The organism is uncultured Capnocytophaga sp., assembly GCF_938029845.1.
Taxonomy (GTDB): domain Bacteria; phylum Bacteroidota; class Bacteroidia; order Flavobacteriales; family Flavobacteriaceae; genus Capnocytophaga.
The window spans coordinates 1-57,671 of the sequence record NZ_CALHGG010000150.1 but is presented as its reverse complement, the minus strand read 5'-3'; the positions used below and the strand labels follow the sequence as shown (position 1 = coordinate 57,671).

Annotated in this window: 61 protein-coding genes (1 of these 61 running past the window's edge); 40 read left to right on the top strand and 21 right to left on the bottom strand. The window is 40.0% G+C overall.

The annotated features are described in order from the left end of the window. The 23 genes from Q0625_RS11150 to Q0625_RS11040 all read left to right on the top strand — a co-directional run. On the top strand, window positions 1–224 hold the 3' end of the coding sequence (locus Q0625_RS11150; RefSeq protein WP_298827219.1) for a hypothetical protein. The gene continues 1,063 nt to the left of window position 1, outside the view; the window shows 224 of its 1,287 coding nt (coding positions 1,064–1,287); the start codon falls outside the window, past its left edge; it ends in the stop codon at window positions 222–224. 17 nt (window positions 225–241) lie between these two features. After that, window positions 242–469 (top strand): hypothetical protein, encoded by a 228-nt coding sequence (locus Q0625_RS11145; RefSeq protein ID WP_297970870.1) that lies wholly within the window; start codon window positions 242–244, stop codon window positions 467–469. A 1-nt stretch (window position 470) separates the two neighbouring features. Further along, window positions 471–971 (top strand): hypothetical protein, encoded by a 501-nt coding sequence (locus Q0625_RS11140; RefSeq protein ID WP_298827216.1) that lies wholly within the window; start codon window positions 471–473, stop codon window positions 969–971. A 41-nt stretch (window positions 972–1,012) separates the two neighbouring features. Next, entirely contained in the window at window positions 1,013–1,561 is a 549-nt protein-coding gene (locus Q0625_RS11135) for a hypothetical protein (protein WP_298827212.1), read from the top strand. 94 nt (window positions 1,562–1,655) lie between these two features. Continuing rightward, window positions 1,656–2,027: a hypothetical protein gene (locus tag Q0625_RS11130; RefSeq protein WP_298827209.1), complete on the top strand. Its 372-nt coding sequence runs from the start codon at window positions 1,656–1,658 to the stop codon at window positions 2,025–2,027. Then, window positions 2,020–2,277 (top strand): hypothetical protein, encoded by a 258-nt coding sequence (locus tag Q0625_RS11125; protein ID WP_298827207.1) that lies wholly within the window; start codon window positions 2,020–2,022, stop codon window positions 2,275–2,277. Before Q0625_RS11130 ends, Q0625_RS11125 begins: the two co-directional genes overlap by 8 nt. Next, complete coding sequence (locus Q0625_RS11120) at window positions 2,274–3,068, top strand: hypothetical protein (protein WP_298827204.1); 795 nt, start codon at window positions 2,274–2,276, stop codon at window positions 3,066–3,068. Before Q0625_RS11125 ends, Q0625_RS11120 begins: the two co-directional genes overlap by 4 nt. A 13-nt stretch (window positions 3,069–3,081) precedes the next feature. Continuing rightward, window positions 3,082–3,264: a hypothetical protein gene (locus tag Q0625_RS11115; protein ID WP_297972408.1), complete on the top strand. Its 183-nt coding sequence runs from the start codon at window positions 3,082–3,084 to the stop codon at window positions 3,262–3,264. A 1-nt stretch (window position 3,265) separates the two neighbouring features. After that, on the top strand, window positions 3,266–3,790 hold the full coding sequence (locus Q0625_RS11110; RefSeq protein WP_298827200.1) for a hypothetical protein: 525 nt from the start codon (window positions 3,266–3,268) through the stop codon (window positions 3,788–3,790). A 12-nt stretch (window positions 3,791–3,802) separates the two neighbouring features. Further along, window positions 3,803–4,255, top strand: coding sequence for a hypothetical protein (locus tag Q0625_RS11105; protein WP_298827197.1), 453 nt, complete (start codon window positions 3,803–3,805; stop codon window positions 4,253–4,255). 3 nt (window positions 4,256–4,258) lie between these two features. Then, window positions 4,259–4,774, top strand: coding sequence for a carboxypeptidase-like regulatory domain-containing protein (locus tag Q0625_RS11100; protein WP_298827194.1), 516 nt, complete (start codon window positions 4,259–4,261; stop codon window positions 4,772–4,774). A 23-nt stretch (window positions 4,775–4,797) separates the two neighbouring features. Further along, window positions 4,798–5,322: a hypothetical protein gene (locus tag Q0625_RS11095; protein ID WP_298827191.1), complete on the top strand. Its 525-nt coding sequence runs from the start codon at window positions 4,798–4,800 to the stop codon at window positions 5,320–5,322. Between the two features lie 15 nt (window positions 5,323–5,337). Continuing rightward, window positions 5,338–5,592, top strand: a complete 255-nt coding sequence (locus Q0625_RS11090) for a hypothetical protein (protein WP_298827189.1) — start codon at window positions 5,338–5,340, stop codon at window positions 5,590–5,592. Further along, window positions 5,589–6,098 carry a hypothetical protein gene (locus tag Q0625_RS11085; RefSeq protein ID WP_298827186.1) on the top strand — a complete coding sequence of 170 codons (510 nt, stop codon included), beginning with the start codon at window positions 5,589–5,591 and terminating at the stop codon, window positions 6,096–6,098. Before Q0625_RS11090 ends, Q0625_RS11085 begins: the two co-directional genes overlap by 4 nt. A gap of 9 nt (window positions 6,099–6,107) precedes the next feature. Continuing rightward, window positions 6,108–6,626 (top strand): hypothetical protein, encoded by a 519-nt coding sequence (locus Q0625_RS11080; protein WP_298827182.1) that lies wholly within the window; start codon window positions 6,108–6,110, stop codon window positions 6,624–6,626. A gap of 16 nt (window positions 6,627–6,642) precedes the next feature. Next, complete coding sequence (locus Q0625_RS11075) at window positions 6,643–7,533, top strand: hypothetical protein (protein ID WP_298827180.1); 891 nt, start codon at window positions 6,643–6,645, stop codon at window positions 7,531–7,533. 17 nt (window positions 7,534–7,550) lie between these two features. Beyond that, window positions 7,551–8,057, top strand: coding sequence for a hypothetical protein (locus Q0625_RS11070; protein ID WP_298827177.1), 507 nt, complete (start codon window positions 7,551–7,553; stop codon window positions 8,055–8,057). A gap of 67 nt (window positions 8,058–8,124) precedes the next feature. Next, on the top strand, window positions 8,125–8,280 hold the full coding sequence (locus tag Q0625_RS11065; protein ID WP_298827174.1) for a hypothetical protein: 156 nt from the start codon (window positions 8,125–8,127) through the stop codon (window positions 8,278–8,280). 7 nt (window positions 8,281–8,287) lie between these two features. Next, window positions 8,288–8,878: a hypothetical protein gene (locus Q0625_RS11060; protein WP_298827171.1), complete on the top strand. Its 591-nt coding sequence runs from the start codon at window positions 8,288–8,290 to the stop codon at window positions 8,876–8,878. 55 nt (window positions 8,879–8,933) lie between these two features. Beyond that, window positions 8,934–13,151, top strand: a complete 4,218-nt coding sequence (locus tag Q0625_RS11055) for a hypothetical protein (RefSeq protein WP_298827168.1) — start codon at window positions 8,934–8,936, stop codon at window positions 13,149–13,151. A gap of 1 nt (window position 13,152) precedes the next feature. Further along, window positions 13,153–13,344: a hypothetical protein gene (locus tag Q0625_RS11050; protein ID WP_021629487.1), complete on the top strand. Its 192-nt coding sequence runs from the start codon at window positions 13,153–13,155 to the stop codon at window positions 13,342–13,344. Between the two features lie 10 nt (window positions 13,345–13,354). Further along, window positions 13,355–13,588 (top strand): hypothetical protein, encoded by a 234-nt coding sequence (locus Q0625_RS11045; protein WP_298827161.1) that lies wholly within the window; start codon window positions 13,355–13,357, stop codon window positions 13,586–13,588. Window positions 13,589–13,600: 12 nt separating this feature from the next. Next, window positions 13,601–13,723, top strand: a complete 123-nt coding sequence (locus tag Q0625_RS11040) for a hypothetical protein (RefSeq protein WP_021629489.1) — start codon at window positions 13,601–13,603, stop codon at window positions 13,721–13,723. Between the two features lie 17 nt (window positions 13,724–13,740). Here the strand turns inward: Q0625_RS11040 and Q0625_RS11035 are convergent, their stop codons facing one another. The 4 genes from Q0625_RS11035 to Q0625_RS11020 all read right to left on the bottom strand — a co-directional run bounded on the left by Q0625_RS11035 (window position 13,741) and on the right by Q0625_RS11020 (window position 16,112). After that, on the bottom strand, window positions 13,741–13,881 hold the full coding sequence (locus tag Q0625_RS11035) for a hypothetical protein (protein ID WP_298827151.1): 141 nt from the start codon (window positions 13,879–13,881) through the stop codon (window positions 13,741–13,743). Window positions 13,882–14,074: 193 nt separating this feature from the next. Further along, on the bottom strand, window positions 14,075–15,214 hold the full coding sequence (locus Q0625_RS11030) for a site-specific integrase (RefSeq protein ID WP_298827148.1): 1,140 nt from the start codon (window positions 15,212–15,214) through the stop codon (window positions 14,075–14,077). A 193-nt stretch (window positions 15,215–15,407) separates the two neighbouring features. Continuing rightward, a complete protein-coding gene (locus tag Q0625_RS11025) occupies window positions 15,408–15,833 on the bottom strand; it encodes a DoxX family protein (protein WP_298827146.1) in 426 nt (141 codons plus the stop codon). A gap of 75 nt (window positions 15,834–15,908) precedes the next feature. Further along, window positions 15,909–16,112: a hypothetical protein gene (locus tag Q0625_RS11020; protein WP_298827143.1), complete on the bottom strand. Its 204-nt coding sequence runs from the start codon at window positions 16,110–16,112 to the stop codon at window positions 15,909–15,911. Window positions 16,113–16,245: 133 nt separating this feature from the next. Here Q0625_RS11020 and Q0625_RS11015 point away from each other — a divergent pair, with 133 nt between their 5' ends. Continuing rightward, on the top strand, window positions 16,246–16,944 hold the full coding sequence (locus Q0625_RS11015; protein ID WP_298827139.1) for a DUF4294 domain-containing protein: 699 nt from the start codon (window positions 16,246–16,248) through the stop codon (window positions 16,942–16,944). A gap of 51 nt (window positions 16,945–16,995) precedes the next feature. Here Q0625_RS11015 and Q0625_RS11010 read toward each other — a convergent pair whose 3' ends face one another. The 8 genes from Q0625_RS11010 to Q0625_RS10975 form a co-directional block, all read right to left on the bottom strand. Next, window positions 16,996–17,976: an outer membrane beta-barrel protein gene (locus Q0625_RS11010; RefSeq protein ID WP_298827136.1), complete on the bottom strand. Its 981-nt coding sequence runs from the start codon at window positions 17,974–17,976 to the stop codon at window positions 16,996–16,998. Between the two features lie 22 nt (window positions 17,977–17,998). Continuing rightward, window positions 17,999–18,346 (bottom strand): arsenate reductase (glutaredoxin), encoded by a 348-nt coding sequence (gene arsC, locus Q0625_RS11005; RefSeq protein ID WP_298827133.1) that lies wholly within the window; start codon window positions 18,344–18,346, stop codon window positions 17,999–18,001. A gap of 81 nt (window positions 18,347–18,427) precedes the next feature. Further along, window positions 18,428–19,276, bottom strand: a complete 849-nt coding sequence (locus Q0625_RS11000) for a hypothetical protein (protein WP_298827130.1) — start codon at window positions 19,274–19,276, stop codon at window positions 18,428–18,430. Window positions 19,277–19,288: 12 nt separating this feature from the next. Next, window positions 19,289–20,116, bottom strand: coding sequence for a hypothetical protein (locus Q0625_RS10995; RefSeq protein WP_298827127.1), 828 nt, complete (start codon window positions 20,114–20,116; stop codon window positions 19,289–19,291). Between the two features lie 10 nt (window positions 20,117–20,126). Continuing rightward, entirely contained in the window at window positions 20,127–20,846 is a 720-nt protein-coding gene (bshB1, locus tag Q0625_RS10990; protein WP_298827124.1) for a bacillithiol biosynthesis deacetylase BshB1, read from the bottom strand. Between the two features lie 197 nt (window positions 20,847–21,043). Next, the gene (gene eno / locus Q0625_RS10985) at window positions 21,044–22,336 is read right to left on the bottom strand and encodes a phosphopyruvate hydratase (protein ID WP_298827122.1); all 1,293 of its coding nucleotides are present in this window, start codon (window positions 22,334–22,336) and stop codon (window positions 21,044–21,046) included. An 86-nt stretch (window positions 22,337–22,422) separates the two neighbouring features. Next, a complete protein-coding gene (yidC, locus tag Q0625_RS10980) occupies window positions 22,423–24,282 on the bottom strand; it encodes a membrane protein insertase YidC (protein ID WP_298827120.1) in 1,860 nt (619 codons plus the stop codon). 104 nt (window positions 24,283–24,386) lie between these two features. Further along, window positions 24,387–26,003: a CTP synthase gene (locus Q0625_RS10975; RefSeq protein ID WP_298827117.1), complete on the bottom strand. Its 1,617-nt coding sequence runs from the start codon at window positions 26,001–26,003 to the stop codon at window positions 24,387–24,389. 331 nt (window positions 26,004–26,334) lie between these two features. On the opposite strand from Q0625_RS10975, the gene Q0625_RS10970 reads away from it, so the two are divergent. The 8 genes from Q0625_RS10970 (at window position 26,335) to Q0625_RS10935 (ending at window position 32,189) form a co-directional block, all read left to right on the top strand. Further along, on the top strand, window positions 26,335–26,691 hold the full coding sequence (locus Q0625_RS10970; RefSeq protein ID WP_298827112.1) for an SPOR domain-containing protein: 357 nt from the start codon (window positions 26,335–26,337) through the stop codon (window positions 26,689–26,691). 54 nt (window positions 26,692–26,745) lie between these two features. Then, window positions 26,746–27,408, top strand: a complete 663-nt coding sequence (locus Q0625_RS10965; RefSeq protein ID WP_298827109.1) for a phosphatidylserine decarboxylase family protein — start codon at window positions 26,746–26,748, stop codon at window positions 27,406–27,408. Between the two features lie 2 nt (window positions 27,409–27,410). Further along, complete coding sequence (gene mutY, locus Q0625_RS10960) at window positions 27,411–28,454, top strand: A/G-specific adenine glycosylase (protein WP_298827106.1); 1,044 nt, start codon at window positions 27,411–27,413, stop codon at window positions 28,452–28,454. Between the two features lie 31 nt (window positions 28,455–28,485). After that, window positions 28,486–28,944, top strand: coding sequence for a single-stranded DNA-binding protein (ssb, locus tag Q0625_RS10955; protein WP_298827102.1), 459 nt, complete (start codon window positions 28,486–28,488; stop codon window positions 28,942–28,944). A 125-nt stretch (window positions 28,945–29,069) separates the two neighbouring features. Further along, window positions 29,070–30,290: a gliding motility-associated protein GldE gene (gldE, locus tag Q0625_RS10950; RefSeq protein ID WP_298827294.1), complete on the top strand. Its 1,221-nt coding sequence runs from the start codon at window positions 29,070–29,072 to the stop codon at window positions 30,288–30,290. Next, on the top strand, window positions 30,287–30,841 hold the full coding sequence (gene gldD / locus Q0625_RS10945) for a gliding motility lipoprotein GldD (protein ID WP_298827099.1): 555 nt from the start codon (window positions 30,287–30,289) through the stop codon (window positions 30,839–30,841). Before gldE ends, gldD begins: the two co-directional genes overlap by 4 nt. A 1-nt stretch (window position 30,842) precedes the next feature. Then, window positions 30,843–31,265 carry a hypothetical protein gene (locus tag Q0625_RS10940; protein WP_298827096.1) on the top strand — a complete coding sequence of 141 codons (423 nt, stop codon included), beginning with the start codon at window positions 30,843–30,845 and terminating at the stop codon, window positions 31,263–31,265. Then, window positions 31,266–32,189, top strand: coding sequence for a DUF6427 family protein (locus tag Q0625_RS10935; protein WP_298827093.1), 924 nt, complete (start codon window positions 31,266–31,268; stop codon window positions 32,187–32,189). It begins immediately after the preceding gene. Here Q0625_RS10935 and rseP read toward each other — a convergent pair. Further along, the gene (rseP, locus tag Q0625_RS10930) at window positions 32,186–33,505 is read right to left on the bottom strand and encodes an RIP metalloprotease RseP (protein ID WP_298827090.1); all 1,320 of its coding nucleotides are present in this window, start codon (window positions 33,503–33,505) and stop codon (window positions 32,186–32,188) included. The two genes, Q0625_RS10935 and rseP, sit on opposite strands and share 4 nt — an antisense overlap. A 178-nt stretch (window positions 33,506–33,683) precedes the next feature. Here rseP and Q0625_RS10925 point away from each other — a divergent pair, with 178 nt between their 5' ends. Continuing rightward, on the top strand, window positions 33,684–34,265 hold the full coding sequence (locus Q0625_RS10925; protein ID WP_298827087.1) for a hypothetical protein: 582 nt from the start codon (window positions 33,684–33,686) through the stop codon (window positions 34,263–34,265). A gap of 65 nt (window positions 34,266–34,330) precedes the next feature. Here the strand turns inward: Q0625_RS10925 and Q0625_RS10920 are convergent, their stop codons facing one another. From Q0625_RS10920 to tyrS, 6 genes are all read right to left on the bottom strand, one after another. Next, window positions 34,331–34,825 carry a DUF4878 domain-containing protein gene (locus tag Q0625_RS10920; RefSeq protein ID WP_298827084.1) on the bottom strand — a complete coding sequence of 165 codons (495 nt, stop codon included), beginning with the start codon at window positions 34,823–34,825 and terminating at the stop codon, window positions 34,331–34,333. Window positions 34,826–34,845: 20 nt separating this feature from the next. After that, window positions 34,846–36,045, bottom strand: a complete 1,200-nt coding sequence (locus Q0625_RS10915) for an acetate kinase (RefSeq protein WP_298827081.1) — start codon at window positions 36,043–36,045, stop codon at window positions 34,846–34,848. A gap of 34 nt (window positions 36,046–36,079) precedes the next feature. Further along, on the bottom strand, window positions 36,080–36,505 hold the full coding sequence (locus Q0625_RS10910; protein ID WP_298827078.1) for a DUF3127 domain-containing protein: 426 nt from the start codon (window positions 36,503–36,505) through the stop codon (window positions 36,080–36,082). A gap of 110 nt (window positions 36,506–36,615) precedes the next feature. Beyond that, complete coding sequence (locus Q0625_RS10905) at window positions 36,616–37,185, bottom strand: threonine/serine exporter family protein (protein WP_298827076.1); 570 nt, start codon at window positions 37,183–37,185, stop codon at window positions 36,616–36,618. Beyond that, a complete protein-coding gene (locus Q0625_RS10900) occupies window positions 37,172–37,945 on the bottom strand; it encodes a threonine/serine exporter family protein (RefSeq protein ID WP_298827073.1) in 774 nt (257 codons plus the stop codon). The genes Q0625_RS10905 and Q0625_RS10900 overlap by 14 nt, the downstream gene beginning before the upstream one ends. A 32-nt stretch (window positions 37,946–37,977) precedes the next feature. Further along, window positions 37,978–39,276 carry a tyrosine--tRNA ligase gene (gene tyrS, locus Q0625_RS10895; RefSeq protein WP_298827070.1) on the bottom strand — a complete coding sequence of 433 codons (1,299 nt, stop codon included), beginning with the start codon at window positions 39,274–39,276 and terminating at the stop codon, window positions 37,978–37,980. A 186-nt stretch (window positions 39,277–39,462) separates the two neighbouring features. Between tyrS and Q0625_RS10890 the strand changes: the two genes are divergently transcribed. Beyond that, window positions 39,463–39,936: a hypothetical protein gene (locus Q0625_RS10890; protein ID WP_298827068.1), complete on the top strand. Its 474-nt coding sequence runs from the start codon at window positions 39,463–39,465 to the stop codon at window positions 39,934–39,936. Window positions 39,937–39,970: 34 nt separating this feature from the next. Further along, window positions 39,971–41,209 (top strand): peptidase T, encoded by a 1,239-nt coding sequence (gene pepT, locus Q0625_RS10885; protein ID WP_298827065.1) that lies wholly within the window; start codon window positions 39,971–39,973, stop codon window positions 41,207–41,209. 132 nt (window positions 41,210–41,341) lie between these two features. Here the strand turns inward: pepT and Q0625_RS10880 are convergent, their stop codons facing one another. Next, entirely contained in the window at window positions 41,342–42,178 is an 837-nt protein-coding gene (locus Q0625_RS10880; protein WP_298827062.1) for an OmpA family protein, read from the bottom strand. A 204-nt stretch (window positions 42,179–42,382) separates the two neighbouring features. Between Q0625_RS10880 and Q0625_RS10875 the strand changes: the two genes are divergently transcribed. After that, window positions 42,383–45,310, top strand: a complete 2,928-nt coding sequence (locus tag Q0625_RS10875; RefSeq protein ID WP_298827059.1) for a M16 family metallopeptidase — start codon at window positions 42,383–42,385, stop codon at window positions 45,308–45,310. Window positions 45,311–45,546: 236 nt separating this feature from the next. On the opposite strand, the gene Q0625_RS10870 is transcribed toward Q0625_RS10875, so the two are convergent. Continuing rightward, window positions 45,547–46,779, bottom strand: coding sequence for an MFS transporter (locus tag Q0625_RS10870; protein ID WP_298827291.1), 1,233 nt, complete (start codon window positions 46,777–46,779; stop codon window positions 45,547–45,549). 123 nt (window positions 46,780–46,902) lie between these two features. Here Q0625_RS10870 and Q0625_RS10865 point away from each other — a divergent pair, with 123 nt between their 5' ends. The 4 genes from Q0625_RS10865 to Q0625_RS10850 form a co-directional block, all read left to right on the top strand. Next, the gene (locus Q0625_RS10865; RefSeq protein ID WP_298827057.1) at window positions 46,903–47,490 is read left to right on the top strand and encodes a hypothetical protein; all 588 of its coding nucleotides are present in this window, start codon (window positions 46,903–46,905) and stop codon (window positions 47,488–47,490) included. 75 nt (window positions 47,491–47,565) lie between these two features. Continuing rightward, the gene (guaA, locus tag Q0625_RS10860; RefSeq protein WP_298827054.1) at window positions 47,566–49,092 is read left to right on the top strand and encodes a glutamine-hydrolyzing GMP synthase; all 1,527 of its coding nucleotides are present in this window, start codon (window positions 47,566–47,568) and stop codon (window positions 49,090–49,092) included. Window positions 49,093–49,212: 120 nt separating this feature from the next. After that, window positions 49,213–50,595 (top strand): dipeptidase, encoded by a 1,383-nt coding sequence (locus Q0625_RS10855; protein WP_298827051.1) that lies wholly within the window; start codon window positions 49,213–49,215, stop codon window positions 50,593–50,595. 197 nt (window positions 50,596–50,792) lie between these two features. Further along, a partial coding sequence (locus Q0625_RS10850; protein ID WP_298827048.1) for a gliding motility-associated C-terminal domain-containing protein occupies window positions 50,793–57,671 on the top strand: 6,879 nt, incomplete at its 3' end.

The following is a 57,671-nucleotide window of genomic DNA, read 5'->3' as shown; positions in this document are numbered from 1 at the left end:
GCGAAGGTCTTAAACTATTGGAGCCTCTCAACAAGGCTGTCAATAATGTGTTTCAAGTTACACAAAGCGATTTGGGAATCCTATCAGGCGATAGCCGAGTGTTCAATGCCTTAGTACAGAAGACACGTTATTACGAACAGAAAGCACCTACCAATCACTTAGATATTGCCCCTTGGATAGATAAGTTTTCAGATGTGAAGATCAAAAAATTACCTGTTTTATAACTAAAAAAATAGAAACTATGCACCCATGTATGCCTCGTTCCACACCGCAAAAACGAGTAGAACAAGTAGAACTACCCGCCGTAAAAGACACTCCCCAAGTGATATACATAAGAGAAGTGCCTATAAGTGATAACAACAACTTAACCGAAAAACAAACAACAGATAACAAATTAAAATGGTGGCATGTAGGCCTTGCTTTTGTAGCAGGTTATTGTCTTGCCTCCTCTAATACTAAAAAGGTTTGATATGAATTTTAAGAAACCCAAAACAGAGAATCTGACAGGAGCCCTTGTCATGGGAGGTTCCGCAGTGGCTGGAGCAGCGGCCTCTAACCTGCTCGTGGCAGAGCTTACAAAGAAACCTTCTGCCGATAGCAAAAAGGACGAAACCAAGCGTAAATTGGTCAAAGGAGGTGCTGTAGCAGTGGCTCTGGTAGGACTTGCTTGTGTAGACGGAAATGATACGGCTGCTACAGCTGTACGTGGTGCCTTAATTGGTATGGCAGGAGCGCAGGGAATAGCCTTAGCGCGTGAGTTTACCGATACCAGCAAGGCTGGAGACACCGTAAAACATGCCCTTGGCCTTGGTTGCCCTTGCCAAGAAACGGAAGGACTTGGCGAACCTGAATGGTTTGACTATACCCCAGTCTATGAGGATAGCTACTACACTCCTTATGAGGAGATCGTAGAAGAAAAACAAGCCCGTAATCCGCTTACAGGTTTCACCCCAAGAGAAACCTATGTATAAGCCCTAATGAAGTATTAATTTTAAATTTAAAATTTTAAACAATGGACAACAGACAAGTTCAGTTAGAACGTTCCAATCACGTTCTTACCGCAATGGGGGTAGATACCCGCAATGCAAAAGTAATGGATAGAACTCAGTACCTCACCTTTGACGGAAAAGGGAAAAGTTCTGTGGTATTGCTCATTGATAGCAATACCAAAAAGCTCGTGGGAGAAACCTCCTTTGACGCAAACAAACTCAATAAGGGACGCTATTTCGTTATTGATGGCATTCGTGTACTCACTGAGGATACAGCAACCTCTTTGCAAGAAGCTAAGTGGAAAAGCGAAGCCCATGCGGCTATCTTGAACTCCGAAATCAAGATTGCGCAGGACGAAGATTTGCTAATCCTTCCTGTTTCTGATTTAGTGTATGCACAAAATGGTTCAGGCGAAGATAACGGTTTCCGCAGCATTGCTTCCGCTCCTGTAATTGTTCCTGAAAAAGAAATCAACATCTCTTGGCAATTCCCTCAAGGGGCTAGTGTGCCTGCAACACAAACCCAATTTGTACGTATAGAATTGCGTGGGTTTGAGTTCTTTACGAACTAATTTTTTTCTCTTAATAATTATCAATGTCAAAGCCTTGCCCTTGTAAGGCAGGGCTTTTTTGATAATTTGTTTTTAACTTGACAAAAGAAAGATCATGCACACCAAAGAAGAAGTATATAACATAAAAATCCCTGTAGGCCAAACGGGCAACAATGTTTTTTTCACTCCTGTAGCAGGGCGTGTGATTGGCTTGCTCCTATATCACAACAAGGGAGAAGACTTTGTGGCCAATGTAGGAGTAAAAGCCGATGACGGAACTTACATTTCCAAAATGCAACACATCAAGAACTATCGTTCCCGTGAGAGTTGTTACTTTACAGGTTGTAAGCCAGTGGATTTCGAAACACAAGGCAAAACTTACACCTTAGAGATTATCGCAGATGAGCCTGTTACTGGCAAAGATTTCAAAGGACAGCTCATACTGATCTACGAAGACACACGCTTTAATACTTGTGAAAATGCGTAAAACCAAATGGATTACCCAAAAAATTTTCTCCGATACGGCCTTTCTGCTGAAAGGAGTTACCTCACTTACGCTGTACAATGCAGCCAATAGTAAGGTGTCTTTCAGAGAAAGGACATTGGAGAAAGGAGATTACTACCAGTTTGACGGAGACGGCACGGCTACCGATATAGACTTTGAGATTACCTTTGAGGACGGACATGGAGAAGCTATTTTGGACTATCGTGCCCTGCAAAAATGTAACATAGAATGAAACAAGAACTCATTGATATTATTAACAGATTCAAAAGCTCCCCCAGTGTCCTACTCACGGTGATCAATCAGGAAACTGGGCAGCCCTTAGTACGTTCCATATCAGCGGCACGTATGGAAGAGCAATATGGTAGTGTAGAGGCGTTCTTCAATGGCTTACTTGGCCAGGGGATTCGTCAGATCATTGTGGAGGAAAGGCGCAAGCTAGGCAATACAACTCGTAGTTTTTCTACGCCTAAGAGTTTCACCCTTAGCCCCAAGGAGGAAGTGCAAGCACAAGAAGAGGTTGCCGCTCCTACGCCTATAGTTGCCCCTGCTCCTATGGTTGCCACCACTCCTATACAACAAGGCCTTATGGGTATGCCTGGGTTAGGATTCCCTCAGATCATGGACTTACATGTACGAGCACATGACCAAGCCCGATTGGAAACGGAGAATAAGTTTCTGAAAGAGAAAAACGAAAGATTAGAACAAGAAATGGCCTCGCTCAAGGAAGAACGCTTAGCGGACAAGTTTAGCGAAGCCAAAGCTAAGGGTAATAATGAAATGCTCTTGGGGATTGTGCAAAACCTACCTGCTCTTTGGGGCTTGTTCAAGGGTGCTCCCTCGGCAGGCCTACAAGGGGCCGAAGGAGAGATCCCCCAACTACCCGAAGGAAAGACAGCGCTTTTTCAAGCCTTCGCCCAAACCTCTGCTGAGGTGGACGCCTTTATGCTCAAGGTATTACACCTAATTTTTGAAAAGCAAGAGTTCTATAAGGAACTCAGCGAATTAGTCAGTAAGCAATCCTAAAAACTGAATAAAAATGGACATTACAATAAAAATTAACAGTACCAATCCGATAGACGCACAAGCGCGCCAAACCAAGCTACAAGCCATAGCACTTTTGGACGATAAGACATTAGCACTTTTCCATGAGATCGCTACCAACGAAAAATTTCGTAAAAAGTTCGTAGCCAATGAGAAACTCCTAAGAAAATTCGTATAACATGCCACGAAAGAAACAAACACCTCTTAGTGGGGTAGCAGCTACCGTAGCGGCTACTTCTGTAGGAAAATACTTAGACAAGCACCCTGAAGCAATAGAATACGCAGGGCGCAAGGCAAGAACAGCCGTCAATGTAGGACTTATCATCTTTGGGGTGAGTGTTTTAGGCATTGGTGGGACTTTGTTCTATAACCTTTATTGGAAACATCGTTTTAGGAAAATGTCCTATGATCCTAATCAAAAGCCTGCTTCTATCAGTGCGGGGCTTGCCAAAAGTAAAGCAGAAACACTCTATCGCGCCATGCATGGTATGGGAGCCAACTATACCCATGTATATAATGCCCTTAGAGGTATGGGACACAACAACTATGTGGCTATATATAACGCTTTTGGCAAGCGTACCCCCGCCACCAGTTTTTCCATGGGGAATAAAAATGATATGGATTTAAGCCAATGGTTACAAGATCAGTTCAGTGGGGAAAAATTGGCTTCCCTCAGAGCACAAGTAGGTAACGCCTTTTTCTAAAAACAAACAACTATGAAAAAAGAATACATACTATGGGGAATATGTGGTGCTGGAGTACTTAGCGTTATTGTGGCGTTATTACTCAAGAAAAATAAAGAATCAGAGGTACCCAATGGCAAATATGGGAAGTACTATAACGGAATATCCGAGCAGGAGTACAAGGCTCTTATCGCTGATTTTGCCAATAACAGAGAGCTGGTTTCGCAGTACGCTCAAGACTTGCATAATGCTATGAAGGACGCAGGAACTGATTTTAATAAGATTCTTGAGGTAATGAGCAATTTAGACGAGGTACAAATGAAGATTGTGTATGACCGCTTTGGTAGGCGTGCCTATTACAATCGCCTTTTTGGAAAAATTGCTACAGAAAAAGGCAAAATGCTTAATCTAAAAGAATGGTTCAAAGAAGAGTTGAGCGAAGACCAATACAAACAGATAAGAGACCGATACCCTAAACTCTTTTAAGCTATGGAAACAGAAAAACGATATATTATAGGTCGGGTTACCGATGAGCACAACGAACCTATTTTGGGTGTCAATATCCTCATCAAAGGCACTACAAAAGGTACTACAACAGATGTCAATGGTAATTACAAAATCAATGCACCTATAGGTAGTCAATTAGTTTTCTCTTTTATAGGTAGGGAGACCAAAATATCTCCTCCTATACAAAAAGATACAGCTGCTTTCAATGTAGTTTTAAAAGAAATTGCCGAAGAACTTGATGAAGTTGTTGTAACACCTCCCAAAAATAACAAAACAATAAAAGAAACACCAAAAAAGGAAGAAAAAGAAAATCAAGAAAACCCAATAAGGAGGTTTTATAATCCACAAACTATAGTAACTAAGAAAAAAAGCTATAATGATACGCTCAAAACTTCAAAATTACTGCTTGTAGGTGGCGCTTCATTACTTTTTGGGTTACTCCTTTTTTCCTTAGATAACTCACAATATAAAAAGAGTGTAAAAAAGGTAGCTATATAAAATAACCAATAAATAGAGAAAAGATGATAGGTATTCCTTTCAAAATGATTTGTAACTGTAATAATAGTAGTGGGAGTAGTAATCCAAATCCTACTCCAAAACAAAAGTTTTCCGCTAATTTTGGGTTTGTTGCTCGGCTTGAACCTAAATCAATAGGGGGAGTTGTTGCATATACACAAGTACTAATCAAAAACATATCTCTTGACGGAGAAACAAAAGAGATAGAAATAGAGTTGCCTTATGGACACGCAGGATTATCAGGTGTTAAAGCTCTCTATATTATGTGTGATAAATTAGGGGTTACAACAAAAGAAAATGCGCGAAAGTCTCCTACAGTCCATGTCAATCGAACTGATATGACACAACAAACGACCTTAGATAACTTGATATATGCTCAAGGAGCACCACTTAAATATGGTGGTTTAAGGATAGAGCCTCAGGGAGAATGGATATTTGAGTATGACGAAACCAGCAGTGGAGATTATGAAAGTAAACCTACCTCTATTAAATATAAATTTACAGGAGATACCTCTCTATTATATTTCTAAAAACTAAACAATTCTATGATGTTAGAAAGTATTTTAACCCTGCTCTCTACCTTGGTAGGTGGGGGTGTCTTGGGAATGCTCTTTGAGCGAAAAAAACGTAAAGTAGAAACAGACGCTATTGAAGCCGAGGTTGTAGATAGAATACAAATTATCTATAAGAAATTCCTTGAAGATTACAACCAAAAAATTACAGATCTTCTCAATGAAAACGAGAAATTGAAAGAGAAAATCAAAAAATTAGAAGAACGTATTAATGAGCTATCCAAATGAAGAATTTTATATTATCCTTTCTATTGGTTTTCCTTGTATTGGGCTGCAAATCGGTTACACAGACAAACAAAAATTATGAAAAAACGCAACTAATATCTACTGATAGTGTATTTGTAGAGCATTATTACGATTTTCATGATACAATCTTTGTACAAGTACCCTCTATCTCAACCATGAATAAAGAATGTGATAGCCTTTGCCAAAAGGAAGTAAGCAGACTATTACAAATTATAAAAACGCATAAGGTACAAGGCTCACAATCACAAGGAATTTACTATGATAACTATAAAAATAGTTTAGTAATATACCAAAATACACCTCCTTTACAAAATATTTATAGAGATAAAAAGCAAGATTTGTCCAATATAAAGGAAACAGAGCATATAAAGATAGTAAAGGAGACCTATATTCCTAAGTTTGTAAAATTTCTATCATGTATAGGAGCATTTTCTATTCTATTAGGGGGCGTCTTAGGGATTAGAAAACTAAAAAATAAATGGTTATAACATTAGTATATGAAAACAAAAGCAATTATCGTTATAATGGGAATCTGTGCGATAGGTGTTGCTATCTATGGAATAGCAAAAGCGAAGACAGAACAAGCCAAACGATTGTTTGAAAAGGTAATGTTTTCCTTTCATCAGTACAAAGACGCAGGGGCTAAGCTCCTACAGAACAAAATATGGCTACTCTTAGACTTTGCCCTGACCAACCCTACAGCGGAAGACTTCTATATCAATACCAATGGGTCAATACAACTCAAGGTTATGCGGGTATATCTCAAGGGCGTTCCTATTGGCTATGCTTCTCTTCCTAATTTTTATCAGTTAGACTTACGAGCGGGCGCCACAGCTATTCTAGAAAATGTTTATATAGAAATTAGTGCTTTTTCGGTAGCCAGTGAGATTTGGGACATGGTAAAGGAGAACAAAAAAGACTGGGCTAAGTATATGAGCCTTATTAACAAACTCTCTTTTGAAATAGATATTGACGCCTTTGGACAAATATACACCCTAAAACAATCTTTTTCATAACATAAAACCAGTATCAATGAAAACTTTCAGAACTGAAGAATACAAAAATAGCCCTCTCTACCAAAACAATCCTGGTAACCTACCTAACAAGGGTGAAGACTGGGGAGGAAAAGTACCTAAAACACACAGAATTGGTAATGCTAAGTATGAAGAGTTTATAGCAGTAGAGTATGGGTTACGTGCCTTGATGATCAATATACGTACGATCATGGAAAAGGGCGGAAAAAACACCATAGCCGATTTTGCGCGTCGCTTTTATCCAGCAGCAAGTACTAAGAAAGTCGCGTTGTATGAAAGCACCCTAACCAAGGCTTTTGGAATAGATAACCACAAAAGAATTACCGCATTCACCAAAGATTTTTATATAAAAATGGCTAAGATTGTAGCTACTATAGAAATGGGTGCTGCGGAAAGCCGAATTCCTGCGGACGCTTATGATACAGCTTATGCTTATATGGGAATAAACATGACAAGCGGAGGTAATCCAGTATTGCCTGCTCCTGCTAAGCCTATTATCCCTCTGCCAGCCAAGCCTAGTACGCCCGCTCCTACTAAACCTAGTACGCCTACTCCTACTAATCCTAGTACACCCGCTCCTACTAAACCTAGTACGCCTGCGCCTACTAATCCTAGTATGCCTGCACCTACAAAACCCAGTACGCCTGCGCCTACAAAACCTAGTACGCCCGCACCTACAAAGCCTTCCAACCCCACCCCTAATAATGGAAGCAATACCAACACAGGAGGTGGCACCTCTAACTTGAACCAAGGTGGCTATACTCCTGCTCCGTCTGAAAATGGAAATGCTACTAATTGGCTCCTATGGGGTGGCTTAGCTGTTGCCTTGGGTACAGGAGGATACTTGATCTATAGCTACTATGCTAAACCCAAAGGAAAGAAAAAATAACTTTTAAAACTGACATTATGACTGATTTAAGAAAAGCTCCTACAGATATCAGAGGAATCAAGAATAACAATCCTGGAAATATCCGTATAGGAGAAACAGCCTGGCAAGGAAAGGTACCACTTTCTCAGAATACGGACAGAAATAGTAAAACTGGTAAAATGGAGTTTGAACAATTTATTTCTGTGGAATATGGCCTACGCGCCTTAATGAAAAATGCTTATACCTGGATCAAAAGAGGTGATAATACCATTAGAAAACTCATTTCACGGTGGGCACCTCCCAGTGATAATAATCCTACAGAAAGTTATATTGCTTATGTTTCTAAGCAAACAGGGCTCCCCGCTGAACAGCCTTTTAAAGCGTTGGATAAGGACTTTTTTATTAAGTTAGCCAAAGCAATAGCTGAAAAAGAGAATTATCCTCATATAGCCAAGAAATTTATTCCCTACAGCGCTTACGAGGAAGCCTATAGGCTTATGGGAAGCACTTCTTACAGCCCTCCAATCGAAAAAAAAAACGTATAGGCCTCTTGAGTTTTGCCCTTTTAGCAGGGGCGAGCTTTTGCCTTTTACAGTACTATAAACCCAAACTATGGCTCGAAAGAAAACAACTCAAAAAGGTACAGATCTAAACGAAAATTTTCACCTCAAGGACAAAATCGCCCTTGCTCTCTCAGCTATGGCTGTTCTACTGGCAGGCTTCCAAGTCTATTTGGCTGTAAAACACGAAAAACAAAATATAAAATAGTAAGAATATGAACAGATCTGAATGGGAACGAAAAGTAATAGACGAATCATACAAACTTGATCAGTATCTCAAAAAATCTCCTCCTGTTCTTTCAGAGGAGCTGAAACAGACATATACTAAACTTCTTGATGAGTGTGAAAAAGCACTTAGAAGATTTGAAATTGAGATAAGAGTGCATCCATTTGGTGGTGATAGTTTTTTAAAAAGTTTGTGTAAAGATATTGAAAAGTTAATTCTCAAAATAAAGGATTATCTCTATTTATATAGGACTTGGAAGCCTAAGCCTCCAGCAGCACCTGCCCCTGCAAAATCTCCAGTAGCACCACCTGCAACCAAGCCTATAGTGCCTACACCAGTAGCGCCACCTGCAATCAACCCTATAGTACCTGCACCAGTAGCGCCACCTGCAACCAAGCCTATAGTGCCTGCACCAGTAGCGCCACCTGCAACCAAACCTATAGTACCTGCACCAGTAGCGCCACCTGCAACAAAGAATGAAGAGGAACCAAAGACAGGATTCTTTACCCCAACTAATATCCTTCTCGTTCTATTAGTAGTAGGGGGAGGTTTCTTTTTCCTAACAAGAAAAGAAAAATAATTCCATAAGAACAAGAAAGCATGAATCTTTCTCAATCTAAGAAAACAAAATAACTATGACAGCCCTCGAAGCCTTTAACGCCCTCAATAACCGCGAAGTCTCTCGCAAGGAAGTAGAACAAGTCTTGACCCAAGCCAAAGCAGAAAACAACACAGCTATTATCTATCGCCTTAGTCAAGCCCTTAACAACAGCCCCGAAGCTACTCATTTTGAGATTACCATTACTCAATATGATAGCGCTGCGGGGCTTTCAGGTGTGCAGCATACAGGCGACTACCACGAAGCCTTGGATGATTGTGGTCGCCTACGCAGGGGCTGGAAGTTCGTCAAGGGTAATGTGGTAAAGGTAGAAGAAAAGCCTAAAAAGGAAGCCAAACCAAAGAAGGAGAAAGCTACACAGAAGGAGGGAAAAAACATAGAAAATACTGTTACTCTCTTACATACTGAAAGGTTCAAAGATGATCTAAGCTATGACACTTTGGAACGTTCTTATGCTTGGATTTCTTTTGATCCTGAAAAACGAGCCAAAAGAGAACAACAAGACTGGGCTGATAGTATGGAACAGCTCTACAATAGCCATGCAGAACAAGCTAAGCAAACGGGAGCATTGGAGGCTTATAACGCAACTTTTGAAAAAGGATATGCCTCACTTTTGAAAAACTATAAGGAAATGATAAGTATTCGGGCTCGCACCTTTAGCACAGGCGTTACTGGAGGAGCTGGGATAACAGCTCGTAAGATCGCTAGTAATGAAAGCCTTATACAACGAGAATATGAAAAACTAAAAACACACAATCGAGAAGTAGAAAAACTAAAAAATAAGCTCGCTAAAATAGCTAAAAATACTCCTGCTGATCAATATGAAACTGGAGAAGTTGTAAAAAGTGTTGATGTAAATGCTATTGCTAAGCTACAGGACAAAATCAAGCAGTTAGAAGAGAAAAAAGAATATATATACAGACAGCAAAAAGCAGAAAAAGAATATAAGAAATCAAAAGACAGTTCTGTTTTTGAAAAATATGACATCAAAAAGGAAGATGTAGAAGAAATGCTTGATAAAATAAATAGATATGGGTACGCTCTTTATAGTAGTCCTGCGAATATCAATGCTGAAATACGAAGAATAAAAGAACGAATCACAAGCCTTGAGAAAAATCAAAGCAAAGGAGAAGAAGAGATACTCATTGAAGGAGGGAAGATTGTAAAAAATGGAGCTACACAACGCTTACAGATATTTTTTGACGGCATTCCCGACAAAGATGTAAGGGAAAAACTCAAGAAACACGCCTTTAAATGGGCACCCTCTGTAAAAGCCTGGCAACGTACGCTTACGCCAAATGCTATTTGGGACGTAGAACATAACCTATTAGCTACAGGAATACTAAAAAAACAAGGGCTTTCAGGGGTACAGCATACAGGCGACTACCGCGAAGCCTTGGACGATTGTGGTCGCCTACGCAAGGGCTGGAAGTTCGTCAATGGCAACGTGGTGAAGGTAGAGGAAAAGCCTAAAAAAGAAGCCAAACCGAAGAAGGAGAAAGCGCCACAGAAGGAAAAACCCACTAAGGAAGTATCAGACCCCAAGGTAAAAGATTTTGAAGCCTTTGATGATTTGCAGGCACAACTAGTCACTGAAAATGTGGATATTCCTAAAGGTGAAGTATTGGACTTTATCTACAATTTTACAGACGCTTTTGAAGAAGGAAAAACAATCTTTCGTTTTTGGAATACACCAGGGAAGAAGCCTACAGAAGCCGTGCTACAATATAGAAAACACCCCCTCCTTACTCGTTTGCAGAATCCCTCTGCTAAAATGCGTGCCTATGAGCTTACACCTCGTGGGTATGAGCTATTGGAGAAATTCCATAAAGGGGTAGAACGTATAAAAAAGACTTATGACCTTGGCTATATCGCAGGAATACACAAACTTTATAATTTTTTGAGAGATAGAAAAGCCTATCTAAAAAATGAAAATGTCCAAGATTCGTCTAAAAAAAAAGTAGAAAAAGCCCCCAATAAGGCTACAAAGTCCCCAAAATCAAAGGAAGGAAAAGTCCAAAACGTGGCTAATTTCACCCTATTGCAGGAACCTACTAAGGTGTTTCTTGAGTTTGAAGACGAAAAAAACGAAATTTATTATAAGAAGTCTGCCGACAAGCAGGGGGCTGTAGGATCTGACTTTTTAAAGAAGATACTAAAGGACTTAAAAAAACAGAATCTTAAGGAGGAGCCTCGTGGCTTCATCAATACAGAAGATTTTCTTGTGAAACCTACTATTTCAAAAATTACAGGTATTGATAGCCTCAAGACGATCGTAGCAAAGAAAGATGATTTACGTCCAGTTTTAACTTGTGTTTTTATAGATAAAGACTGTTATATAGCCACAGACGCTAATAATATAATCCTTTTAAATCGTCCTAAGAATGACGGACTAAAAACAGGCGCTTTGTATGATCCTAATTATAAATGTACCAAGATCGAGGGCTGTTCAAAGGAAGAATATTACAGGGATATATATCCAGGCTCCATCAATTATAAATCTGTATTAACTGAAAACCCCGTTTATACCTCCGATTGGGTAGCTATAGAGCCGATTGTTCAGCATTTGAAATCAGGACTTGAGGTAATAAGGAAGATTTATGATTGGAAAATGGTATATGTAGTTAAGATCACCTCCAATGCAGGAGAGGGGCACTATAGAATTAAGGATTTGCTGAATATATTGCAAATTCTACAAAGCAATGGAGCTAAAAAGATAAGGCTATACACCAATAACTTAGAGAACAAAAATTTAAATATAGAAACAGATAATGGGAATATAGCACTGACAACGCCTGTATATATGGGGGATCGTAGTAATGATGTGATAAGTCAATTAAGAATAGCTCCTATCCAATTGCATTTCACTCAAAACCGAAAGGAAGAAAAAGGCCTTTCCAGTGTGGATTACTCCCAAGGGCTTTTTGGTGCCGTCCCCGAAGTCTCTACCGAAAGGTTTAAGCAGATGTCTGTACCTGAGTTAAGGGAATACACATTGGAATATTACCTTGAAAATTATGGAGGAAAGAGTATTTCTAAAAATTTCTTTAAAGAAGACAATATTCAGATAGAGTTCTTTAATACAGCAGGAAAAAAACTACAAAAACCTATTTACAAAGAAAAAGTAGCTGTTTTGGAGCATTTAGAATCGCTTATTAAAAATTCTACTTACAATAATTGGGGAAATAGAAAAGAAAGTAGCCCGCCTAATATCATAGGTTACCTAAATTTTAAAGCGAAAGTTACTATTGATGGAGAGAAACGGCACGTACGTATTTCTATTGCAGTTGATAGAGATAGAAAGTTTAGGTTTAAAACCTTTGAAGTAGGTGCTAATCCTAAAAAGAAAAAGCAAGCTACCTCTATTCCAGCCCCGTGGGTAACTGAAAGCCTAAGAGATAGCTCGCTTTCTGAGGACAAAGTTACGAAAAAATCTTTATCCCGCAAGAAAAAAGACGAAAAATTTGGTCTCAATGCACCCGAAGCCCCTGTAACCTCCTTGCCAGCTCCAAGGCAAACCCTCGCCCAGCAGTTGGCAAAAAGCCCTGAAGTAAGAGAAAGTTTCTTAGTGGCCGACGAGCAAATGAGCCTTTTCCTTGGGGCCTTGGAGAAAAAGACTAAAGACAGCCTTGTGATCACGCTCACTGGCAAACAAGGTAGCGGAAAAACACGCTTTGCCTTTCAGTTTATGAATGCCCTGGCGCAGCGCTATCGTGTAGGACATGCCTCTATCGAGGAGCACCCCGAAAGTGTGCTGTACGAGGAAAAAGCCTATCAGTACCTAAACGATACAGCCTTGGAGCATATCACCGCTCAGGACGTGCGTTCCTTGGCAGAGCTGGACACTATGATTCATACCAACGAAGTGATTGTAATTGATTCCTTTCAGAAAATGCGTGAGCTGGCACCTCATTTTGAGATTGACAAGGACTTGCGCAAGAAGTATGACGGCAAGCTGTTTTTGGTGATCTTTCAACAAACAGCAGACGGCAAAATGCGAGGAGGTAGCAAAAGCCAGTTTGACGGCGATATTATTCTCTTTACAGAGACCTTTCCCGATTACCGCGAGAACTATGTATATCCCGACAAAAACCGCTACAACAAACGGCCCGCCACCGAGCTACAATATAGCATATACGAACAACGTATGCTTACCACGGCTCCCGAAGTGCCCGCCCTACCCGCTCACTATGAGCCAACAGAAAGTGAAGAACTGAATTTTGAAGTATTATAATATGAAAGTAGAAATAATCTCTTATAGAACAGGTGTAGATGTGTTGGGATTTCCTATAATCCACGAGCATATATTTATAGAAAGCACAAAAGAAAGTGCTTCTCATTCCAAAAAAGGAAAGAATATGTCAAAGAAAAGCGCTGTACGCAATACTGTACAACATTTTCTTTCAAGAGACGTAAAACAATTATAAAAAATAAGTTATGAACAAAGAAAAACAACAAGTGTTTGAGCGAGTTCGTGTAGAAAATGAAGAACTTAGAGAAAAAATAGGTAAGTTAAGAGATTTCTTGGAAAGCGAGAAAATTAAACAAATAGACAAGACACAAGCCTATTTACTAAGAATGCAGTATGACACAATGACGGCTTACGCTAATATCTTAGAAAAAAGATTAGCTCTTTACGAGGAAGAATCAAAAACAACAGATTTTAATTAAATATTTAATTCTATGGCAACAAAGAAAGTCGGCTTGAAAGCCAATGGACGGCTCAAGAAAGGTTTCCGTTACAACGAGAACGGACGTATTGTGAAAGCGAAGAAAGCAACCACGAAGAAAACTCGTAAGCGCTAACCCTTGAGTACAAATCCCTACCCCGTAAGGTTAGGGATTTTTTGTTTGGTACATTTTTTTACATTTTCCTCCTCTGCACGGCACACGCAGGGGAGTTTTTTATGCTTGGTTTCCAAAAATAGGCTCGGTTTCCAAAAATTTCCCCCTTTGGTTTCCAAAAATAATAAAGATTTGGAAACTTATATAAATACAATGTAACTATGTGAAAATAAATAGTTTATAACGATATATAGCTCTGTAAGGCGATTTTTGAGTTGTTTTGTAACTTATTGAAAATCAGCAATAGGTTTCTAAGTTTCCAAAGTTTCCAAAAAAACGGTTACTCCGCCCTACTCTCGTTGCGTAGAATCATCAGTAATGAATATTTTTGACTGTTTCATCAGCGGAGTTGTTGCGAGCGGTGTATATCTCCGTTATCTTCAGATCGGAGTGGCGCGCTTGATCTCTCACCTTAATAGCAGGAACGCCAGCGTTAAGCATATCTGTTATGCCTGTGTCCTTGAGCGAATAAAACTGAACCTCCTTTCTAAAACCATATTTTTTACGCACATTTTCCCAATGATAGAATAAATTTGTAACCGCTTGCTTTCCTGGGACAAACTTCTTTCCGAACAAAAATAGGTCTTTGGAGGCTTTGCCAATATGTTCTTTCAACTCCTCTATAAATATATTCGGAATGGTTACATTCTCCGTTTTTCTATTTTTGGAAATACTGCTGGGTATAGTGATGTAGTTTTTTTCTATATTTACGTTCTCCACCTTTAGTTTTTTAAGCTCATTAGGACGAATAAAACAGTAATAGGTAGTCATACAGAACACGTAAAAATGAAAATTCTCCTCTTTTAAGAGAGCTAATTTAGCTTTTTCTTTTTCATTGAGTACTACCCTTGTTTTCTCCTTTATAGACTTCGTCTTTGTATTTTTTACTGGACTTTCTTTTATAAACCCCTTCGACAAACAGAAGTTGAAAAAAGTTCGCATACACATAAGGTAAAAGTTGTAAGTTCTTGCGCTTTTCTCTTTCTCTATATAGATTCTATCCAAGAAATGATCACATATAAGCGTAGAAATATCAGATATAAACTTGACATTTTTCTGGTATATAGATAAATATTCAGTAAAAGCCGTAATAAAGTATTTGTAATTGTTGTAAGTAGATTTTCTTTTCACCCCGTCCGAAAGTTCCTTGGAGAGTGTTTTTAGGTAATAATCAAAACAGTAATCAATTGTTTTTACCTCTGTAAGGTTGCCCATGTATGGAGACCAGCCCGAATACAGTTGCTCGTTAAGTGTGTCTATCATCTTTTGAGCAAAGCGCAAGCGTTCTTTTTTGTTGCTCATTTTAGGCACCCTATTACGAAACCTAACCAGCTTGTCCGATTGAGGATCCTTAGCATAATACACAATTAGCCAATCAGTGCCTATACGGAGCTCAGCAGGCTTAAACGCCACCATGGGTATAATGGGAGATTGTTTGTTGTTTTTAGGCATTTTTTTATTTAGGGCTATGAGAATAGTCCTAAAATAATTCCTATTGAATACGTGTCACAAGTTTGACACAACCATGGTGCAAAATTACATATAAATATTTGAATATTAAAATGTTACGAGCGTTTTTTATTATTTCAGTGGTACAAAAATACTATTTTTTTGCGAATAAAAAGGGAGAAGAAGAGATTTTTTGTTAGTCCCATTTGCTTTTTTTGGAAAGGACATATTTTCCTCCTCCTAAGAAACATAGGCAGATGGCACCTCCTAAGAACAATCCTAAGGTCTCAATTGCCCAAGCTCCTGTATCAGGATTGATGACAAAAATTTCGTTTTTATGTACTAAGAAAATAGCTACCAAGCAGTTAAGTGCTATAATCATGGAAAAGAAACGGGTACGATAGCCTGCAATGAGCAGAATAGGTGCTACAATCTCGCCTATATAGACTCCGTATGCCCAAATACTAGGCAGTGCGTGATTGACCAATTGTATTTTTACAAAACTAATATCATGTAACTTAGAAATTCCATGGAAGAGCAATATTCCTCCAATGACAATCCTCAACAGAAGAATTCCTATGTGAACACCATTATTATTACTATTTGTATCTTTGTAGTACATTATCAACTAAATTATAAAGAGAGTGGGTGCAAAGATAGTGAAATTATTTCTGTAAATACAAGCATTTAATATAAATTAGTAAATATAAGTGTTTACACTTACCTTTATCCCAAAACGTTCATATAAGAGAGTTTTGAAACGATGTGCTACCATAAGGTCTGTAAATATCATGGCACGGCTAATACTCGTGGTAAAAACTACCTCTCCTATGAGGTATTCCACAAGATAAGTTCCCTCTTGGGTCATTAGAACATAATTAGGACTGGGGATTGCTTCCACTGCATTGGAATTTTTCGCAAAGTTACAAAAAAATAAGTAGAAGCTATTGATTTTTTGATATTTAATATATCATTTTAACATTTTAATAAAGAACAAATTTTTGAAAAAATCGTACATTTGTCCAAAATTTGATATGTACGCAAGAATTTTTTTTATAATAACCCTTATAGGAATACAGCCTATTTTTTCTCAGCAAACAGATACTCTAACAAAGGGAAGTAGTACTCAAGACAGTACAGAAGAACCTATTAAGAAAGATAGTATCGGTGCAGGAGAAATGGTATTTGACCTTGAGGAGATATTGTTCTTCGGAAATCAACCTCTTTTCAGAGATGAAACACAAAGGAAAAAATATGAGTTGCTCAAGTATAGGGTGAAAAAAGTATATCCTTATGCTAAAATGGCAGCCGATAAGTTATATAGTATAGAACGAACATTGGACACCTTACACAGCAATAGGCAAAAGAAGAAATATACTAAAAAGATACAGGAGGAAACTGAGGAGCGCTTCACAGATGAACTTAAGAAACTCTCTCGCTCACAAGGACGTATTCTGATTAAGCTCATTTATAGACAGACAGGCTATTCCGCTTATGACTTAGTCAAACACCTGCGCAGTGGTTGGCGTGCTTTCTGGTATAATAATACCGCTTGGTTTTATGATTTGTCGCTCAAGAGTATTTATGCTCCAGAGAGTGTGGAGGAGGATTTTTGGATTGAGGATGTTCTTCTGAGAGCTTTCTCACAAGGAGAATTGGAAATGCAACCTCCTGCTATTGGGATAAATTATCAAGCGATAGAGAAAAAGTGGCGAAAGCCAGCGGGTGAGTAGAAATTTGAGGAAAAAGGGCGAGCTTTAATTTAGCTCACCCTTTTTTGCTTGTTAGAAAGTATATTTGATACCAAAGTTAAGTCCTAAAGAGGAATAAGAAGCTTTTTCAGTAAGTTTTTTATTACTCAAAGGGTTCTCAAGTTCTTCTTTGCTAGCTTCCTCTACATAGTTGGTTCGTTGGTGATATACTTGTCCACGCAGTGCATCATTATAAGTGCCATTGGTAAAGCCATCTAAGTCTTTTAGAGGGACTTCTATGGATCGGCTGGCTCCCCCTATACTAAGATTAGCCTTGAAAGTTTGTTTGAAATCTTTCAGTTCGGAGTAGTCACGCTTTACAGCAATGTTCATATATTCCAATTCCGCAAATATAGACAAGTGTTCATCAATATGATAATTATACCCTAAAGCAGCGATAGTACCAAAAGGCATTTTTCCTTTGTAATCTTCGGTATAGGAAGTCTCAATGGTAGCTCCGGAGGCGATGGAGGCTCCGCCAGGTAAGCCCGCTAAGGAAGGAACTACAGCCTTAAGTCTGGCAACGATTGAGGCAGGAATATCTTGTTGGGTAGTGGTGTAAGAATGGGCTACTGCTTCGGTTTTCCCTCCTATTTTGGTAAGCAATCCAAAACGTCCGTAGAAATTATCGGTAAAGTTATAGGTTACTGATAGGGCAGCTCCCAAGGCACGTCCTCTTCCAATAACTTCTCCGTTAATGCTGGCTTTTAGAGGAGTATTTGCGATAGTTCTCTCGCTGATTTCGCGTCTTACTACTTGGTCTTTGCCATATAGGTATCCTACACTTACATCTACGCCCCATGTTTTGTTAAAGAAATAACCCACTCTGAGTTGGCTGTTGATGCCTTCTCCGAAAGTACCAAAGCGTACGCTTTGTGTGCCATTGATACTTTCTTCGCCTATTTTGGTGGAAGGTACCCCCCACGCATATCCTCCTGTGGCAGATACATATACCTGTGCGGAGGAAGTGTAGCAAGCTGCTAAGAGACCTGCTAATAGAAAAATTCTCTTCATATGTAATAAATAAAAGTTTGATTTATTCTGCTGTTTTGAGCCACTCTTGAGCAACACTCAAGGGGCGTGCTATGATAGCTCTTTCCCCATCTATGATTATGGGGCGTTCTATAAGTTTGGGATATTGGTGTAGCAAGGCAATAATTTCTTCATCTGAAAGGGTGTCCTTGCCTACTTCTTTCCAAACGGCTTCTTTTTTGCGTACCAACTCTATGGGTTTGATAGCTAATTTGCGTAGGAGTTCCTTTATTTCCTCTATTGTAGGAGGATTTTTGAGATAATCTACTACTTCTAAATTGAGCTCTTCCTCTTTGAGGAAAGCCAAGCATTCTCTGCTTTTGCTACAATGAGCATTGTGGAATATTTTCATGAGTTCTTAATTGTTGGGGATTAGTTATTTGCTCACATACACACTTATGCGATTTTTACTTTCTACCTTTTATCTTTTACTTTAATAGTAGGTGAGTTTTAGTTCTACTACAAAAGCTAATTTATCTTTGTATCGTACTTCTTTTCGTATCCAATTTCCTTTTTTATCGTATTGGTAGGATAGTTCGGAGTAGATAGGGAGTACACCATTGGTACTTATAGATTGTGCATAAGGGGGATAATTGTCTTTGTAGAAATAACTTACTCTGAAGTTATCTGTGTAATTGACATAATCTTCCTTGATTAATTTGGTAGGAAACCCTATAAGATTGTATTCATTCTGGTAGATGTATTTTCTATCATCTTCAGGACTTGTATATATTCGCTCGGAAAGATTTCCAAAATCATCATACCTTAGATAGCATTTTTCAATAATTTCTCCATCTGAATAGTAGGTGATACAAACGATAGGATTACCACTTTCATCCAATCGGCAAAGAGTAATACGCTGGAAATCGCTATCTTGTTCTATATGATAAATTTCTCGGCTTTCTTTCCTTTTTTCATCATAAGTCATGACAAATTCTTTGGTCAATTTGCCTTTGCTGTTATATACTTTTTCTTTTTTACGTCTGTTTTTGTGGTCATAAGTTATTTTTCTCTTTCCAATAACTTTATTTTTGTCATCATAGAATATTCTTTTAGTAACTTTACCTGCTTTGTTGAGCTTTATATAAGCATTTTTGTCATATAGAACGCCATTACTTATTATTTTATCTATCGTTTTGTCCTCATTCTCTTTTATTTTGTAAGGTATCATACGTATAGACTTTATTTTTCCTCTTAAAAAGAAATATTTAAGAGGTTCATCATCCTGAGCAAAAGTTGTAAGAGTATATAAGACAAATAATAAGTAAAGTAAAGGTTTCATGGAAAGGTCTTTTTAATAATAGGTGATTTCTCTTTTGATAATAGCAACCGCTTTTCCCTTGTGCAAATATGTTTTTTCTATCCAATTACCTTTGTGATCTAACTTATATTGGAAAGAGTAAGTGATGGGAGCATTTTGGTTAAGTGTAAAGATATGCTTTATAGGATAAATATCATTCTTGTAGATATACTCAAAGGAGCTCTTTATCTCAAAGTGAGGGCGGATAATTGTATTTTCTACTTTTGTTAGTCTATTGTTATGATCATATTCATAAGAAGACTTATGTTCAAGTTTGTTTTTATCATTATAAGTACGAGATTGGGTTAGGTATTTATTTTTGTTGTATTCAAGTACAGATTTTGCGGTTAGCTCTCCCTCGAAACCATAGGCAATCACCTCAGCGATTTGATCATTAGGGGTCATAGTCAGTTCTATTTTGGATTTTTTGTTAGGAAATCCAGTAGAAGTGGAGGTAGCTTTTCCCCTTTTCTGTGTATCATCATACTCATAAATGGTAGTTTGTGTTAGGTCTTCAGCAGCGATGCTAAGGATCTCTTTGGTCAGTCTACCCTTAGCATCATAGCTTGTCTTTTTGATAGTTGTAGGTCTTTTCCCCTTGTGGTAATTGACAAACTCAATGATACGACCTTGGGTATCAAAGGTGATTTGCTGGTTGTCGTCAAAGTGATCTACGTTCAAATCTCCTTGTGCTTCAGGGAGTTCTTCCTTGGTTACTGTTAGGGTCTTTACTTCATCCTTTAGCTGGTAAGCAAATCGTTGTTTTTCTTTTTGTCCCCAACAGAGAGAACAAAGTAAGAAGAGGAGGTAGGTAAGTTTCATGTGAAATAATCTAGATCAGGTCGCTGAGGTTATCTACGGCTACATAGCGTTCTACATTGAAGCCTTCAGCATAGTCGCGGTTGATGAGCATACCCAATTCCTGAGCGCGGAACTTGATGCTATCTTGGAAATTCTGACTGGTGATAACCGTTTGTGGGTCGTTACCTTCGTCAGGAACGAACTGGGAACGATAGGCATATACCGCTTCAATCTTTTTTTCTAAGAAACCAGTGATATCTACCACGAAATCAGGACGAAGGTCTTTCCACTGTATGTAGTGATAAACGACTTTGGGACGCCAAGCCTCTTGTGAGTTTCCGTTCTCATCGCTGGTTTCTATACGGCGCAGACCGCTCAAGAAGCACGCATCACTTACAAGCTTGCCGCCCTTGCCATGGTCTATATGGCGATCATCGAAGGGGTTGCAGATTACAATCTCAGGGCGATACTTGCGCAGTTTCTTGACGATTTCCAATTGGTGATGCTTGTCATTGAGGAAGAATCCATCAGCAAAGCAAAGGTTTTCCCTAATACTAATTTGGAGGATACGAGCGGCCTCATCGGCTTCTTTTCGACGGAGCTCGGCACTTCCACGGGTGCCCAATTCCCCTTGGGTAAGGTCAATAATACCTACTTTCTTACCTAAACTAATTTCCTTGGCTAGCGTACCTGCACAACCGAGTTCTACATCGTCGGGGTGTGCGCCAAATGCTAAAATGTCTAATTTCATATTACTTAGTTGTTAGTTGTTAGAGATTAGTTGTTAGAGACTTGAACTAGCTACTAACAACCAACCACTAATGTTGATTCTATAATTTGTGCAAATGTACAAAAACTTTCCCAAAGTAGAAGACTTTGGAAAAGTTTTTGTCGAAAATTTTTGAACACACTAAAAAAATATACTTATTTTTCTAGGGGTAGGTAGCATTAGTTCTTTACACGGAAAGCTTTTTCCTGTGGATAGTAAGCTACTTCACCCAATTCTTCTTCTATGCGGAGTAGTTGGTTATACTTGGCCATACGGTCAGAACGAGAGGCAGAACCAGTCTTAATCTGGCGGGTATTGAGAGCTACTGCAAGGTCAGCAATGGTATTGTCCTCAGTTTCTCCAGAACGGTGAGACATGATAGAGGTGTAGCCTGCACGGTGTGCCATATCTACCGCTGCGATGGTTTCGGTAAGGGTACCTATTTGATTTACTTTGATAAGGATAGAATTACCTACCCCTTGAGCAATACCTTTTTCTAAACGTTCTACATTGGTTACAAAAAGGTCATCACCTACAAGTTGTACGCGGTCACCAATAGCATCGGTAAGGAGTTTCCAGCCGTCCCAGTCGTTTTCATCCATACCATCTTCTATGGATATGATTGGATATTTGTTCACCAATTCAGTAAGGTAAGCTACTTGTTCAGCGGAGGTACGTTTTTTACCTTTTTCGCCTTCGAACTTGGTGTAGTCATAGATACCATTTTCATAGAATTCAGAAGAAGCGCAGTCAAGGGCAATTTTCACTTCATCGCCGAACTTATATCCTGCTTTCTCTACTGCTTTCTTGATAGTCTCAAGGGCATCTTCTGTGCCCTCGAAAGTAGGCGCAAAACCTCCTTCGTCTCCCACGGCAGTGCTTAATCCGCGGTCATGGAGTACCTTCTTAAGGTTGTGGAAGATTTCAGAACCCATTTGCAAGGCTTGAGAGAAAGACTCAGCTTTTACGGGCATGATCATAAACTCTTGGAAAGCGATAGGCGCATCGGAGTGAGAACCTGCATTGATGATGTTCATCATAGGTACAGGGAGGTTGTTGGCACTTACGCCCCCTACATAGCGGTAGAGAGGAATGCCCAATTCTTCAGCAGCCGCTTTGGCTACAGCGAGGGACACCCCAAGGATAGCATTGGCTCCCAATTTGGATTTGTTAGGGGTGCCATCAAGCTCGATAAGAACTTTATCAATAAGGTTTTGGTCAAATACATTCATTCCGATAATCTCTTCGGCGATGATATCATTGACATTTTCTACAGCTTTGAGTACTCCTTTTCCTAAGTATTCTTTTCCTCCGTCGCGAAGTTCCACTGCTTCATATTCTCCGGTAGAAGCACCAGAGGGAACAGCAGCACGTCCTCTGGCACCGCTATCAGTAATTACATCTACCTCTACAGTAGGGTTACCTCTTGAGTCGAGGATTTGTCTTGCATGTACATCTAAAATAATATTCATGGCGTTAATATTTAAATAAGGTTAATAATCGGTTATTAGGAACAAAGGTCAGTGGTCAGTGGATACTGACAACTGACCTTTTGGGGTTATTTCTTTTTGTTGTTTTGTTGGGCACGTTGTTGCGCTTCGGCTTGTTCCATCATTTCGCGGAATTTGCGTTGGAACTTACCTTCCTTACGTGGTTTCTGCTTGTTCTCTTGTATCTTGGCATGGATACGTTTTTCATCAATAATCCAATACTTGATAGCCAACATAATAAATATAGTAATAAGGTTGGATATGAAATAATACAAACTCAAGCCACTAGCGTAGTTATTGAAGAAGAATAACATCATCAGAGGGGAGATGTACATCATAAACTTCATATTAGGCATGCCCTCTTGTTGGGGTTGTTGCATTTGCCCTGTGGTCATAAGCATATATATCAGCATGGTAACAGAGGCTAATATAGGGAATAGACTCACGTGATTTCCATAGAAAGGAATGCTGAAAGGCAATTGAGCTATGGAGTCATAAGAGGAAAGGTCGTTAGCCCACAAGAAAGATTGCTGGCGGAGTACAAAGGCTGTCGGGAAGAAGCTAAAGAGCGCAAAGAAGACAGGCATCTGTAAGAGGGCAGGAATACAGCCACTGAGAGGATTGACTCCTGCTTTACTATATAGTGCCATGGTCTCTTGTTGGCGCTTCATAGCGTTATCTTGACCTTTGTATTTCTCGTTAATCTCCTCTATCTCTGGACGAAGTACTTTCATTTTGGCCTGAGAGAGGTAGGACTTATATTGGATAGGGGAGAGCAGAATACGTACAATAATGGTAAGGACGATAATGGCCAATCCTATAGACATAAAGCTGCTTAAGAGGTCGAAAACAGGAATTACAAACCATTTGTTGATCCAACCAAAGATACCCCAACCTAGAGGAATTGCTTTGGTAAGACCGTACTGCTTGTCATATTTTTTAAAAATATGATAATCCGATGGTCCATAGAAGAAGTGTAGTGACTGATTCAACTCTCCAGATGTGTATTCCAGAGGAAATATGGCTTTGAAGTCTTTGGTATTTTGTACACTTTTGTCTTCAGATGTAGCCAAGTTCTTGGAAGAGATAGCACCACTTGCAAAAGGCTTATCGGTGATGAGGAAGGAGCTAAATAGGTGTTGCTTGAAATTCACCCATTTGACAAGCTTGAATTTCTCAGAGTCTTCCCCTCCTGCACTAAGCTTATCATCGCGGTCATCCTCATACTGTACGACAGCTTGTACATATCGGTCTTCGTAAGTAACGCTCTTTTCCATACGGCGCGCCTTAAGCTTCCAAGTAAGCTGAGGAGCATTGCTTGTATTGAGCACAGAGCTAAGACCTACGCTGCGCACTGTCATATCAATGAAATATTCATCGGGACGGAGCGTATATACATATTCAAGGTATTGATTGGCTGATACTCGTAGCTTCATGGAAAGTACATTGCCAGCGAGAGAAGGTTCGAAAAATAAGTCTTCTGTCTTTAGGGTACGGTTATCCGTAGTGGTAATCTCCAAGGAGAAAGCGGCATTGTTATCTTTGATAAGTTCTACAGGTTGCCCTTCGTAGGTCTTTTGGTTTTTTACTAAAAGGCTTGTAATCTGTCCGCCCTTGTTGCTTACTTGTAGTTTAAGTAAGCTGTTTTCTAAGGTAGTAACAGCCCCCTCCTTAGCAGAAGGCAAGGTAGCAGAGTAGGCAAAAGCCCCTAGTTTTTCTTTGTACTTACTAAGACCTAAGGAATCGGTAGGCAATGAGGTCATTGCCTGTGGGTCAGGTGTATTTTGTGGCTGTGAGGAGTCGGTTGTTTGGGTGGTATTATTCACTTGCTCCGCAGTAGATTGATTGCGATAGAAAAAGAATATAAGCACAATGGTCATAAGCATCATACCTATAAGAGAAGTGAGGTTGGAACGTCTTTCTTCCATAGAGTGTTTGTTGATTTGATTAGGGTATTAATATAGGGCAAAGATACAATTTTTTAAGAACATGACCAATATTTTGCCCTGAAATATTGGAAGTTGTTTTTGAATTATTTTTTGAGTTTGTAGTCCAAAGCGGCTTTTACAAAAGCTACAAATAAGGGGTGTGGTTTGGCTACCGTACTCTTGTACTCAGGATGGTATTGTACACCTATGAACCAAGGATGAGAGGGGAGTTCGATTACTTCCACTAAGCCTGTTTTAGGGTTGATGCCTGAACAGCGCAAGCCAGATTCTTCAAGAGGTTTGCGATATTCGCTATTGAACTCATAACGGTGACGATGGCGCTCTGAGATATGGGTATTTTCATATACCTCATAAATCTTGCTGTCTTTTTCCAGATCACAATCCCAAGCACCCAAGCGCATGGTACCGCCTTTTTGGGTTACATGTTTTTGTTCTTCCATAAGGTCAATTACCTTATAAAGGGCATTGGGGCTTACTTCGGCAGAGTTGGCATTCTCAAAGCCTGCCACGTGTCGGGCAAACTCAATAACGGCCATTTGCATACCTAAGCAGATACCAAGGAAAGGAATATTATGTTCACGAACATACTGTATAGCCTTAATTTTTCCCTCTAAACCACGTTCACCAAAACCAGGTGCTACCAATACTCCGTCAAGACCGCTGAGTTTGTCCTTTAAGTTGCTCTCGTCCAAGTATTCGGAATGAATCATGACTACTTCTACTTTTACCTCATTTTCGGCTCCTGCATGAATGAAAGCCTCTAAGATAGACTTATAAGCATCGGGTAGTTCTACGTATTTTCCTACAAGACCTATACGTACACGGTGCTTAGGGTTCTTATGTTTTTGTAAGAAAGTATTCCATTTGCTCAGATCAGGGGCTTGGGCATCGGAAAGCGCTAATTTCTTGAGCACCACTGTATCAAGTCCTTCAAGGAGCATGAGGTTGGGTACATCGTAGATGGTAGAGACATCAATGGACTGAATAACTGCTTCTTTCTTTACATTGCAGAAAAGGGCAAGCTTTTGTCTGAGGTCATCGGGCAGCTCTCGGTCGGTGCGGCATACTAATACATCGGCTTTGAGACCACTTTCCATAAGGGCTTTTACGCTATGTTGAGTAGGTTTCGTCTTTAGCTCACCTGCAGCAGCTAGATAGGGTACCAAAGTAAGATGTATTACAATGGCATTGTTATCACCTAGTTCCCACTGGAGTTGTCTTACGGCTTCTATATAAGGTAGGGATTCGATATCTCCTACGGTACCTCCGATTTCGGTGATGACAATATCATACTGACCGCTTTTGCCAAGGAGCTGTATACGGTCTTTGATTTCATTGGTAATGTGAGGAATTACCTGTACAGTCTTACCCAAGAACTCTCCACGGCGTTCCTTTTCTATAACACTTTGGTAGATACGCCCTGTGGTAACATTGTTAGCCTGAGAGGTATATACATTAAGAAAGCGTTCGTAATGACCAAGGTCAAGGTCAGTTTCAGCACCATCCTCAGTTACATAACACTCACCATGTTCATAAGGATTCAGAGTACCAGGGTCTATATTGATATAAGGATCTAACTTCTGAATAGTAACCCGATAGTTTCTGGCTTGTAGTAGTTTAGCTAGCGAAGCGGCAATGATTCCCTTGCCTAAAGAGGAGGTAACTCCCCCTGTTACGAAGATATATTTAGTATTATCCATGTGCTTTATTAAGATAGGGCAAAAGTAAGGATATTTTGCGAATTAAACAAATAAGTAAGGGAATAATGAATGGTGATAAGTGAATAGTTTTTTTCACTCTTCACTTTTGCTCATGCTAGTTCAATTTACTAGATTTTAACTTTGTTCAGGTAGATCAATACAAATCCTTGAATAAGCCTCGTCATCTGTATAAGTACAATTCATTGCATCTTAGTGCAGAGAGATCAAGCGGATGATGGCAGTATTCAGTTGGCAGTTGAAAAAAAATAGAAAAATGTAAAGTCCGTGTTTGAGAAAAAAGTTGTATATTTGCCCCTAAATATATTAGTTAATGAAAAAGATTTGTTTTATAGCCACAATAGGCTTGCTATTTTGGGGACAGTATGCTTGTGGGCAACAGCTAAAAATCAATCAAAGCCAGCAAATCAAAGACCTTATGGAGGTAAAAAAGGAATTTGGACAGCAGGAGAAGACCTACCAAATCCAGATATATAATGGAACTATCTCTGAGGCAAATGAAGAGATCAAACGCGCTTCTGGGAAGTACTCTTATCCCTGCTTTTTGGCTTTTGAAACCCCTAACTATAAGGTTCGTATGGGACAATTCCGTACCCGCTTAGAGGCAGAAAAAGCTCTTACTAAGGTCAAAAATATGTACCCAGCAGCATTTGTGATAGCACCTTATTAGTGAGAAGTGAAGAAAATGGCTGACTGTGAATGAACAATTAATAATTAATAAAAAATGTTTTACAAAGCACATAAAGAAGGGGCAAAGATTATTTTGGTAAGTACCATTATTACAGCACTACTTTTCATACTAATAGACCAGTTTGTAGTCAATATGGAATGGCTTAGGATAGCCCTTATGTTGGTTGTCCTTGTTTTCTTTGTACTGATATTGCAGTTTTTTAGAAATCCTAAGCGTGAAACCCCTATAAATCCTAATCATATCATTTCCTCAGTAGATGGTAAAGTGGTAGTAATAGAGGAAGTAGAAGAGAATGAGTACTTTAAGGATAAGCGTCGCATGATCTCCGTATTCATGTCGCCCCTGAATGTACATGTAACTCGCTATCCTATGAGTGGACGTGTAGTTTATAGCAAGTATCACCCAGGGAAGTACTTAGTGGCATGGCATCCCAAGGCCTCTGAGGAGAACGAACGTACCACAGTAGTGGTTGAAAATGAACAGTTTGGGAAGGTACTCTACCGACAAATAGCAGGTGCCTTAGCCAAGCGTATCGTTAATTATGCCAAAGAAGGAGATGTTGCTCTGCAGGGAGCTGATGCAGGTTTTATCAAGTTTGGCTCTCGTGTGGATATTTATCTTCCTCTTTCAGCAAAAGTAAAAGTTACTCTCGGACAGAAAGTAAAGGGAGGTATAGATGTTATAGCAGAGGTGTAGTTTTGGAAGAAGAGAAATTTACCGATTTTTCAGCGCTACTCTGCAAATGGTACACTATTCATAAGCGGGATTTGCCATGGAGGGGAGTAAAGAATCCTTATTATGTATGGCTCTCTGAGATTATTCTACAACAAACCAGAGTAAGCCAAGGGCTTCCTTATTACTTGAATTTTGTAGCACAGTTTCCTTCGGTGGCTGATTTGGCGAATGCTCCTGAGGAAAAAGTGCTTAAAGTATGGCAGGGCTTAGGTTATTATTCTAGAGCTAAGAACTTGCAGCATGCTGCCCAGTATATTACTAGGGAATTGGGGGGTGTTTTCCCTACCACTTATGAGGGACTACTATCTCTCAAAGGTGTGGGAGATTACACCGCTAGTGCTGTTGCCTCTATTTGCTACAATGCCCCCAAGGCTGTAGTAGATGGAAATGTGTATAGAGTCCTTAGTCGCATATTTGATATAGAAATACCTATCAATACCACCGAAGGGGTGAAGTATTTTAGGGAATTGGCTTATCATCTTTTAGATAAGGATAGGGCAGGGGAGTATAACCAAGCTATTATGGAGTTTGGGGCGCTTCAGTGTAAGCCACAATCTCCAGATTGTAAGGGGTGTGTGATGAATGAAAAGTGCTTGGCCTATCACAAAGATAAGGTAGATAGGCTACCTGTGAAGCTACCTAAGGTGAAGATTACTCATCGTTATTTTCATTACTGTGTGATTTCCGATACACGAGGCTATACCCTTATGGAAAGGCGAGGTGAGAAAGATATCTGGCAGGGACTTTATCAGTTTCCTCTTTTGGAGACTACGGGAGACCTTTCAGAAGCTGATGTATATGTGTTGCTTAAGGAAAAATATCCCAAGGCTGTGGACATAGCACTCCAGCCTAAGGCTTTTTTGCATAAGCTCACACATCAGCATTTGCATATATCATTTTGGAAAATAGAGTTAGCAGAAGTCCTCGCACAAGGGATTCCTCCTACTGAGTTGGAGAAGTACCCGATGCCAGTGGTGATACAAAAATACATCAATAAGGACAAATGATTAATTATTGAATATAGACTAAAATATTACTATGAACGGAACATTAAATAAAGTCATGCTTATAGGTCGGTTAGGAAGTGATGTGAAACTCACTTACTTTGAGAAAGACAGTTGTGTAGGACAGGTGTCCTTGGCCACTGATGAATCCTATACCGATAAGACTACTCAACAAAAGGTGGAAAATACCCAGTGGCACAATCTTGTATTTAATAATAAGTTGGCCGAACTGGTAGCAAAATACGTCAGAAAGGGAGACCTACTGTATGTAGAAGGGAGATTGCGTACTCGACAATATCAGTCACAAGATGGTACCCCCCGTTATATTACAGAAATAGTGGCCTCAGATGTTAATTTCCTGACTCCTAAAAAAGGTACTTCCCAAGAGGCAACAAATATACCTCAATCAGTGTCAGCTACCCCTCAAGCAGAGGGTAGTGTACCAGACACAGGAATGGGTGCCCCATCACAAAAAGATGTTGTACCATTCTAAAAATAAAAGGATTCTCGTGAAGTCCTTATTGTATAACTAAACATTTAATTTTGGACACAGATTCGTCGATACTACAATCATTAACACCATCCACTGTGGATTTGCTCGTTAGAGCACTTATTTTTATGGTTCTTTTAGGTTGTTCTGCCCTTATATCAGGTGCAGAAACCGCTTTGTTTTCTCTCTCCTCTACTGAATTGGAAGAAGAGGAAGCTAAGGATAGTAGCTCCATTATCGTGCAGTTGCTTAAAAGACCTCAGAAATTACTGGCTACTATACTGATAGCTAATAACTTAGTTAATATATCCATTGTTTTAGTTTTTGCTCCCTTAGGAGAGTTTCTCTTTGGTGGTATGAACGAATGGGTACGAGCTATCTTTGAGGTAGGTATTCTTACTTTCGTTATTTTGCTCTGTGGGGAGATTCTGCCTAAGATATATGCCAATCGCAATAACCTCATCTTTGCTCATAGGGTGGCTCCTATTATCAAGGTGTTAGATGTATGCCTTACTCCGCTGAGTGTATTTATGACTCTTTTTACTACCTTTATCAATGATAGGCTTCGTAAAAGTTCCTCTATTTCGGTGGGACAACTCTCTCAGGCATTGGAACTTACTTCTCAAGAAGATACCACTCGTGAGGAACATAAGATACTCTCCGGCATTGTATCTTTCGGAAATACTGATATACGAGCGGTCATGCATCCACGCATAGATATTTCGGCTATAGATGAGACGATGACCTATGCCGAGGTTTTGGCTTTTATTCAAGAAAATGGTTATTCTAGAGTGCCTGTATATCAGGATAATATAGATAATATTACAGGGATTATCTATGCCAAAGACCTCTTACCCTATTTAGATGAAAAGGATTTTGATTGGAGGCGTATCAAGCGAAAGGCTTTTTTTGTACCCGATAACAAGAAGTTGGACGACCTACTGACCGAGTTTCAACAAAGAAAAATACACTTAGCCATAGTGGTAGATGAGTATGGGGGTACTTTAGGAGTGGTAACCCTTGAGGACGTAATAGAGGAAATTGTAGGGGAAATCAGTGATGAATATGATTCGGAGGATACCTTTTATACCAAGCTCGATGAGAATAATTTTCTCTTTGATGGCAAAACAGCCCTCAAGGATTTTTATCGAGTACTTGCTGTACCTGCATCGGCTGAAGAGCATTTTGAGAAAATACGAGGAGAGAGCGAGACCCTTGCAGGCTTTCTGTTAGAGCTTATTGAGGCTTTCCCAGAGAAAAAACAGGTGATTGCTTTTGAGAACTACACCTTTACTATAGAAGATATAGACAAAAAAAGAATCAAACAACTAAAAGTGACTATCAAATGATGAGCAGACTTCTTATCAGTTGTTGTATAGGGCTTTTCTTAGTAGCCTGTGGGGGAGATATACAGCCCAAGCCTAAGGCTTTTTTGCGCTTGGATTACCCAGAAGCTCAATATGATACCCTCAAGGAGGAGACCCCTTTCTCGTTTGAGAAAAATACCTATGCCAAGGTTAGCAAGAAAGAGGGGTATAACCTTAATCTAGATTATCCTGCCATGAAGGCAACTATATATATTACCTATAAGCCCGTGAAGGATAATCTTGTAAAGCTTCTCAAGGATGCACAAAACCTTACTTACGAACATACAATCAAGGCGACTAATATAGTGGAACAACCTTACCTAAATACGCAAGATAAGGTATATGGCATGTTCTACGAAGTAGATGGAAATGCGGCTTCGCAATCCCAGTTCTATATCACCGATAGTACGAGACACTTTATTACAGGGTCTATCTACTTTAGGGTACGTCCCAATTATGATTCTATATATCCTGCAGCTATGTACTTGAAAAAGGATATTCGCCGTATTATGGAAACTGCCTATTGGAAATAAGATGCAAAAGAGTATTTTAATAATCTTGACCCTACTACTGCTCTCCTGTGAGCGTAAGGATTACCAGCGCAATCCCTTTTTGCAAGAGGCAAAATTCACCATTACCCTTAACCTACGCTTGGCTGAGTATAGTAAGTTGAGAATCCCAGGGGGAGTTGTCCTAGTAGATAATGTCGGTCTCAGAGGCATAGTGGTCGCCAATATAGGTAATAACTATATGGCATGGGAGCGTGCCTGCCCCTCACAAGCACTTTCTGCTTGTAGTCAGATGACCCTTGAGGACGATCACCTATTCATGCTATGTCCTTGTAATGGGGTAAGATACAACTTGCTCAATGGACAGCCTCAATCAGGAAAAACCACTTATCCAATGCTTAACTATCAGGTAGTAGTACAGGGTGATGCCTTAGTAATATCCAATTAGATGCTTTACAACTTTCTCAATACAAATAAGAATAGTCATTTCTTCTTCCTCTATGGACTTGGAGCCTTACAGATAATACTCTATCGATATCTCCTTATAGGACTCCCCATAGAGCTGATTTCCCTTGCAGAGACTCTTGTGATGTGCTTGCTGCTGTTGATAAATATATCCACTATAAATTTTATTATTAGGAAAAATCAACTCAGTCAGGGGAATCTTTTGGTGGTATTTTTCTGGATTGTGATCAGTATGCTCTTCCCTGAGGTGTACAAGGACTATACGGTTATGCTTGCCAATACTTGTATCTTATTTGTGATTCTCCAGATCATGCAATCGCACAATATTACCGATGGCAGGCAAGTTTTCTTCGATATTTCAGTACTTATTTTCTTAGCTACCTTATTTTTTCTTCCCTCCTTGCTAGCACTCTTCTTGCTTTGGTTACAGATATTGACCTCACCAGGGAAGAAATTTCGCAATTCTCTCATTCCTTTGGTAGTTTTTGCGATACTTTTCGTTATTTTATTGGCAGCGTCCCTGTTTCTTGGCTGGAAAAATCAGCTGTTCCTTCGTTTTTATTATTTACCGAAGTTTGATATATCATCCTTTCTACAATACAAATTTTTACCACTTCTAGGGATACTTTTGATCAATATCATGATCACCTCTTGGTTGCTCAAGAAATCCTATAAGCGTTATTATTCAGGTTTTTTTATTAGCTTGATATTGGTGGGTATGGTAGGGATTGTCCTACATGAAAATAAAAATGCTGTAGGATGGCTTTATTTTACCTTTCCTACAGCACTTTCAAGTATGATGATCATAGAAGGTCTTAAGCGACATTGGCTTAGAGAGGCCTTGTTATGGTTCTTTGTATTATCACTTGTGGGGATTCTAATTTTAGGTCGCTCCTATCTGCTCTAATGACCACCTGTAATCCAACGATAGATGTCATTGCCATTGGCATAGATAAGCAGGGCTAAGAGGATGAAAAATCCTACCATTTGTGCATATTCCAAAACCTTTTCACTAGGCTTTCTGCCTGTTACCATTTCGTAAAGAAGGAAGACTATATGTCCTCCGTCAAGTGCAGGGATAGGAAGTATATTCATGAAAGCCAATATAATAGAAATAAGAGCCGTACTTTCCCAGAAGCGAAGCCAATCCCAAGAAGTATCGAACATCTTTGCCATAGTGGCAAAGCCACCCACTTGGTTTGCTCCTTTTTTAGTGAAAATGTATTTGAATTGGACTACATAGTCATGTAGTGTCCAATAGCCATAACTAATTCCTTCAGAGATAGAGGCAAGGAAAGAGTAATCTACATGAGTGCTTTTATTATCATAGAACTCAATACCAGTAACCCCTAAGATGTCATTTTCAGGGGTAATCTTTAAGTTTTTTGTCTCGGCACCTCGGAGGATCTGTATGGTGTTTTCTCCTTCCTTGAGCAAAGGTTTGAGCTGGTCAAAGAAAGTAATTTTCTCGCCATTAATCATAGTGATATGATCTCCTTTCATAAGGCCAGCCTTACTTGCAGGTGAGTCCTCTAAGACACTATCGATCTCGGTGGTGCGGCGCTTGATAAAGGGCAAAGGCACCTTGTCGGAGTGAAATACTTGCATGCCAAGGGTATCGGGAACAGAGAAAGTCTGCACGGAACCATCAGCTTTCTGTACGGTGATATTCTCTATGTGACGGGTGAGAATCATACGGTTGATAGCGAAAGTATTGGTAAGGTCTTTTCCGTTGACTTTCAGAGGAATATCTCCATTGGAAAAACCATAGGACTTCATCGTTTCGCTTACTTCATAACCGTGAGGTACATCAGAAGGGCGGATTTCATCTTTTCCCCATACGCTAAAAATCATGGCATAGATGAGAATCCCCAAGATAAGGTTCACCGTAACTCCGCCAATCATAATAATCAAACGTTGCCATGCAGGTTTGCTTCTGAATTCCCAAGGTTGGGCAGGTTGTGCCATCTGTTCCTTGTCCATGCTCTCGTCTATCATACCAGCTATCTTCACATATCCTCCCAGAGGTAACCAGCCAATTCCATAGACAGTTTCCCCAATCTTTTTCTTGAATAGGGCAAATTTGACATCAAAGAACAAGAAGAATTTCTCTACCCTTGTTTTGAATAATTTGGCGGGTATAAAGTGTCCTAACTCGTGGAGAATCACTAAGATAGATAAGCATAGCAGTAGCTGACCTGCGCGAATAAAAAATGCTTCCATTAATACTGTTTTTAGCCCGCAAAAATAGGAAATAATTGGCAAATTAGCAAAATAATTTGACAATGAGCAATGAGCTAATTAGGAAATTGGTAAATCAATCAAAATCTTGTTAATTAATGGTTTTTAAACAATCATTAACAATTAAATGAGTACCTTTGCCTCCGAATTTAAAATTAATATGATGAAGAAAATTACATTATTATTATTTTTGGCAGTAGGTTCTTTTGCCTCTGCACAATCTTTGGATACCCTAAAGTTGGATACTACTAATGAACAAAGATTAGAAGAGCTCAAAGCAAAAGCCGATGCAGAGAAGCAACAATTAGAAGCTCAAAAAGAAGCTGCAAAACAACAAGAAGCAGCTAACGAAATGGCTAAAAAGGAAATGAAGCTCAAAGAAAGACAGCAAAAAGAAGCTGAGAAATTGGCAAAACAACAACAAAAACAAGCTGAAAGAGAGCGAAAAGCCAAAGAAAAAGAGCAAAAAGCGGCAGAAAAGGCTGCAAAAGAGCAACAAAAACGTGCAGAGAAAAAACAAAAAGCACAAGACAAGCTTGCTAAGGCGAAGTTAAAGGTTAGCAAAGTACAAGCAGAGTACGACAAGCAAGACTTAAAAATAAAAGAGCAATCAGCAAAAGGTAAGCTTTCTGCTGAAAAAGAATTAAAGCTACGTACTAAACTATTGAAAACAAAGTCTAAACTCATAGATGCTCAATCTAAAGTAAATGACTTAGAGATAGAACTACAAAGACTTAATTAGTAACTAATCATCTAAAACTAAAAAGGTTGCCCTTTTGGGCAACCTTTTTTAATGCTTATCCTTAACTATGCAGCAGGAATGCTATCTTGAGCTTGAGGAGTTTCTTCTGGAGACATATCCTCTTCAGGCATGTTCATGTCATCTCCTTCAGAATCATCATGATCGTGACCTCCTTGTTCTTTGGCTCCTTGTTCTTTGTTGATAGAAACAAGCCATTTCCCGTCTACTTTCTTTAGGTCAAGAGCGATTTCTTTTTCAGAATCCTTAGCTTTGTAATAGACTTTAGCCTTATCGCCATCTTCTTCTACTTTGGTAATGGTAAAGTCGTCATCGGAGGCTTTTGCTTTTGCCTTTTCAGCATCTTCTCCTTTAGAAAAGCTTTCCATTATGGAAAGGAGTTCTTGAGAATCCTTATCACAATACTTTTTAGCTTCTGCGAAATCAAGTTTGTTAATCGCTTTTAGGAATTTCTCAGCTACTACTTTAGGTTTGTTGTCACTAGAACAAGAGACAAAGAAAATACCTAAGAGAAGAGAGAAGGTTAAGAGAATTTTTCTCATGATTATAGGTGTTAAAGGGTTTAAACAAGGGAGAGGACATCGCGAGCGATTTGGATTTCCTCATTGGTGGCTACCAATACAATTTTTACTTTGCTATCGGCGGCCTGTACCTCTACGATATCGCTTGGGTGATTGAGTTCTTTGTTCTTGGTCTTATCTATCTTTATTCCTAAGAACTCCAAGTCCTCACAGATAGCCTCGCGAATGGTCGAAGAATTTTCTCCTAAGCCCGCAGTGAAGATAAGGGTATCCACTCCGTTGAGGGCTGCTGCATAGGCACCGATATACTTTTTGACACGATATGCGTACATATCCAAACAAAGTTTGCCATTGTGGTCTCCTTTTTCAGCAAGCGCTTCCACATCGCGTGCATCGGAGCTTCCGGTGATTCCTTTCATACCACTTTCATGGTTGAATATCTTGGCTATTTCGTCGTTGGAGAGGCCTTTTTTTCCTAAGAAAAAAACCACAGCACTGTCAATATCCCCGCAGCGAGTACCCATAAGCATACCTTCGTTAGGGCCAAATCCCATAGAGGTATCTATACAGTGTCCTTGCTCATTGACAGCGGTCATACTGGCACCATTACCCAAATGAAGGGTGATGTTCTTCAGGTGTGGATTATTAAAGTGGCGACGAGTTCGAGCATCTACATACTTGTGACTAATACCATGGAACCCATAGCGACGGATTTTGTCTTCCGTATAGAAATGATTAGGAATAGCATAGCGGAAAGCCTTCTCTGGCATGGTTTGGTGGAAAGCTGTATCAAAGACAACGAAGTTCTCAGTTTCCTTTGGGAATATCTTTTGTGCAGCCTCTATACCTATGATACTGGCAGGGTTGTGTAGGGGTGCTAGTGGAATTACCTTGCGGAGTTCCTCTACCACAGCGGGTGTTACACGCTCAGGAGTAGTGAACTTACCACCATGTACTACCCTGTGACCGATGTATTTTACCTCGCTAGTGGATTTGATCACTCCGAAGTCCTTGTCGGTGAGATATTCAGCAATTACCTTGAAGGCTGCTTCATGGTTAGGGAAGTGCATTTCTTTGCTAATTTTATGCTTTTCTCCTTTTTCCCAATATTCGTGAGTGATTTTACTTTGTTCTAAGCCAATACGTTCGGCAAGCCCTTTAGCCAATACGGTTTCGGTATCCATTTCAATAAGTTGGTACTTGAAAGAAGAACTACCACCGTTGATAATAAGTACTTTCATTGGTTCTATGTTAATTTATCAGTTATTGCAATTGTTAGAAAGGAAGGTCATCTTCTTCTAAATCAGTTCCTTGGGGAGCTGGAGCAGGTGCCTTTGGAGCAAAAGTAGTGCCTCCCTGAGGTGCTTGTATAGGTTGTGGTGGAGGAGCTACTTGACCTTGTGTAGGAGCAGCTTGTGATGTAGTATCCACATTGGCAATGCGCCAAGCGACTAAGGAGTTGAAATACTTCACTTCTCCCTGAGGATTAGTCCATTCACGACCACGAATATCAAAGGTGATCTTTACCACTTGTCCTACTTGATAGTTATTGAGCAACTCACAATTGCCTTGAGTAAAATCAAAGGAAATGGTTTGTGGGTATTGTTCTTCAGTAACAATAATAAGCTCCCTTTTTTGGAAACCATTATTTCCAAAGGTCTGTATAGGAGTAATTAGTTTTATGCGTCCTTGTAATTCCATGTATATAAAATAATGTTATAAAAATCAGAGATAAAAAGAGTAAATATGCGACAAAGGTACTAAAAAAACTGGAATAAGTAGGGCTTTTGTTCAAAAATATTTATCAAGTGCTATACGACTGGGGTTTCTTCTTTTTTGATACGCTTACGGATACGTTTTAATTTCTTAGCGATAAACTTATTCAAATCCTTGTTCTTAATGGTATAAGTGTTCAATAAGAGTACGGGAGCAATGACCCCGAAAGCAAGACTCAAGGTGATAAAACCTGTTTGTAATCCTAGCTTAATAGTCTCAAAAATAGTCTCTAAGGTACGGTCATGCTCATGGGTGATAGTAACAATCTTGATGAGTCCCATCATGAACTCATAACCAGACTTACCAGGGATCATATTAATCACTGCAGGAATCGTAAAAACCATAGGGGGAGTGTGTACTCTATGGGCGAAATACATACTTAAGAAGCCTACAGAGCAGGCACCCGCAAAAGAGGCAATTACCACTTGGTCGGGGATGATTGTCTTGATAAGTAGGAACTTGATACTCCAGCCTATAGCCCCTAATAGTGCAGTAGCCCATAATGCTCTACGAGGAGTGTTGAACAATAAGGCAAAGCCAACCGATACCCACATAGACCAAAATATACGTTCAGCCAAAAGACTAAAAGCATCAAAGAAGTTCATAACCGAAGATAAATAGTGAAAGATAAAAACCAATAGAAATCATAAAGATAAGTACTAAGGCATAGGTAAGTTTGGCCATACCTGCCACCACATGACCTGTGAGTGTATCTATAAAGCCATTGATAAGTGGCACCCCTGGAATAAGCCATAACACACAGGCAGCCAGAGCATTCTTGTATTCTTCCACACCTACAAGGCGAAAAGCATTTACCACACTTACCGATATAAAGGCTGCCCATGCCCAACAGATGAAGACATTGAACTTCCTTACTTGCAATAGGCGTCGACCAGCTAGTCCTATTAGGGTTGCTAAGAAAGAGATACCCATTTCAAAATAACTGTTGTGATTATCTCCTCCAAAGATATAAGCCAATGAGCCTCCAGCCAAGGATACAAAGAACCACATCAGGTACATGTTGTAGTGGGATTTTTGCTTGATATAAGCTACTTCTCGCTCTATTACTTCGATAGGGAGTTTCTTTTCCAAGACCCGCCATGAGAGGATACTGATATCCGAGATTGCATTGAAATTGACCCCATGGTGAGGGATACTCTTAACGATGGTTTCTTTTTCTTTGCTAGCATTGTCATAGACGGTAATAATAATAGCCGAATACGAGTAGAAAATATCACAATGATAGTTCAGCGCATTGGCTATTCGGTTCGTGTTTCTAAGCACCCTACGTGTATTGGCACCTCCTGTGATGAGTACAAAGTTGATTTCAGCCAGAAGCTGTGCCACCCGTTCTATTGCTCTCATGATTATACAGATTGGTTCTAATTATCTTAGTATCACTTATTTACTATAATCAAGAAATAATTCTTCTTTCCTCGCTGTAAGAGAATAAAACGTTCGTTGATTAGGTCTTTTTCTCCGAGTAGGTAACCGTCAGATACCTTTTCTTTGTTTACTGCAATAGAATTTTCGCCTATAGCACGGCGAGCTTCGGAGTTACTTTTGATAAAGCCTGTTTTGGCTGAAAGAGCCGCAATGAGGTCTAAGCCATTGTGTAGGTCTGCCAATGAGATTTCCGCCTGTGGTACGCCATCGAATACCTCAAGGAATGTTTTAGGATCAAGCTTCTTGAGGTCTTCAGAAGTAGAGTTGCCGAAAAGAATCTGTGAGGCTTGTACGGCCTTCTCCCATTCCTCTTTGCCATGTACCAAAAGGGTTAGTTCTTCAGCTAATTTGTTTTGTAAAATTCTTAGGTGTGGAGCCTCATGGTGTGCAGCAGTGAGAGCTTCTATTTCCTCCTTAGGGAGCATGGTGAAGATCTTGATATAGCGCTCAGCATCGGCATCGGAAGTGTTGATCCAATATTGGTAGAACTTATAAGGAGAAGTCTTTTCAGGATCAAGCCATACGTTACCTCCTTCGGATTTGCCGAACTTGGTACCATCGGCTTTGGTGATCAGTGGACAAGTAAGGGCAAAGGCCTTTCCTCCTACTTTACGGCGAATTAGTTCGGTACCTGTGGTGATATTGCCCCATTGGTCCGAGCCTCCCATCTGTAAGGTTACATTCTTTTCTTGGTAGAGGTGTAGGAAGTCATAGCCTTGTAGTAGTTGATAAGAGAACTCGGTGAAGGACATACCTTCGGTATTCTCATTGGGGTCAAAGCGTTTTTTTACCGAATCCTTGGCCATCATATAATTCACAGTGATATGCTTGCCAATATCGCGAATAAAGGTAAGAAAAGAGAAGCCCTTCATCCAATCATAGTTATTGACTAGTTCCGCACGATTGGAGGCAGTACTTTCAAAATCAAGGAATTTAGCCAATTGTTTTTTGATACCTTGTATATTGTGTGTCAAGGCCTCTTCGGTGAGGAGGTTTCTTTCAGCAGATTTGCCAGAGGGGTCACCTATCATACCTGTAGCCCCTCCTACCAGTGCATAAGGCTTGTGGCCGCAGTTTTGGAAGTGGCGGAGCATCATCACTCCTACAAGGTGCCCTATATGTAGTGAGTCCGCTGTAGGGTCAATCCCTACATAAGCGGCTCGAAGTCCTTCCATAAGGTGCTGTTCAGTCTCCGGCATGATGTCCTGAATCATACCACGCCAACGCAATTCTTCTACGAAATTCTTCATTTTCTTTCTTTAGTTGTTAGTAATTAGTGGTTAGTTGTTAAAGATTAGTTTTTGCTTTGCAAAGGTAAGAAATAAAACTAAGATAACAATGAAAAAAGGGAGAAAAAAAACACTAAGATTGTTTGTAACTCATGGAGAAAAGTCGTACTTTTGCATGATATAAATAATCTTATACAAAGACAATCTATGAGCTTTCTTTTGTCTAAGCAGCTATTGGGCATACTTTTGTTGGTAGGGTTGTCGCTGATGTCTTGCCAAAACCAATCTAAGTCCTCTACACAAGAGGTGCCTACGCAGGAACAAGCCCTTTCCAAAGAGCGCCCTAATCCTGCTGCAGGGGAGACTGATACGGCTGCACAATCCCTTACAGAAGACCAAGTAGTAGACCTGGTATTCACATTGCCTATCACTCAAAAAGTGCATAATCAAATAAGTAAAGCAACCCAAGGACAGAGAGGGGTCTCTGTTATAGTAGATCCTCAAAAGACCATGAATAATGCTCAGGAGTACTATGAGGTACGAATAGGCTACAATGGAGAGGATCGCTATGAGACTTATCATATCCTCTATGTAAATAAGCAAGATAAGAATGATATTCTTGTAGTTGATACCATAGAGGATACTATCATTCCACTTGCTCAATGGGAGCAAGAAAAATAGTTTTGAATAAAAAGTTTTCGTTAAAATTTTACACATGCAAGAGAAAAAAATTATAGATCGCTTTATCCGCTATGTAAAAGTGGATTCGCAATCCGATCCTGAGAGTACTACTACTCCAAGTACCCAAAAACAATGGGATATTATTCACCTTTTGGTGGAGGAACTTAAGCAAATAGGCCTTTCGGAGGTAAGTGTAGATGAGTATGGCTACATTATGGCTACACTGCCTTCCAATGTATCGCATGAGGTGCCTACCATAGGCTTTATCGCTCACTATGATACATCGCCAGACTTTTCTGGAGCGAATGTAAATCCCCAGTTTGTACATAACTATGATGGAAGGGATATAGTGCTCAATGAGAAAGAAAACATAGTGTTGTCCTCTTCTTACTTCTCTGATTTGAAGAAATATATAGGGCAAACTATCATCACTACTGACGGTCTTTCCCTCTTAGGAGCCGATGACAAGGCGGGGGTAGCTGAAATCGTATCAGCTATGGAGTATCTTTTAGAACATCCAGAGATACAACATGGAAAGATCCGTATTGCCTTCACTCCTGATGAGGAAATAGGCAAGGGGCCACATAAGTTTGATGTATCTAAGTTTGGAGCAGAGTGGGCTTATACCATGGACGGTAGCCACATAGGGGAATTGGAGTATGAGAGCTTCAATGCTGCCGGAGCTAAGATACATATCAAAGGTAAGGGAGTGCATCCAGGTACTGCCAAGGGGCGTATGGTCAATGCTATCCTTATTGCCAGTGAACTGATAGAAGCGCTTCCAGAGAATGAAGTTCCAGAACGTACTGAAGGTCGTGAAGGGTTCTTCCATGTGATGAACATCAAGGGAGATGTGGAGGATGTATATATCAATATGATTATCCGTGACCATGACCGTAATAAATTCAATGCACGTAAGGAACTATTGCATACTGTAGTGAAAGATTTGCAGAAGCTACACAAGGATGCTATCTTTGAGGTAGAAGTAGAAGACCAATACTATAACATGCGTGAGAAGATAGAGCCTGTAATCTATATTGTAGAGATAGCCGAACAAGCAATGAAGGAATTAGGTATTACCCCTGTGGTACAAGCTATTCGTGGTGGTACCGATGGAGCTCAACTCAGCTTTAAGGGCTTACCTTGTCCTAATATCTTTGCTGGTGGTGTGAATTTCCATGGTAAGTACGAATACCTACCAGTACCGAGCCTGCTTAAAGCGGTAGATGTGATTGTCAAAATCGCAGAAATAACAGCCAATAAGAAAAAGTGAAAAATGAAGAGTGAAAAGTAAAAATATGAAAATTGCGTCTCTACTTGTTAGAGACGCAATTTTTTTGTAATTTAGTATGTTTTATGAACAGCATAGATTATTCACTCTTCACTATCCATTGTTCACTCTTCACTAATTTATTTTCGGGTCTTTCATACCTTGTTCAATCATGTTGTAGAACTGATCAAGCTTAGGTAGTACGACAATACGAGTACGGCGGTTAACAGCACGTCCTTCTGCTGTAGAGTTGGAGGTAACAGGTACATATTCTCCACGTCCAGCAGCGGTCATGCGTGAAGGAGATACTCCAAAATCATTCTGAAGGATATTCACTACTGCGGTAGCTCTTAGTACGCTCAAGTCCCAATTGTTCTTGATGCAAGTATTCTTGATAGGCACATTGTCAGTGTGTCCTTCTACCATGAACTCGAAATCAGGTTTGTTATTTACCACCTTAGCTACCTTACCGAGTACCTCACGGGCACGAGGAGTTACGTTGTAGCTACCACTGCTAAAGAGCATCTTGTCGGAGATAGAAACATATACCACTCCTTTGTCCACTTGTACAGTGATATCTTCGTCGTCCAAGTTGCCCAATACCCCCTTAAGGCTCTGTACAAGGGCTAAGTTGATAGAGTCACGACGAGTAACAGCATCACGCAAGTTCTTAATAGTAAGGTCTTTTTCCTTGATGCTTTCCAAAGAGCGTTCCAAGTTGTCAGCTCCCTTTTGAGTAAGCATGGTCATGTTGCCAAGGTTGGTAAGCAATCCCTCATTGTTCTTGCGAAGCAATTCGTTGTTGGATTGCAGGAGCTCTCTATCTTTTAGGCAGCTATTGAGCTTTACTGTAGCGGTATTGAGCAAGTCCTCTGTGCTCTTGAGTTGGTCTTGTAAGGCTCTGAATTTCTTGTTGGAGACACAAGAGGTCAATGCCAATCCGCCTAATAAAATAAGTACAAATTTTTTCATACGTAAAATTTTAAGTATTTTATGGGGCAAAAGTACGATTTCTTCGTTAAAATTATCCCTTATGAAAGGATATATAAAAGTTAAAAGTCGATGTTTGGTGCTCTGTAGTCAGTAGAAAGAGCTAGTAACTGACCTCTGAAAACTGATTTCTGATTTGGTAGATTGCAGGAAATTTATTAATTTTGTGGTCTAAATGATTTACTTATGTTGAAAAGGAATTTATTTTTAGGTGTCTCTGCGATAGCCTCTTCCTTGAGTGTTTTGGGACAAAACTACCAATGGAAGGAAGCAGAAAGTGGAGGGTATTCCTACAAATATGTAACGAATGACCCTACCAATGCAAGGTTCTATACACTAAAGAATGGCCTTACTGTAATTCTTAGCCCCACTAATAAGGAGCCACGCGTTCAGTGTTATGTAGCTGTAAGAGCAGGCAGCAAGACAGATCCTGCCACCAATACAGGACTGGCGCACTACTTGGAACATTTGCTCTTTAAGGGAACTGACAAATACGGCTCTTTGGACTGGGATAAGGAAAAAGTAGAGTTGGAAAAAATCGATGCTCTATATGAGAAGTATAACCAAACCAAAGACCCAGCTCAGCGCAAAGAAATTTACAAAGAGATAGATAGAGTCTCAGGTATTGCCAGCAAGTATGCAATTGCCAATGAGTACGATAAAATGCTATCGGCTATGGGAGCGCAAGGCACCAATGCCTTTACCTCTTTTGAGCAAACAGTTTATACGGATGATGTCCCTGCCAATGCTTTAGATAAATATATTGCAGTACAAGCAGAGCGTTTCCGTAATCCTGTGTTACGTCTTTTCCATACAGAATTGGAGGCGGTGTATGAGGAGAAAAACCGCTCCTTGGACAGTGATGGAAGCTTGGTATTTGAAACCCTTCTGTCCAATGTGTTCAAGAAGCACAACTACGGTCAGCAAACCACTATAGGTACAGTAGAACATCTCAAGAACCCATCACTGAAGGAGATTCGCAAGTACTTCAATACCTATTATGTACCTAATAACATGGCGGTGATTCTCTCTGGTGATTTCAACCCTGATACTGCTATTGCTAAGATAGACAAGGCTTTTTCTTATATGAAGTACAAGGAAGTGCCCCAGTATACCTTTGAGAAGGAAGATCCTATCACCACTCCTATTATCAAGGAAGTAGTAGGTCCTGATGCAGAAAGTGTTACTATGGCCTATCGCTTGCCAAGTACTCAAGAAAAGGATGCCCTTTTGGCCAACCTTATTGGCTCTATTCTTACCAATGGGAAGGCGGGACTTATTGACCTAAATTTGGTTAAAAAACAAAAGCTCTTGCGTGCAGGTGCTTTTCCTTATCTGTTGGTGGATTATGGCTTGCTCTATATCTCAGCAGCTCCTTCTCAAGGACAATCTTTAGATGAGGTAAGAAAATTGATTGTCAATGAGATAGATAATCTCAAGAAAGGAAATTTTGATGATGACCTATTGCCTTCTATTGTAAATAACTTTAAGAAAGAAACCATCCAAGAGACAGAAACCTACGGTGGGCGTGCGGAACTGCTAATGCGTGCTTTCACAGGTAAGATAGACTGGAGAGATCAAGTGTCTTATGTGAATGATATTCAGAAGATTACAAAAGCTGATATTATGGCTTTTGCTAATAAATACTTGGGAGATAACTATGTGGCTGTCTATAAGAAAAAAGGAGAGCGTACCAATGTAGAGAAGATAGAAAAACCTGCTATTACCCCAGTGGAGACTAATGCAGATAAGCAATCAGCTTTTGTGAAGATGATCAATGATATGCCAAGTACTCCTGTAGCGCCTCTTTTCTTGGATTACAATAAGGATATACAGAAATCTAAATTAGGTAAGGCTGAAGTACTTTCTGTACAGAACAAAGACAATGACCTTTTCCGATTGAGTTTCCGTTACAAAATAGGAACCCTCAACGACTTGAAAATGGGCATAGCTGCTCAGTATATCCAATTCCTAGGAACAAATAAGAAATCAGCAGAGGAGATCTCCAAGGAGTTCTATAAAATAGCTTCTAGCTTTAGGGTATCTACTGGTGAGGAATATACTTATGTAAATATAGAAGGATTACAGGAAAACTTTGCAGCAGCAGTGGCTCTCTATGAAGAATTGGTAAGCAATGTAAAAGTAGATGAGGAAGCTCTTCAATCACTAAAAGCGAGAATTATTAAGTATCGTGGTGATGTAAAGGCTAACAGAAACCAAATTATGCAAGCGCTTACCAGCTATGCTCTCTATGGACCTAAGAATAAGTATAACCATGCTCTTTCTAATGCAGAATTAGAGGCTACCACTGCAGCCGAGTTGGTAGATAGACTTAAAAAACTCAATGATGTAGAGCAAACCATTATCTATTATGGTCCTGCCTCTATCTCTGAGCTAACCAAGCAACTCAGCAAGCTCCACAAGGTACCTGCTAAGTTTGCTAAAGTGCCTCAAGCGCAGCAGTTTAAGCAAGTAGCACAAACTCAAAATACAGTACTCTTTACCGATTATGAAATGGTACAAGCCGAAACTCGTTGGGTCAGAAATACAGATACCTACAATCCAGCAGAAACTACTACAATCAGAGTATTCAATAATTATTTTGGTGGTAGTATGGGCTCTTTGGTATTCCAAACCATTCGTGAAAGTAAGGCCTTGGCTTATAGTACTTATGGTTATTACAGAATCCCTACGAAGAAAGAGGATAAGTACTATATGCTTTCCTATGTAGGGGCACAAGCCGATAAGTTCAATGAAGCAGTGGGTGCTATGAATGAGTTACTTACCACAATGCCAGAGCTACCTGCTAACTTTGAATTAGCCAAAGAACAACTCAGAAAAGATATACAAACTGAACGTATTACACAAGATAATATCATTTATGATTATTTAAATGCACAACGATTAGGGCTTAAGGAAGATATCCGAAAGTCTGTATATCAGAATGTGGATAAGATCACCTTCAAGGATATACAAGCTTTCCATGACAAATATCTTTCTAAGAAACCTTATACTTATGTAATATTGGCTTCTGAGAAGAAATTGCCTAAGGAAGAACTCCAAAAGATAGGAGAGTTTAAGAAACTTAGCCTTGAAGAACTATTTGGGTTCTAAGATAGTGACCAATGACTAATCACCAAAGACTAGTGATTAGAGAGGATAATCAATTGGTAAAATACTATTTATTAAATATTTTCTAAGACGCAATAAATTGCGCCTCTACACAAGCGCTGGCTAAGACAATTCCTTGCTTAGTACAACCTTCCGTAGAGGCGCAATTTATTGCGTCTTAACAAATGGGATAGTTGTTTCCTACTATTGATTAATCACTTATCACTCTTCACTTTTCGTTATTCACTTAGTTTTGTTTTTACTTTTCTCAGATTAGGCAAGAAATAGGCGGTCAGTCCCATAAGAGGGAGGAAGGAACAGACTTTGTAGACAAAGGTAATACTAGTCATATCGATGAGTTTGCCTAATACAGCTGAGCCTAAACCTGCCATACCAAAGGCAAATCCGTAGAAAACACCCGAAATCATACCTATCTTCTTAGGGAGCAACTCTTGGGCATAGACTAAGATAGAAGCAAAAGCTGAGGAGATGATAAATCCAATAAGTACTACAAGGACAGCGGTAGTTTTGGCATCGGCATAGGGGAGCCATAGGGCAAAGGGAGCCGCTCCCAAGATGGAAAACCAAATGATAAACTTCCTACCTACTTTATCTCCGAAAAAGCCACCAATAAGGGTGCCAGCTGCTGCCGCTCCTAAGTAATAGAAGAGGTAGAGTTGTGCTTGAGCATTTGTAAAGCCAAAAGTCTTGATTGTATAGAATTGGAAATAATTACTGATACCTGCTGTATAGAAGTTCTTGGAGAAGACCAAAAACATGAGAATAATCACCGAGTTGCGTACTTGTGCATGAGTGAGGTCAGGTACGGGGATCTCTCGCTTCTTGAAGGATTGTGCTTGCTGAAGTAGCTTTTTGCGCCAAGAACCTATGAAGAATAGTATTACAATAGCAATGGCAGGGAATAGGACAAACCATAACAGACGTTCCAAATGACTTTCTTCTAGGAGTTGTCCATCTACCATTTTTTTCGTGAAAACAATCAGAATTACTAGTAATGGCGCCAGTGCTGTACCTGCATTGCCCCCTAACTGGAAGACTGCTTGGGTGAAAGATCGCTTGCCACCAGAGGCTAAAAAGGCGATACGTGATGCCTCAGGATGAAAGATAGAAGAGCCTATCCCAACCAAAATAACAGAAAATAGCACTAGTGCATAGCTATTTGCCCAAGAGAGTAGCCCAATGCCTAAGGCACTGAAAGCCATACCCACTACTTGGGCGTAGGGTTTGGGGTGCTTATCTGTATAAGCGCCTACCAAGGGTTGCAAAATGGAGGCAGACACTTGATAGCAGAAGGTAATTAGCCCCACTTGTGCCATAGAGAGAGCAAACTCCTGCTTTAATGAGGGATAGATAGAAGGGAGTATTCCCTGCAACAAGTCGTTGAGACAGTGGGATAGAGAGATGAGTATAATGATCAGATAGTTGCTCTGTTGCTTGGTTTCCATGTGGATATGATTTTAGGGAGACAAAAGTACGAATTATCTGATTTTTTTCTCCGATTGGAAAAGATTTTTTATAAACTATTTTTATTTCTGAGAGAATATTGTTATCTTTGCCACTTATAAGAGTTTGAGATGAGGAAGGTATTTTTATCTTTTCTATGCCTGTTTTCTCTATGCTTATGGGGGCAGGACAGCAATGTGCGTATAGGTGCCAAAGCGGGATTATCTTTGGCTACTTTCTCTAGGGGGTTCTTCTATCAGGTAGAGGATTTTGCCTATGTGCCTAGCTTGTATGCAGGGGCAACCCTTTCGGTACGTACTGATCGCAGTATCAGTGGAAAGTTGGAACTGCTCTATTCGGGACAGGGCGCTCGCTACAAGGAAAATTACACTACTGAATATGCGAAGGATTATGCCTTGGGCTATCTCTCTTTAGGCTATATCATTCATTTCCGCCTTTTTGAACATCTGTATTTGGATGCAGGAATTACCACAGACCTTTTGGTAAAGAAAGATAGTAAGGTACCCTCGCCTAAGACTTTCGATGTAGCAGGATTGGTAGGAATAGAGGTGCCTTTGTTTCCTTCCTTAAGTCTTGAGGCACGAGCCAAATCGGGTAGGGGAGGGATTAATAACTATACCGATTACTATGGAGGAGCTCCCTTTAACACAGAATTGAATAACTTAGTGCTACAGTTTGGAGCAGTATACTACTTTTAAAGTAATAAAAAGTGAAAGATAAAAAGTAAAAAAGTGCTACCCTGTCTTTCGCTATTCACTAATAAAGACTTGTAAATGAATAAAGTACTTATTTTAGATTTTGGTTCCCAATATACACAACTTATTGCCCGTAGGGTGAGAGAGTTGAATGTGTATTGTGAGATACATCCTTACAATCATTTGCCCGAGGGGGTAGAAGATTTTTCAGCGGTGATTCTTTCGGGTTCACCCTATTCGGTGCGTGCCAGCGATGCACCTCACCCAGACCTATCGCTCTTTAGAGGCAAGAAGCCTATTTTGGCGGTATGTTATGGGGCACAATACTTAGCGCACTTCTTTGGAGGAGAAGTAGCCTCTTCCGATGTACGCGAATACGGCCGTGCACACTTAGTCTATCTTAAGGAAAATGAACCTTTTTTAGCCGATATTCCTGCCAATAGCCAAGTATGGATGAGCCATAGTGATACAATAAAAGCACTACCTACCGCAGGGGTACGTCTTGCTAGCACTCCTGATGTGGAAAATGCAGCCTACCGTATAGAAGGAGAAGAAACTTATGCCATTCAGTTCCACCCTGAAGTGTATCACTCTACCGATGGGAAACAACTCTTGGCAAACTTCCTCTTTAAAATAGCCAAACTTACCCCATCCTGGACACCAGATAACTTTATTGAAACTACCGTAGCGGCACTTAAGGCACAGGTAGGTAAGGAGAAAGTGGTCTTAGGTCTTTCGGGAGGTGTGGATTCCACTGTGGCAGCGGTATTGCTGAATAAGGCTATTGGTAGCCAATTGCATTGTATTTTCGTTAATAACGGGCTTTTGCGCAAAGGAGAGTTCCAAAGCGTTTTGGAACAATACAAGGGAATGGGGCTTAATATCAAAGGAGTAGATGCTTCCAAGGAGTTTCTTTCAGCCTTGGCAGGGGTTACTGACCCAGAGGTCAAACGCAAAACCATAGGGCGTGTCTTTATAGAAGTATTTGACAAGGAAGCTCACCAAATCACCGATGTTACCTATTTGGCACAAGGAACTATTTACCCTGATGTGATAGAGTCCGTCTCTGTCAAAGGGCCTTCCGCCACTATTAAGAGCCATCACAATGTGGGAGGCTTACCCGATTATATGAAACTCAAGATAGTAGAACCTTTGCGTACGCTCTTCAAGGATGAAGTGCGCCGTGTAGGGGCTTCTTTAGGTATTCCTGCTGAGCTTTTAGGTCGTCATCCTTTTCCAGGACCAGGTTTGGCCATACGTATCTTAGGGGATATCACTCCTGAGAAGGTAGCTACTCTCCAAGAGGTAGATGCTATTTTTATCAACTCTCTTAAGGATAATGGCTTGTATGATAAGGTATGGCAAGCAGGAGCTATCCTGCTACCTATCAATAGTGTAGGAGTAATGGGAGATGAACGTACTTATGAGAAATGTGTTGCCCTACGTGCAGTAGAGAGTACCGATGGTATGACCGCTGACTGGGTACATTTGCCTTATGAGTTTCTCCAAAAAGTCTCTAATGAGATTATTAATAAGGTAAAGGGTGTTAACCGAGTGGTGTATGACATCAGCTCCAAACCGCCTGCAACCATAGAGTGGGAGTAGATAATTGTTAATTGTTAATTGTTAATTATCAATGACTACTGATGGCTAACAACTAACAACTAACAACTAAATACCACAGGAGATAACAATTAACAATTGATAATTAACAATTAAAAAGACGTGGATATAAAAACTTACATTGAGCAGAACAAAGACCGCTTCCTAAGTGAGTTGTTCGAGCTATTGCGTATGCCCTCTATTAGTGCGGATTCGGCATACAAATCTTCTATTGAAGATACTGCCAAATGGGTGAAAGAATCTCTTCTAAAGGCAGGTTGTGACAAAGCAGAAATCTGCCCTACGGCAGGTAACCCTGTAGTATATGGGGAAAAACATGTAGGTGATAACTTGCCTACGGTATTGGTATATGGTCACTATGATGTACAGCCTGCAGTACCTTTGGAACTATGGGATACAGATCCTTTTGAGCCTGTGATCAAAAAGACAGAAATCCATCCTGACGGTGCTATTTTTGCTCGTGGGGCATGTGATGACAAGGGACAAATGTTCATGCATGTGAAGGCTCTTGAATATATGGTGAAGGAAGGCAAACTTCCTTGTAATGTGAAGTTTATGATCGAGGGCGAGGAGGAAGTAGGTTCTAAGAATCTCGGTGCATTTGTACATGCAAACCGAGAAAAACTCAAGAACGATATTATCCTTATCTCTGATACCAGTATCATCGCCAATGATGTACCTTCGGTAACCCTAAGATTGCGTGGACTTAGTTATGTAGAAGTAGAGGTAACAGGTCCTAACCGAGATCTACACTCTGGGGTGTATGGAGGAGCTGTACAGAATCCTGTAACAGTACTTAGCCAGATGATAGCTAAGCTCTATGATGATAAGAACCGTATCACTATCCCTCATTTCTATGATAAGGTGAAAGAACTCTTGCCAGAGGAACGCCACATGTTTGCCCAAACACCTTTCTCTTTGGAGGCTTACAACAAGGACTTAGGTATAGCCGAGGCTAAGCATGAAGAGGGTTATTCTGTTTTGGAAAGCGCTACCATCCGTCCAGCCTTGGATGTCAATGGTATTTGGGGAGGTTACATAGGTGAGGGTGCTAAAACTATTATCCCTAGCAAGGCTTATGCAAAAATATCCATGCGATTGGTACCAGACCAAGACAGCAAGGAAGTGGTAGACCTATTTACCCAATATTTTGAACAGATAGCCCCTAAAGGGGTAACGGTTAAGGTAAAAGACCTAAGTGGAGGCCCTGCTTATGCTATGGATATAGAAAATAAAGGTTACAAGGCCGCTGAGAAAGCTATGGAAAAAACCTTTGGTAAGGCTCCTATCCCTGCCGCTGAAGGAGGAAGTATTCCTATCGTAGCCCTCTTCGAGAAAGAGCTTGGTACTAAGTCTATTCTTATGGGCTTTGGTTTGGATTCTGACCTTATTCACTCACCTAACGAACACTATGGTCTGTTTAACTTCTTCAAAGGAATAGAGACTATTCCATACTTCTATGAGTACTATGTGAAGAGTGAATAGTGAAAAAAGACAAATAAAAAAAGAGAAGAGACCAATCCGTTTGTGGGATTGGTCTCTTCTCTTTTTTAGTTATAAATCTTAAGAAACTAATCTATTTCAATAAGACCTATTGATAACTTTTTTTAAAAAAAAGGTTATGAATATATAAATATATATATTATTTTTGCACCCAAATTACTAAACAATATTCTTTTGTAATGAAGAAAAGATTAGAAGAACTAGCAATGAAAGGATCTAAATTATTGATTCTCATTCTTTTGTTTGTTTCCGTGAGTACTTTGTGGGGGCAAACCATTAGTGGAGTGTCAGCGCAGTCGCCTGTAGATTTTGCCGCGGATAGTGATTTTTCTGTAGGAGAACTCACTATAAGATTTAATATGCCTACAGGGCAAACCGCAGGTGAGTTGGATGTGAAACTTGCAGCAGGGATAGAGTATATCCCTAATACAGTAACAGCTACAAATGCGACTATAACACTTAAAACAGGTTCAACTGATGCTAATAGGCCTATCTTTAGTTTTACAAATGCTTCAGGTGCTGTTACTATAAAGCTTAAGCGTAAGGCAATTAAGGCAGTACTTACCAATACAGCTCTTGCTACAGGCTTGAAAGATCGGGCTGTCCTTACTATAGGAGGCATATCAACTAACCCTGCTAAAGAGTCAAACCTTTACCAGCTACAACGTCCTACCCTAACGGTACAGTTACCTGTTACAGCAAGTGACGCATTGGGAGCACGTACCGAAAATTTTGATATTCGTAATACTGGGAATGGAAAGGTGAAGGATGTGTATTTCTCTATCGCCTATCCTGAAGATGTAGTAGGGGAGAGTGTCTCCTATAATGGTACACCACTGACACAGGTAGGGGTGGTACCTGTAGGACTTCCTAATGCAGGTAAGCCTATCTACAAAATTCCAGATGCAAACTTGCTCAATAATCAAAAAGTTACTATTACAGAGAAATATAAAGTAAGCAAATGTACAGGTGGTAGACAAAACACATATTATGCTTACTGGGGCAGCAGCCATGCAGATATTTTTGAGACACAATTTAATACCAAAAATATTACAGTAAGTACAGGTACTCCTATTATTAACTATGATGGTAACAATGCATTTACCTATTTTGAATGGAAGGATGGCTTCTGTGGTAATGTATTGGGGACTTTCTATGTGCGTTATAATAATAATGCCGCTACGGATAAAGGAATTGCTTATAATTTGGAAATCAGAATTTTAGATGAAGAAAATTCAATACAATTTTCAAACTATGAGCCAGATAACATACGCTTGATAGCCAGAGATGGGACAACTGTTTCACTTCCTGCCACTGTAGGCCCCTCTGATAGGCGACATATAGTACTTACTAATTTGGCAGCACTCTCAACCACTTCTTTAGCAGGTAAAGATGTAGGGCTTACCGATGAAGATGGAGACGGTTATAAAGATGACCTTAAAAAGGGCGCTTATTTCCAAATAGCTTTTGATTTGAAAAAGAAAGCAGGTGTAAGATGCTTACAACCAGGCAGAGGTACTAATGCGATGTTTAGCGTGCAACCTTCTTCTTATATACTATATGATAATGTATGTACAGGAGAACGTATATGGTCAAACCTGCATTCTATCCATCACAATACCTTACGTGTGTATTTCAATGGGGTGAACGATGCCTCCAAGTTACCAGTACAGTTGGTTCAGAATGTATCTTCGGCAGGGTATATTTCCCCTGGTATGAACTGGCCTTCGCTTGTGGCTAATCAAAAATTAAGGAATGGTAATACAACAAATAATGAGCGTAAGTTCAAGTATGTAATAACTACTCCCGCAGGTATAAAGCTACAGAATGTAAAGCTCTATCGTAAAACAAATATTTTTGGTGCTTCCACAGAAAGACCTGTTGATCAGTCAGATGTAGCACCAGGAACAACAGCTACCTTTGTTACAACCAATACTTCTTCTGATCCAGATCTTACACCAGGTTACCTTAGCTTTGATGCTTTGTTACAGAATTGTAATGGGGCTACGGCACCTATTACCTATTCAGTATATCTGATGCTTAAGAACGGAAATAGTTCTTATTGTGATGTACCTTTGGTATGTAATCAAACAGTTAATATACCTACTATCTGTGATTCACCTTGTTCTATACAAGGACCAAGTATTCTTAGTACAGTGGTGGAACGTGCAGACAATTCGTATGGTTGGAAAGATCATAACATGAATGCAAGACAAATGCGAGCCAATGTATCACCATTGGAGCGTATGAGAGCACTTTACTTAGATGATATAGAGTTTATCTCTCAAGGGAGACAACATGCTTCTGCAACAGCTAATAACCTTTTCTATTATGTAAAGGTAGAGAACACAGCTGAGCTAGAACCCAAAGGAATAAGTCTTAAGGTAAATGGAGGGGCTGTACAAAGCTTTACAGCAACAGCTACCAATCCTGCAAGAGGAACCAATGCGGCAGGTAAGAAGTTTTTCCGTTGGGATCTTACCACACTGTTGCCATCAAAGACACTTGCAGCAGGAGCTACTTTTACAGCAGTGGCAACCTACCAAGTGAAGAATGCTAACACAGCTAATGGCTATGAACGAACTGTGGATGTACAATCAGGTATAGAATCATTCTTCTATACAGTTAATAATCTTGATACAGATACAGCCATCGGTACAGAAGGGTATCATACAGCCCAAAAACACTGTGGTACGAACTTAACGCCTGTATTCTATATAGCTGAAACAAGACATTTGTTAGCTACCAACCGTTATACACAGTTGGCAGGTTGTAGTGCAGCACCTTTAGGGTCTAACCTTGTCTATGGAGCACGTAGGTTCAAGCCAGGAGGGTCTTATTTTTCACAAGAATTCCGTCCTGCACGTCTTATCAAGAAGATAACAATGCGTATGCCAAGTGCTTATCGCATAAAGAATATAGAGTATACTTATGCCACAGCAGTAGGACAAACTGCTGCTGCTACAGTGGATATGAATAACCTTGCGGTAGCTGATGATGGTACTTGGAAAACCTATACTTATATAAACCCTGCTAAGGGACAACCAGGACACTTACCTGCTGGTATGCTCACCGTAGAGAATGAATATAATGAGTATATCAAACCATTTATACAACCTTCTTGCAAGTCTAAAACGGTAGATGGCAATAAAGCTGAAGTGCAGCAAGATAATGACGCCTTGACTATGCAAGAGAAAATAGATACTAATATAGAATATGATGATTTCTATTATCACTATGCAGAGACAACCCAGAGCACTCCTGCTACAGATTATCTAAATGATCGTCCTATTCTCTTTAGAGAAAGTGATAAACCAGAAATCAAGATTGATGCTATATCCTCCCTAACAGTGAAGGCTAATAAGCGTGAGATGGAGGCTACCTTTAAGTTAAGCAATACCAAGAACCAAGATGCACCTTATGGCTGGATCTCTATTCCTGAGGTAGCAGGTATAGAAATCATCTCTTTGGAGGAAACCACAGGAGGTGGATATACTTATACACCACAGGGAAGTATCGCAGGGGAGAAGATGTTCTTCCTCAGTGATAAAGGTGATGAAGGTAAGATTGTGAGAAATACCCAGCGCCAGTTCAAGCTCAAGTATAAGGTCACCAGCTGTGCCACAAGCCTGCAGCTCAAAGTATATGCAGGTTGGAACTGTTGGGAAAACCCTACAACAGGTTATCGTAACACTTGTAGTGATAAGTTCATTACCTATAATATAACCGTAGCTAAGAGTAAAAAAGAAATAGCAGCAGCCTCAACTAACCCAGGTCAGGACAAGGCCGATAAGAAAGGAACCATTCCTATGTGTGCGGCTACTTCTTATAGCTATGAGATTAACAGTGCCGAGGAGGGAGACCTTTACGATACCAAGTTAGTTGTAACCCGAGGAGAAGGAATCACATTCTCCAATGTAACGGTAGAATATCCCTTGGCTAGTGGCTTTATCTATCATGTAGGTACAGGAACAGAAGATATTCTCCATACAACAGTAGGAAATAAGGATATCTATGACCTGAGCCATGTGTTGCCACGTGGTAGCTTACCAGGCTCTATCAGTGAACCTATCAATGCTAATAACCGTAAGCTTAAACTTACTTTTGATGTAACTCCTGATTGTAATTTCTCAGCAGGTTCGTCATTTGATATAGAAGTAGAGGGCAACAACCTCTGTGGTAGACCAGCCCTTGGAGATAAGAGCAGTGCCATTTTAGCAGATATTCAAGGTGTAAATGTGGATAATTATACCATTACTTTAGATCCGCTTACAGAATATAATGACCCGAGATATAACTTTCATAACGCCTCATACTGTGATAATGGTATTATTTATATTACGAAAGTAACTGTAAATTCTCCAGATCCAACATTTGAGATGCTTGATAAGGCGAGATTACGCTTTACCTTACCAGAAGGCTATGAATTAGCTGCTGGAAGAAATGTTTTCAAAGGAAATAGATCAGGATCTTTTGATTGGGATGAACCAGAAAGAGTGGCGAGTGAGGAAAGAACCCTGTCCCAAGGAAGTGAAGTCGTATTGACCGTTCCTGAGAATATGAAAGCAGGAGATTGGTTTATAGCAGGTATTAGAATTAAACAAAAGAATGTCCTTGTTCCTTGTGATCGTCCATTGAAGCTCAAGGCGATTACTACGGATGAGAAGGGAGGCGTTGCTTGTCCTTCATCAGGAAATACCTGTCCCAAACTATTAGTGAGCACTTCAAGTGAAGTGGAGGTTGCTATCAAGAACGAACGTCCTACCATTTCTATAGAAGACCTTACCACGACTTCTGTAGCTGAAGGAGGTAAGGAAAAGCTTACCATCAAGTATAAGCTAAAGAATGATACAGGAGCCGCTGCCGCGCTTACCAATGGGATGGTAAAAGCTACCCTATATTATGATGCTAATAATAATGGTATAGCCGACTCAGCAGATACTATACTAACTAGCCATACCTCTACAGGTTTGAACTTGCCACAGGGAACTACTTCACCAGAGCAGACTTTTACCTTTGCAGTAGATCAGGATAAGGTATGCCGCTTGCTCTTGGTACTTAAGAATGAGGATAATGTTTGTCTCTGTGGAGATGTAATAGGACAAATCATTCCTCCTACTCAGACATCGGGCTTGGTGGATAATGTCACTGTTTGTGAAAGTGAAACCAAACAACTTACTTATAGTGTTGCAGGAGCAGACTATATTAGCTATACTTGGACAGGAAAGACTGCAAGTGACAAACTCACTTACCTTTCTGACCGAAATATAAAGGAACCTAATTTCCGCTATACAGGTGCTAAGCTGACAGCAACTACTACCTTTACCTATATATTAAAGGTAAAACGTACCAATGGTTGTGAGGCTACTCAGGAAGTAAAAGTAATTGTACAACCCGCACCAAGTATTACGACTCAACCAGTAGAGCCATCATCTTATTGTGTAGGAGACCCAGCTACAACACTTACAGTGGTAGCCGATACCCACGGCTTGGCAGGAACATTGTCCTATCAGTGGTATAAAAATACTATCAATAGCACTACAGGAGGTAATCCAGTAGGTACGAATGCGACTAACTATACGCCACTGACCACTACAGCAGGTACCCTATACTATTATGTAAACGTAACTAATAACAGTTGTGGGGAAGCTATTAGTCAGGTGGTGAAAGTAGTGGTAAATGCTATTCCAGCTAAACCGACCTTTACAATAACTGCTGAAAATTGTAGTGCACCTACAATAGTTAAAGTAGCAAACTATGAAGGAGGAACATATACATTCACCAAAGCCGACGGAACACCAGTTACTACAGCTTCGGTAGCTATGGACGGAGTGATCTCAGGGCTTACAGTAGGTACTTATAAGGTAAAAGTAACCAAAGATGGTTGTGTGTCTGAGATCTCAGATGTCTTTGAAATCAAAGCAAAGAAAGTCTCACCAGCCAAACCTACCCTTACCCTTACAGATGAGACTTGTGAGGCACCAACAAAAGTTGTTATTAGCAACTATGTGGCAGGACAAACTTATTGGAATGGTACAGAACGCCTTACAGTAGATACAGCAACTCATGAAATTACAGGGCTTGCCGCAGGTACTTATACCATTACCACTAAGAATACGGATTGTGAGTCTGTAGCTTCAGATAGTTTTGAAATCAAAGCCCAGAAATCAGTTCCAGCTAAGCCAACTCTTAGATTGACAGCTGAAAGCTGTACAGCACCTACAAAAGTTGTTATTAGCAACTATGTGACAGGACAAACTTATTGGAATGGTACAGAACGACTTACAGTAGATACAGCAACTCATGAGATTACAGGACTTGCAATAGGCACTTATACTATTACAGCTAAGAATACGGATTGTGAGTCAGTAGCTTCAGATAGTTTTGAAATCAAGGTCCAGAAGACTACTCCAAGCAAGCCTACCTTTATGGTAACTGCTGAAAATTGTAGTAGCCCTACAGTAGTCAAGATAGCAACCCATGAGGATGGTTTCACTTATGACTTTACCAAAGCCGACGGAACACCTGTTAGAGGAGCTTCAGTGGCAGCGGACGGAATAATCTCAGGTCTTGAGGTAGGAACCTACAAGGTAAAAGCAACAAAAAATGGTTGTGTGTCTGAAATCTCTGATACCTTTGAAATCAAAGCACAAAAAGCGGCTGTCGTGATTACTACAAATCCAGTAGGGGCAACTTATATAAAAGATGTAACAGCCGCTGCCCTTACCGTAGTAGCAACAGGCGAAGGAAGCCTTACTTATAAATGGTATAGGAACACTACCAATAGTTATGTAGGAGGTAGCGAAGTAGCTACAACCACTACCTATACCCCAGCTACTAATGTAGTAGGAAGTCTCTTCTACTGGGCAGAGATAACAGGCGAATGTGGTACTGAAAAGACCTCAATTGCTGAAATCAAAGTAACAGACCCTGATACGACACCAAACCGCGCTATCAAGGCCGTAGATGATAACTTTGGTAAGGTACCTAACACTTTGGATTATACCACTACCAATACAGTATTCTCAACAGGTGTAGATACCTTGGAAGGAGTACCA

Bases quoted from the DNA above. Each gene is read 5' to 3' on its own strand.
- Q0625_RS11145 (WP_297970870.1), top strand. From the start codon at position 242: ATGCACCCATGTATGCCTCGTTCCACACCGCAAAAACGAGTAGAACAA.
- Q0625_RS11140 (WP_298827216.1), top strand. From the start codon at position 471: ATGAATTTTAAGAAACCCAAAACAGAGAATCTGACAGGAGCCCTTGTC.
- Q0625_RS11135 (WP_298827212.1), top strand. From the start codon at position 1,013: ATGGACAACAGACAAGTTCAGTTAGAACGTTCCAATCACGTTCTTACC.
- Q0625_RS11130 (WP_298827209.1), top strand. From the start codon at position 1,656: ATGCACACCAAAGAAGAAGTATATAACATAAAAATCCCTGTAGGCCAA.
- Q0625_RS11125 (WP_298827207.1), top strand. From the start codon at position 2,020: ATGCGTAAAACCAAATGGATTACCCAAAAAATTTTCTCCGATACGGCC.
- Q0625_RS11120 (WP_298827204.1), top strand. From the start codon at position 2,274: ATGAAACAAGAACTCATTGATATTATTAACAGATTCAAAAGCTCCCCC.
- Q0625_RS11115 (WP_297972408.1), top strand. From the start codon at position 3,082: ATGGACATTACAATAAAAATTAACAGTACCAATCCGATAGACGCACAA.
- Q0625_RS11110 (WP_298827200.1), top strand. From the start codon at position 3,266: ATGCCACGAAAGAAACAAACACCTCTTAGTGGGGTAGCAGCTACCGTA.
- Q0625_RS11105 (WP_298827197.1), top strand. From the start codon at position 3,803: ATGAAAAAAGAATACATACTATGGGGAATATGTGGTGCTGGAGTACTT.
- Q0625_RS11100 (WP_298827194.1), top strand. From the start codon at position 4,259: ATGGAAACAGAAAAACGATATATTATAGGTCGGGTTACCGATGAGCAC.
- Q0625_RS11095 (WP_298827191.1), top strand. From the start codon at position 4,798: ATGATAGGTATTCCTTTCAAAATGATTTGTAACTGTAATAATAGTAGT.
- Q0625_RS11090 (WP_298827189.1), top strand. From the start codon at position 5,338: ATGATGTTAGAAAGTATTTTAACCCTGCTCTCTACCTTGGTAGGTGGG.
- Q0625_RS11085 (WP_298827186.1), top strand. From the start codon at position 5,589: ATGAAGAATTTTATATTATCCTTTCTATTGGTTTTCCTTGTATTGGGC.
- Q0625_RS11080 (WP_298827182.1), top strand. From the start codon at position 6,108: ATGAAAACAAAAGCAATTATCGTTATAATGGGAATCTGTGCGATAGGT.
- Q0625_RS11075 (WP_298827180.1), top strand. From the start codon at position 6,643: ATGAAAACTTTCAGAACTGAAGAATACAAAAATAGCCCTCTCTACCAA.
- Q0625_RS11070 (WP_298827177.1), top strand. From the start codon at position 7,551: ATGACTGATTTAAGAAAAGCTCCTACAGATATCAGAGGAATCAAGAAT.
- Q0625_RS11065 (WP_298827174.1), top strand. From the start codon at position 8,125: ATGGCTCGAAAGAAAACAACTCAAAAAGGTACAGATCTAAACGAAAAT.
- Q0625_RS11060 (WP_298827171.1), top strand. From the start codon at position 8,288: ATGAACAGATCTGAATGGGAACGAAAAGTAATAGACGAATCATACAAA.
- Q0625_RS11055 (WP_298827168.1), top strand. From the start codon at position 8,934: ATGACAGCCCTCGAAGCCTTTAACGCCCTCAATAACCGCGAAGTCTCT.
- Q0625_RS11050 (WP_021629487.1), top strand. From the start codon at position 13,153: ATGAAAGTAGAAATAATCTCTTATAGAACAGGTGTAGATGTGTTGGGA.
- Q0625_RS11045 (WP_298827161.1), top strand. From the start codon at position 13,355: ATGAACAAAGAAAAACAACAAGTGTTTGAGCGAGTTCGTGTAGAAAAT.
- Q0625_RS11040 (WP_021629489.1), top strand. From the start codon at position 13,601: ATGGCAACAAAGAAAGTCGGCTTGAAAGCCAATGGACGGCTCAAGAAA.
- Q0625_RS11030 (WP_298827148.1), bottom strand. From the start codon at position 15,214: ATGCCTAAAAACAACAAACAATCTCCCATTATACCCATGGTGGCGTTT.
- Q0625_RS11025 (WP_298827146.1), bottom strand. From the start codon at position 15,833: ATGTACTACAAAGATACAAATAGTAATAATAATGGTGTTCACATAGGA.
- Q0625_RS11015 (WP_298827139.1), top strand. From the start codon at position 16,246: ATGTACGCAAGAATTTTTTTTATAATAACCCTTATAGGAATACAGCCT.
- Q0625_RS11010 (WP_298827136.1), bottom strand. From the start codon at position 17,976: ATGAAGAGAATTTTTCTATTAGCAGGTCTCTTAGCAGCTTGCTACACT.
- arsC (WP_298827133.1), bottom strand. From the start codon at position 18,346: ATGAAAATATTCCACAATGCTCATTGTAGCAAAAGCAGAGAATGCTTG.
- Q0625_RS11000 (WP_298827130.1), bottom strand. From the start codon at position 19,276: ATGAAACCTTTACTTTACTTATTATTTGTCTTATATACTCTTACAACT.
- Q0625_RS10995 (WP_298827127.1), bottom strand. From the start codon at position 20,116: ATGAAACTTACCTACCTCCTCTTCTTACTTTGTTCTCTCTGTTGGGGA.
- bshB1 (WP_298827124.1), bottom strand. From the start codon at position 20,846: ATGAAATTAGACATTTTAGCATTTGGCGCACACCCCGACGATGTAGAA.
- eno (WP_298827122.1), bottom strand. From the start codon at position 22,336: ATGAATATTATTTTAGATGTACATGCAAGACAAATCCTCGACTCAAGA.
- yidC (WP_298827120.1), bottom strand. From the start codon at position 24,282: ATGGAAGAAAGACGTTCCAACCTCACTTCTCTTATAGGTATGATGCTT.
- Q0625_RS10975 (WP_298827117.1), bottom strand. From the start codon at position 26,003: ATGGATAATACTAAATATATCTTCGTAACAGGGGGAGTTACCTCCTCT.
- Q0625_RS10970 (WP_298827112.1), top strand. From the start codon at position 26,335: ATGAAAAAGATTTGTTTTATAGCCACAATAGGCTTGCTATTTTGGGGA.
- Q0625_RS10965 (WP_298827109.1), top strand. From the start codon at position 26,746: ATGTTTTACAAAGCACATAAAGAAGGGGCAAAGATTATTTTGGTAAGT.
- ssb (WP_298827102.1), top strand. From the start codon at position 28,486: ATGAACGGAACATTAAATAAAGTCATGCTTATAGGTCGGTTAGGAAGT.
- gldE (WP_298827294.1), top strand. From the start codon at position 29,070: ATGGTTCTTTTAGGTTGTTCTGCCCTTATATCAGGTGCAGAAACCGCT.
- gldD (WP_298827099.1), top strand. From the start codon at position 30,287: ATGATGAGCAGACTTCTTATCAGTTGTTGTATAGGGCTTTTCTTAGTA.
- Q0625_RS10940 (WP_298827096.1), top strand. From the start codon at position 30,843: ATGCAAAAGAGTATTTTAATAATCTTGACCCTACTACTGCTCTCCTGT.
- Q0625_RS10935 (WP_298827093.1), top strand. From the start codon at position 31,266: ATGCTTTACAACTTTCTCAATACAAATAAGAATAGTCATTTCTTCTTC.
- rseP (WP_298827090.1), bottom strand. From the start codon at position 33,505: ATGGAAGCATTTTTTATTCGCGCAGGTCAGCTACTGCTATGCTTATCT.
- Q0625_RS10925 (WP_298827087.1), top strand. From the start codon at position 33,684: ATGATGAAGAAAATTACATTATTATTATTTTTGGCAGTAGGTTCTTTT.
- Q0625_RS10920 (WP_298827084.1), bottom strand. From the start codon at position 34,825: ATGAGAAAAATTCTCTTAACCTTCTCTCTTCTCTTAGGTATTTTCTTT.
- Q0625_RS10915 (WP_298827081.1), bottom strand. From the start codon at position 36,045: ATGAAAGTACTTATTATCAACGGTGGTAGTTCTTCTTTCAAGTACCAA.
- Q0625_RS10910 (WP_298827078.1), bottom strand. From the start codon at position 36,505: ATGGAATTACAAGGACGCATAAAACTAATTACTCCTATACAGACCTTT.
- Q0625_RS10905 (WP_298827076.1), bottom strand. From the start codon at position 37,185: ATGAACTTCTTTGATGCTTTTAGTCTTTTGGCTGAACGTATATTTTGG.
- Q0625_RS10900 (WP_298827073.1), bottom strand. From the start codon at position 37,945: ATGAGAGCAATAGAACGGGTGGCACAGCTTCTGGCTGAAATCAACTTT.
- tyrS (WP_298827070.1), bottom strand. From the start codon at position 39,276: ATGAAGAATTTCGTAGAAGAATTGCGTTGGCGTGGTATGATTCAGGAC.
- Q0625_RS10890 (WP_298827068.1), top strand. From the start codon at position 39,463: ATGAGCTTTCTTTTGTCTAAGCAGCTATTGGGCATACTTTTGTTGGTA.
- pepT (WP_298827065.1), top strand. From the start codon at position 39,971: ATGCAAGAGAAAAAAATTATAGATCGCTTTATCCGCTATGTAAAAGTG.
- Q0625_RS10880 (WP_298827062.1), bottom strand. From the start codon at position 42,178: ATGAAAAAATTTGTACTTATTTTATTAGGCGGATTGGCATTGACCTCT.
- Q0625_RS10875 (WP_298827059.1), top strand. From the start codon at position 42,383: ATGTTGAAAAGGAATTTATTTTTAGGTGTCTCTGCGATAGCCTCTTCC.
- Q0625_RS10865 (WP_298827057.1), top strand. From the start codon at position 46,903: ATGAGGAAGGTATTTTTATCTTTTCTATGCCTGTTTTCTCTATGCTTA.
- guaA (WP_298827054.1), top strand. From the start codon at position 47,566: ATGAATAAAGTACTTATTTTAGATTTTGGTTCCCAATATACACAACTT.